This is a genomic window from Companilactobacillus sp. HBUAS59699 (assembly GCF_036913575.1).
GTDB lineage: Bacteria > Bacillota > Bacilli > Lactobacillales > Lactobacillaceae > Companilactobacillus.
Map to the genome: position 1 here is coordinate 1 of NZ_JAYKTV010000008.1, position 47,811 is coordinate 47,811.

44 protein-coding genes are annotated in these 47,811 nt (G+C 37.6%); 30 read left to right on the plus strand and 14 right to left on the minus strand.

Features of this window, described 5'->3' with window-relative positions; genetic code table 11:
- Nucleotides 1-209: 209 nt before the first annotated feature.
- From U8519_RS11700 to U8519_RS11725, 6 genes are all read right to left on the minus strand, one after another.
- A complete protein-coding gene (locus U8519_RS11700) occupies nucleotides 210-2,234 on the minus strand; it encodes an Ig-like domain-containing protein (RefSeq protein WP_334330500.1) in 2,025 nt (674 codons plus the stop codon).
- Between the two features lie 175 nt (nucleotides 2,235-2,409).
- Entirely contained in the window at nucleotides 2,410-3,396 is a 987-nt protein-coding gene (gene lacD / locus U8519_RS11705; RefSeq protein ID WP_334330501.1) for a tagatose-bisphosphate aldolase, read from the minus strand.
- Nucleotides 3,397-3,432: 36 nt separating this feature from the next.
- Nucleotides 3,433-4,377 (minus strand): hexose kinase, encoded by a 945-nt coding sequence (locus U8519_RS11710; RefSeq protein WP_334330502.1) that lies wholly within the window; start codon nucleotides 4,375-4,377, stop codon nucleotides 3,433-3,435.
- Between the two features lie 29 nt (nucleotides 4,378-4,406).
- The gene (gene lacB / locus U8519_RS11715) at nucleotides 4,407-4,919 is read right to left on the minus strand and encodes a galactose-6-phosphate isomerase subunit LacB (protein ID WP_334330503.1); all 513 of its coding nucleotides are present in this window, start codon (nucleotides 4,917-4,919) and stop codon (nucleotides 4,407-4,409) included.
- A 37-nt stretch (nucleotides 4,920-4,956) separates the two neighbouring features.
- Nucleotides 4,957-5,391 (minus strand): galactose-6-phosphate isomerase subunit LacA, encoded by a 435-nt coding sequence (lacA, locus tag U8519_RS11720; RefSeq protein ID WP_334330504.1) that lies wholly within the window; start codon nucleotides 5,389-5,391, stop codon nucleotides 4,957-4,959.
- A 3-nt stretch (nucleotides 5,392-5,394) separates the two neighbouring features.
- Nucleotides 5,395-6,168 carry a DeoR/GlpR family DNA-binding transcription regulator gene (locus U8519_RS11725; RefSeq protein ID WP_334330505.1) on the minus strand — a complete coding sequence of 258 codons (774 nt, stop codon included), beginning with the start codon at nucleotides 6,166-6,168 and terminating at the stop codon, nucleotides 5,395-5,397.
- A 239-nt stretch (nucleotides 6,169-6,407) separates the two neighbouring features.
- Here U8519_RS11725 and U8519_RS11730 point away from each other — a divergent pair, with 239 nt between their 5' ends.
- From U8519_RS11730 to U8519_RS11775, 10 genes are all read left to right on the plus strand, one after another.
- Nucleotides 6,408-6,920, plus strand: a complete 513-nt coding sequence (locus U8519_RS11730) for a PTS sugar transporter subunit IIA (RefSeq protein ID WP_334330506.1) — start codon at nucleotides 6,408-6,410, stop codon at nucleotides 6,918-6,920.
- Between the two features lie 19 nt (nucleotides 6,921-6,939).
- Complete coding sequence (locus U8519_RS11735; RefSeq protein ID WP_334330507.1) at nucleotides 6,940-7,245, plus strand: PTS fructose transporter subunit IIB; 306 nt, start codon at nucleotides 6,940-6,942, stop codon at nucleotides 7,243-7,245.
- Nucleotides 7,246-7,329: 84 nt separating this feature from the next.
- Entirely contained in the window at nucleotides 7,330-8,739 is a 1,410-nt protein-coding gene (locus tag U8519_RS11740) for a PTS transporter subunit IIC (protein ID WP_334330508.1), read from the plus strand.
- A 366-nt stretch (nucleotides 8,740-9,105) separates the two neighbouring features.
- Nucleotides 9,106-10,992, plus strand: coding sequence for a 1,4-alpha-glucan branching protein GlgB (gene glgB / locus U8519_RS11745; protein WP_442892157.1), 1,887 nt, complete (start codon nucleotides 9,106-9,108; stop codon nucleotides 10,990-10,992).
- A gap of 30 nt (nucleotides 10,993-11,022) precedes the next feature.
- Nucleotides 11,023-12,150, plus strand: coding sequence for a glucose-1-phosphate adenylyltransferase (locus tag U8519_RS11750; RefSeq protein WP_334330542.1), 1,128 nt, complete (start codon nucleotides 11,023-11,025; stop codon nucleotides 12,148-12,150).
- A complete protein-coding gene (glgD, locus tag U8519_RS11755; protein ID WP_334330510.1) occupies nucleotides 12,147-13,313 on the plus strand; it encodes a glucose-1-phosphate adenylyltransferase subunit GlgD in 1,167 nt (388 codons plus the stop codon). Before U8519_RS11750 ends, glgD begins: the two co-directional genes overlap by 4 nt.
- Nucleotides 13,306-14,745, plus strand: a complete 1,440-nt coding sequence (glgA, locus tag U8519_RS11760) for a glycogen synthase GlgA (protein ID WP_334330511.1) — start codon at nucleotides 13,306-13,308, stop codon at nucleotides 14,743-14,745. The genes glgD and glgA overlap by 8 nt, the downstream gene beginning before the upstream one ends.
- A gap of 31 nt (nucleotides 14,746-14,776) precedes the next feature.
- A complete protein-coding gene (locus tag U8519_RS11765) occupies nucleotides 14,777-17,182 on the plus strand; it encodes a glycogen/starch/alpha-glucan phosphorylase (protein ID WP_334330512.1) in 2,406 nt (801 codons plus the stop codon).
- Nucleotides 17,183-17,193: 11 nt separating this feature from the next.
- Nucleotides 17,194-19,011, plus strand: coding sequence for a glycoside hydrolase family 13 protein (locus U8519_RS11770; protein ID WP_442892156.1), 1,818 nt, complete (start codon nucleotides 17,194-17,196; stop codon nucleotides 19,009-19,011).
- Between the two features lie 358 nt (nucleotides 19,012-19,369).
- The gene (locus tag U8519_RS11775) at nucleotides 19,370-19,492 is read left to right on the plus strand and encodes a hypothetical protein (RefSeq protein WP_334330513.1); all 123 of its coding nucleotides are present in this window, start codon (nucleotides 19,370-19,372) and stop codon (nucleotides 19,490-19,492) included.
- Nucleotides 19,493-19,536: 44 nt separating this feature from the next.
- On the opposite strand, the gene U8519_RS11780 is transcribed toward U8519_RS11775, so the two are convergent.
- Nucleotides 19,537-20,442 (minus strand): proline-specific peptidase family protein, encoded by a 906-nt coding sequence (locus U8519_RS11780; RefSeq protein WP_334330514.1) that lies wholly within the window; start codon nucleotides 20,440-20,442, stop codon nucleotides 19,537-19,539.
- 364 nt (nucleotides 20,443-20,806) lie between these two features.
- Between U8519_RS11780 and U8519_RS11785 the strand changes: the two genes are divergently transcribed.
- From U8519_RS11785 to U8519_RS11815, 7 genes are all read left to right on the plus strand, one after another.
- A complete protein-coding gene (locus U8519_RS11785) occupies nucleotides 20,807-22,093 on the plus strand; it encodes an LPXTG cell wall anchor domain-containing protein (protein WP_334330515.1) in 1,287 nt (428 codons plus the stop codon).
- Between the two features lie 137 nt (nucleotides 22,094-22,230).
- On the plus strand, nucleotides 22,231-22,500 hold the full coding sequence (locus tag U8519_RS11790) for an AbrB/MazE/SpoVT family DNA-binding domain-containing protein (protein WP_334330516.1): 270 nt from the start codon (nucleotides 22,231-22,233) through the stop codon (nucleotides 22,498-22,500).
- Nucleotides 22,487-22,831, plus strand: a complete 345-nt coding sequence (locus tag U8519_RS11795) for a type II toxin-antitoxin system PemK/MazF family toxin (protein ID WP_334330517.1) — start codon at nucleotides 22,487-22,489, stop codon at nucleotides 22,829-22,831. Before U8519_RS11790 ends, U8519_RS11795 begins: the two co-directional genes overlap by 14 nt.
- Before the next feature lie 114 nt (nucleotides 22,832-22,945).
- Nucleotides 22,946-24,841, plus strand: coding sequence for a heavy metal translocating P-type ATPase (locus U8519_RS11800; protein WP_334330518.1), 1,896 nt, complete (start codon nucleotides 22,946-22,948; stop codon nucleotides 24,839-24,841).
- Between the two features lie 56 nt (nucleotides 24,842-24,897).
- Nucleotides 24,898-25,128 (plus strand): heavy-metal-associated domain-containing protein, encoded by a 231-nt coding sequence (locus U8519_RS11805; protein WP_334330519.1) that lies wholly within the window; start codon nucleotides 24,898-24,900, stop codon nucleotides 25,126-25,128.
- The gene (locus tag U8519_RS11810; RefSeq protein WP_334330520.1) at nucleotides 25,128-25,682 is read left to right on the plus strand and encodes a ferritin-like domain-containing protein; all 555 of its coding nucleotides are present in this window, start codon (nucleotides 25,128-25,130) and stop codon (nucleotides 25,680-25,682) included. The genes U8519_RS11805 and U8519_RS11810 overlap by 1 nt, the downstream gene beginning before the upstream one ends.
- A gap of 114 nt (nucleotides 25,683-25,796) precedes the next feature.
- Entirely contained in the window at nucleotides 25,797-26,483 is a 687-nt protein-coding gene (locus U8519_RS11815) for a Crp/Fnr family transcriptional regulator (RefSeq protein ID WP_334330521.1), read from the plus strand.
- Nucleotides 26,484-26,872: 389 nt separating this feature from the next.
- On the opposite strand, the gene U8519_RS11820 is transcribed toward U8519_RS11815, so the two are convergent.
- Nucleotides 26,873-27,334 (minus strand): VOC family protein, encoded by a 462-nt coding sequence (locus tag U8519_RS11820; protein ID WP_334330522.1) that lies wholly within the window; start codon nucleotides 27,332-27,334, stop codon nucleotides 26,873-26,875.
- Nucleotides 27,335-27,530: 196 nt separating this feature from the next.
- On the opposite strand from U8519_RS11820, the gene helD reads away from it, so the two are divergent.
- Nucleotides 27,531-29,837 carry an RNA polymerase recycling motor HelD gene (gene helD / locus U8519_RS11825; protein WP_334330523.1) on the plus strand — a complete coding sequence of 769 codons (2,307 nt, stop codon included), beginning with the start codon at nucleotides 27,531-27,533 and terminating at the stop codon, nucleotides 29,835-29,837.
- Here helD and U8519_RS11830 read toward each other — a convergent pair.
- The 3 genes from U8519_RS11830 to U8519_RS11840 all read right to left on the minus strand — a co-directional run bounded on the left by U8519_RS11830 (nucleotide 29,825) and on the right by U8519_RS11840 (nucleotide 31,613).
- The gene (locus tag U8519_RS11830; RefSeq protein WP_334330524.1) at nucleotides 29,825-30,238 is read right to left on the minus strand and encodes a hypothetical protein; all 414 of its coding nucleotides are present in this window, start codon (nucleotides 30,236-30,238) and stop codon (nucleotides 29,825-29,827) included. The two genes, helD and U8519_RS11830, sit on opposite strands and share 13 nt — an antisense overlap.
- A 142-nt stretch (nucleotides 30,239-30,380) precedes the next feature.
- Entirely contained in the window at nucleotides 30,381-31,019 is a 639-nt protein-coding gene (locus U8519_RS11835; RefSeq protein WP_334330525.1) for a GPP34 family phosphoprotein, read from the minus strand.
- A 12-nt stretch (nucleotides 31,020-31,031) separates the two neighbouring features.
- On the minus strand, nucleotides 31,032-31,613 hold the full coding sequence (locus U8519_RS11840) for an SGNH/GDSL hydrolase family protein (RefSeq protein ID WP_334330526.1): 582 nt from the start codon (nucleotides 31,611-31,613) through the stop codon (nucleotides 31,032-31,034).
- A 71-nt stretch (nucleotides 31,614-31,684) separates the two neighbouring features.
- Here U8519_RS11840 and coaA point away from each other — a divergent pair, with 71 nt between their 5' ends.
- Both coaA and guaA read left to right on the plus strand, forming a co-directional pair.
- Nucleotides 31,685-32,611 (plus strand): type I pantothenate kinase, encoded by a 927-nt coding sequence (gene coaA, locus U8519_RS11845; RefSeq protein ID WP_334330527.1) that lies wholly within the window; start codon nucleotides 31,685-31,687, stop codon nucleotides 32,609-32,611.
- 70 nt (nucleotides 32,612-32,681) lie between these two features.
- Entirely contained in the window at nucleotides 32,682-34,238 is a 1,557-nt protein-coding gene (gene guaA / locus U8519_RS11850) for a glutamine-hydrolyzing GMP synthase (RefSeq protein ID WP_334330528.1), read from the plus strand.
- Between the two features lie 202 nt (nucleotides 34,239-34,440).
- Here the strand turns inward: guaA and U8519_RS11855 are convergent, their stop codons facing one another.
- Nucleotides 34,441-35,040 (minus strand): hypothetical protein, encoded by a 600-nt coding sequence (locus U8519_RS11855; protein ID WP_334330529.1) that lies wholly within the window; start codon nucleotides 35,038-35,040, stop codon nucleotides 34,441-34,443.
- A gap of 634 nt (nucleotides 35,041-35,674) precedes the next feature.
- Between U8519_RS11855 and U8519_RS11860 the strand changes: the two genes are divergently transcribed.
- Both U8519_RS11860 and U8519_RS11865 read left to right on the plus strand, forming a co-directional pair.
- Nucleotides 35,675-36,520 (plus strand): hypothetical protein, encoded by an 846-nt coding sequence (locus U8519_RS11860; protein WP_334330530.1) that lies wholly within the window; start codon nucleotides 35,675-35,677, stop codon nucleotides 36,518-36,520.
- 112 nt (nucleotides 36,521-36,632) lie between these two features.
- Nucleotides 36,633-36,950, plus strand: a complete 318-nt coding sequence (locus U8519_RS11865) for a hypothetical protein (RefSeq protein WP_334330531.1) — start codon at nucleotides 36,633-36,635, stop codon at nucleotides 36,948-36,950.
- Between the two features lie 354 nt (nucleotides 36,951-37,304).
- Here U8519_RS11865 and U8519_RS11870 read toward each other — a convergent pair whose 3' ends face one another.
- Entirely contained in the window at nucleotides 37,305-38,456 is a 1,152-nt protein-coding gene (locus U8519_RS11870; RefSeq protein ID WP_334330532.1) for a CAP domain-containing protein, read from the minus strand.
- A gap of 206 nt (nucleotides 38,457-38,662) precedes the next feature.
- Between U8519_RS11870 and U8519_RS11875 the strand changes: the two genes are divergently transcribed.
- A complete protein-coding gene (locus U8519_RS11875) occupies nucleotides 38,663-39,007 on the plus strand; it encodes a helix-turn-helix domain-containing protein (protein ID WP_334330533.1) in 345 nt (114 codons plus the stop codon).
- A gap of 36 nt (nucleotides 39,008-39,043) precedes the next feature.
- Here the strand turns inward: U8519_RS11875 and U8519_RS11880 are convergent, their stop codons facing one another.
- Complete coding sequence (locus tag U8519_RS11880) at nucleotides 39,044-39,343, minus strand: hypothetical protein (RefSeq protein ID WP_334330534.1); 300 nt, start codon at nucleotides 39,341-39,343, stop codon at nucleotides 39,044-39,046.
- A gap of 735 nt (nucleotides 39,344-40,078) precedes the next feature.
- Here U8519_RS11880 and U8519_RS11885 point away from each other — a divergent pair.
- The 7 genes from U8519_RS11885 to U8519_RS11915 all read left to right on the plus strand — a co-directional run bounded on the left by U8519_RS11885 (nucleotide 40,079) and on the right by U8519_RS11915 (nucleotide 47,117).
- The gene (locus U8519_RS11885; protein WP_334330535.1) at nucleotides 40,079-42,295 is read left to right on the plus strand and encodes a hypothetical protein; all 2,217 of its coding nucleotides are present in this window, start codon (nucleotides 40,079-40,081) and stop codon (nucleotides 42,293-42,295) included.
- A 458-nt stretch (nucleotides 42,296-42,753) separates the two neighbouring features.
- Nucleotides 42,754-43,296 carry a plasmid mobilization relaxosome protein MobC gene (gene mobC / locus U8519_RS11890; protein ID WP_334330536.1) on the plus strand — a complete coding sequence of 181 codons (543 nt, stop codon included), beginning with the start codon at nucleotides 42,754-42,756 and terminating at the stop codon, nucleotides 43,294-43,296.
- Nucleotides 43,297-43,298: 2 nt separating this feature from the next.
- Complete coding sequence (locus U8519_RS11895) at nucleotides 43,299-44,387, plus strand: relaxase/mobilization nuclease domain-containing protein (RefSeq protein ID WP_334330537.1); 1,089 nt, start codon at nucleotides 43,299-43,301, stop codon at nucleotides 44,385-44,387.
- Nucleotides 44,388-44,394: 7 nt separating this feature from the next.
- Entirely contained in the window at nucleotides 44,395-44,955 is a 561-nt protein-coding gene (locus U8519_RS11900) for a hypothetical protein (RefSeq protein ID WP_334330538.1), read from the plus strand.
- Entirely contained in the window at nucleotides 44,942-45,673 is a 732-nt protein-coding gene (locus U8519_RS11905) for a hypothetical protein (protein WP_334330539.1), read from the plus strand. Before U8519_RS11900 ends, U8519_RS11905 begins: the two co-directional genes overlap by 14 nt.
- Before the next feature lie 26 nt (nucleotides 45,674-45,699).
- Nucleotides 45,700-45,915 carry a DUF3173 family protein gene (locus U8519_RS11910; RefSeq protein ID WP_334330540.1) on the plus strand — a complete coding sequence of 72 codons (216 nt, stop codon included), beginning with the start codon at nucleotides 45,700-45,702 and terminating at the stop codon, nucleotides 45,913-45,915.
- A complete protein-coding gene (locus U8519_RS11915) occupies nucleotides 45,912-47,117 on the plus strand; it encodes a tyrosine-type recombinase/integrase (RefSeq protein ID WP_334330541.1) in 1,206 nt (401 codons plus the stop codon). Before U8519_RS11910 ends, U8519_RS11915 begins: the two co-directional genes overlap by 4 nt.
- Nucleotides 47,118-47,811 lie beyond the last annotated feature (694 nt).

Consider the following 47,811-nt stretch of genomic DNA (forward strand, 5'->3'; position numbering starts at 1 on the left):
ATAGGTTAAGCATACCATTTACGATAAAAATAAGCTCTTAAATAAGCTCCTAATTAATCAAAAAGGCTAACGTAATAAATATTAAGAAAGGCAGTCGCTCAAGACGATAATTCCTCCTAGCACGGAGGTACTAGGTTTCCTTATCTAGCGACTTTTATGAATAAATGAGCAAAAAAGCAATCTCAATTCGAGATTGCTTTTTTTAGTAATTAGACACTTTCGACAATGGACCATTTTAATTCGGTATTATAAACGCCGGCAGTAAGATTATTATCATTCATGTGTAACAAAATGCCATTCTCTTTGGCCCAACCGATTGAAGAAACAGCGTTACCTGCACTGGTTGTTTGAATCAATTGATCATTGCCCAAGATATCGTGAGCAACACCGTCTTCCTCAACAAATTGTAAGCTGCCCAAGAGTTTTACATCTTTAGCGTTAGTAAAATCACTGGCTTGTTGAACTCGGACTTCAGCTTGATTCTTATTGCGCCTTTGATCATCGATTTCAACAACATTTTCGGGTTCATTCAAATTGTCGGGACGATAGATGGTTTCATTAGCGGAGAATGGGGTTATTAATCCAAAATCAATGTCTTTAACATTCATCAGAATTTTGTTAGTAGAGTAGGTGATGGCTTCTTCCTCACCACTGCTGCGATAGTCATCAGTACTGGCAACTTGACCGATGACATAAGGAGTTGTGCGTTGGGTGGATTTTTCTTCAACAGCACCGACTGTCGTTGTAACTTGAACAGTGTGACTTTGTTTGGTAGTGAAGCCTAAGTTTTTAACTACTAATTCCTTAGTGCCATCTTTGGAATTAGAAATTATTTCATAATGGTCAGCAGATAATTCTTCATCATCTACAACGACTGAATTTATGGTAGAGCTTTCTCTGATAGGCAAGTGATATGAGCCATTTGACAAGATACCGGTATTGCTGTCGTTAGTTAGTGTAGCAGTTTCAGTGATCTTGTCGCCTTGATTAACGCCGAATAGATGCAGATCGTTATCCAGATCATCGTGATAATCCACGTTAGTCAAACTGTTTTTTACTTTGATATCGGGAGATCCGTCAGGAATAACTGTCAACGTTGCCTTGTTAGTGGTGTAACTCTTATTTAGAACGCCTAATTTAACATTGATAACAGCTTGGTATTTGCTTTGGTTGTCATCCTCCATATTAGTAGGATCAGTTGTTACTGATAGGGCACCATTCACTTCGTCATCCTTATTGATTTGAACTCGTGAGCCATCGGGATTATCGCGGTACCATTTGACGGTATATTCATTAGTTCCACCACTATTGTCACCGCCACCGTCTTCATCATCGCCATCATCATCGATATCATCCAGATCACCTAAGTTACCTTCGATCGAGAAGGTAGCTTTTTCTCCGGCCTTAACCGACTGATCTTCGAGACCTTGACCGACTTGAACGGTCTTAGTTGCTTGGATATCGTCACCAACGGGATTATGAAGGGTAGCAATAACGGTCACGGTTCCGTGAACTTCTGGTTTAGTAACGGCGGTCAGAAGACCGGTATCTTCATCGATCGTCGCTAGAGAAGGATCGTCGACACTCCAAGTAACGTAACCAGTATGATTGGACGGAGTAATATCAGCGTGGGCATAAGTCGAAGTTGTTGCCATATCGAATGACGTACTATAAATATAATTATCATCAGTTCGGATCGTCATTTCTTTACCATCAGTAGGTTCTGGCACAGTATGTACTGCAGCAACGTGGGAATAGATTTTTTTGGCGAGGTAATTCCAAATAAATCCTTGCCACTGAACTTGTAATTGATAATAGGTGGTTTCGTCAGCGTTTTTCCCAGTTACGACGAGATTTTCTTTTGTACCTCCATCTTTTTTACTGACTTCGGTCCACTTTTTATCACCGACTTTGTATTGATACCATTGATATCTGGCACTTCTACCTAATGTCGTTACAGCATACACCGCTGAACGGGCAGAGTCGGTATTCAAAGTAATAGTGTGATCAACGACAACATAATTATCTTCTTTGGGTTGCAAGGCAAAACCGGTCGTAAGCCAAATACCAAAGAATTTTCTAACGTCCTTAGTAGGTTTGTGGTAGTACCCAACATCTTCTGCAGTGGGATCGGTATCGCTGTCAGCGGCACTGACAGGTGAACTTGTAAATTGAAAACAAGTTAATGCCAATAAGAGAGCGAAGATAGTTAGGATAAACTTTTTAAGCCGCATAAATCCTCTCCTCATTTATAAGTTGGTATAAGCTTACCATTATGTATATTGACAAATAATTCATTTTGTACAAAAAGAATTTTGATAATGTGGGTCCAAATATATTCATGAAAGCAAAAAAAGACGATCTCGATTGAGATCGTCTAATTGTCAAAACATCGGATTTAAATTTAAATTAGTCTTTTGAAACTTTTTCTTTCCATGAAGTTGCTGTTTCAGCTAATACTTCGTTCAATTCGTCAATGTTCTTCTTACCTTCAGTGTTCATCCACTTCTTACCGGCTTCTTCACCATCTTTAGCAAATGGTTCTACACCGTTTCTCCATGTGGCACGTCCACAAAGAACACCATTGAACTTAGCACCGGCTTCTTTAGCCATCTTAAGTTCTGTTCTGAATGCTTCAGCAGTAACACCGGCACTCAAGAAGATGTATGGCAAGTTAGTAGCATCTGATTGTTCCTTGAAGTACTTAACTGCTTCTTCTTTAGTATAAACGGCTTCGTTATCACCATTGAATCCTTCAACATAATCAAGGTTAATAGGAACTTCAACCTTCAAGACATCGATCTTGTATTCAGGTTTTGAGAATTCTTTCATTGTTTCGATAACCTTGTGAGGCTTTACCTTAGCATATTCAGCACTCTTAACGTCACCAATTGAGTCATCATATGTAACAAGTTCAACGAATAGAGGAATGTCTTCAGCGGCACATTCTGAACCGATTCTTTCAACAAATGCTTCCTTGTGATCGATGATTGTCTTGTCTTCATCTGGATCGAAGTAGAGCAAGAACTTGATTGAGTCAGCTCCGGCTTCCTTCAAACGACGTACAGACCATTCTGGGATCAAGTCTGGCATTCTACCAGCTTCTGTTGTGTCATATCCTGTCTTTTCGTATGAAACTAGAAGACCTGAACCATCAGCACGTAATTTTGATGCTGGAAGACCATATTCTGGATCTAGAAGAATTGATGATGCATAAGGTGTCAATTCTTTTGAGATAACTTTCTTGAATTCAACGATATCATGTTCGTTGGCTGGCTTGCCTGAAGCTGCGGCTAGCATTTTCTTTAGTGAGCCACGTTGGTCAATAGCAAGTGCGGCGATAACTCCGTTTTTGTCAGACATTTTTTCGAGTGCTGCATATTTATTTGGTGTCATTTAATTCATTCCTCCGATTTTTAAAACAATTTAAATTTAGTAGTTAACTACGTTTACCTTCTCAAAATAATCTTTATATTGATTAATGTCAATGAATCCAGTTTTTTCTTGAAGAGTATTCAAGATTCCAACAGTCATTGCGCGTTTCATAACGTCTTCTGGACTTTCTTGATTTACGATACCAGCGGCAAGACCAGCAACAGTAGAATCACCTGATCCGACAGGGTTAACGGCGTGGATCTTAGGTATGTTTACTTTAAAGAATTTATCGATGTGTTTTACAAAACAACCCTTTGAGCCAAGTGATACTACGATCCAAGGAATATTTTGGAATATTTCTTCGGTTGCTAATTTTTCCTTCAAGTCGTCTAAGTCTTCAACTTCTTTGCCTATAAGTTGAGCTATTTCGTCTTGATTAGGTTTGATCATAAATGGTTTAACATCAGCTTCAAGTGCTAATCTTAAAGCTTCGTTAGAACTGTCTAGAATCACGGGTACGTTATGCTTTGCCGCAACTTTAACCATCTTAGAGTAGAGGGCAGTTGACAAACCTTGAGGTAGACTTCCTGAAATGGTAACTAATGAGAATCCACTTACTTGGTCTTCAAAGTGTTCCAAGAAGCTTTCTTCATCAGATTCAGAAAGGCTAGGACCCGATTCAAGAATTTCTGTTTGATCTCCACCGTCATGCAAAATGGCGATGCAGTTACGTGATTCTTGATTAATTTTCATAAAGGCGTGATCGACTTTATTTTCGTCGAGTTGATTCAAGATATATTGACCGATTGTTCCGCCAATAATACCTGAAGCTGTAACGGGAACATCTAATTGCTTGAGAACTCTAGTAACGTTTAGACCTTTACCACCAGCAGTCTTTGAAACTTCCTTAACACGGTTGACCGTGTCGATCTTCAAATGATCTAGTGGATAAGATATATCAACAGAAGGGTTCATTGTAATTGTAAGAACTGAATTACTCATTTAATTGAGCTCCTTTTTCTACTCTCTAATTAGTCGTGGTAGTAACCTTCGTTCCATAACTTCATTTCGTGGTCATAGAAGTGTGGATTGTCATGTTGTTCTGGATTGTCTGGTTCGAGGGCATCGATCTTAGCAACAAGATCATCATCTTCACCTTTGTATTCAGCAGCAAGGTAAGACTTAACGATATCTTCAGCCAAGTGTTCACCAACAACGGCACCACCAAAACTAATAACATTAGCATTTAGGTGTTCCTTAGCATACTTAGCAGTAGTTGTATCGTTAACTAAAGCAGCACGTACGCCCTTGTTCTTGTCAGCAGCAGTTGAGATACCAACACCAGTACCACAAAGAACAACACCGCAGTCAGCTTTGCCATCACGAACTAAGTTAGCAACACGTAGTCCGTAGATTGGATAGTGAGTTCTTGTGTTATCGTATGTACCAACATCGATAACCTCGTTACCCATAGCTTTTAACATATCTGAAATTTGCATTTTAACATCTGTAACAATATGGTCGTTTCCTAGTGCAATAATCATAAAAATATTCCTCCTGTTATCAAATTGAATTTTTTAATTAGATTAATTTTTCAAGCATATCTAGACGGATTTGGTGACGTCCACCAGCGTAATTTACACCTAAGTATGAATCAACTATTCCTTCAGCCTTCTTAGGTCCAACGATTCCGGCACCCATTGCGATAGCCTTTGCACCATTGTGTTGTGTAGTCATATGAGCAGTATTTTCTTCAACAACGTTAGCTGTTACCATACCGTGGATCTTGTTACTTGCCATTGCTGAACCAGTACCATATTCATCAAACATAACACCACGATCAGCTTTTCCATCAAGGATGTAATGTGAAAGTTCAACTGATGAATCAACGAAATCAGCGGCTGGTTTTTCACTTAGGTCAATAACTTCATAACCCTTGCCTTCGCCTTGTAAGTAACTCTTGATATGTTCCTTCAATTCAAATCCTGCTTTATCTGAAGCTAGTGCAATTTTCATAAATTAATTCCTCCTATTATCATTGATAACTCTTACATATTGTTGATAGTAATCTAAAGTTTCATAAGAAGTGTCCTTATTGGTAATCAGATAATCAACATCATCTAAGCTGTAAAAAGTATAAAAATCATTACGATTGAGCTTATATTTGTCAGCCACAATGTATTTTGTCTGAGAATTGTTTAAAGCAACGCTTTGGATACGGCCTTCTTCGGTATTAGCGGTCATGATCTGTGAGTTCTGGATCCCGTTGACACCTACAAAAGCCTTATCGAATTTCAATCCACTAACAGCATTACTTGCTAAAGCACCTATTAATGTTCCTGATCTGCTTCGGTATATTCCACCAGCTAAGATCAATTCACATTGAACGTCAGCGTTCTTAAAACTTTCAAAGACAGGAATACTTATAGTTACAATCCGCAAAGAATTAACGCCCTTAATATAGGGAGCAATTAATTCTGATGTTGTACCAGGACCGACAAAGACAGTATCAAAATTACGAATCTCATTGGCTGCTAACTTAGCAATTTCCTGTTTTTCCTTTATATGTACTTCTCGCTTCTCAGCGTGTGAAGCTTCTTCTAATGGAGAAACATTAACTTTTTGAGCACCACCATGAATTCGGATCAACTTACCGGATTCGGATAACTCTTCAAGATCTCGGCGTATCGTCATATCGGATACGTTAAGTAGGGAAGTTAAATCATTAACAGTAACGATGTCATTCTTATCCAATTCGGATATTATCTTTAGAAAGCGTTCCTTTTTTAACAAAAGACCACCTCTTTTTGTTTACTATTGTTCGTTACAAACACAATTTAGCATCTATGGTGTTCGTTGTCAATGGTTTTTGTTTACAAAGGTAAAGCCTTTTCATTTGTTATTAATCCCTATTATAGGGAGAAAGTAAGCAAAATCATAAGTTTATCAATAATTGTTGACAATTTTTATGTTAGCGTTTACTATTGTCTTGTAAACAAAAACAAACAACCAATAGGCAGGTGGTGGCATTAATGAGCAATTTGGCTACTGATCCACTATTTAACGAAAATGAAGTGTTCATTTCAAACGCTTCTAATCAGGAAGAGGTTTTTCGTGAAGTAGCTGAGTCTTTATATAAGAGGGATCTAGTAACGGAGGATTTCATTAATAATTTGTTGGAACGTGAAGCTAACTATCCAACTGGGATCGATATGTCAGTTGTATCACCAAAGATACCTAATATCGCAATTCCACATACTGAGAGTGAGTTCGTTAAGACACGAATGATCGTTCCGATTAAATTAAACAATTCGATTTCTTTCCATAATATGATTGATCCATCGAAAGAATTCGATGTTAAGTTCTTGTTCATGATTTTGAATGATGATCCTGAGGGACAATCAAATATTCTCGCTCAAATCATGGACTTCATGGCTCGTACTTCTGAAAACGAGCTGATTTCATTCTTTAAGGCTAGCGATCCTAAGGATATTTATTCATTCTTGAATCGTAAGTTTACGCAATACGCAAAAGATAACAACTAATTAAAGGAGAGTGTTTATTATGTTCAAAATTTTAGCTGCTTGTGGTGCTGGAGTTAACTCAAGTCACCAAATCAAAGATGCATTGGAAGAAGAAATGGGCAAACGTGGTTACAATGTCCAAGCTGATGCCGTTATGGTTAAAGACATCACAGAAGACATGATGAAGGACTACGATTTATTCACACCAATCGCTGCTACTGATTTGGGATTCAAATCTGACGTTCCGGTTGTTGATGCTGGTCCTATCTTGTACAGAATGCCTGCAATGGCTGCACCTGTATACGATGCTGTTGAAAAAGTTATCAAGGAAAGCGGCAAGGGCTAGAGATTAGCCTTCGGCGTTGGATTGAGTTTTATCGCACTATTGGCACCAAGATTCACCGACATAAAATTCTAGGGGGAAACAAATATGTCAGGAATAATTGATTTTGCCAATGCGGTGTTCAAACCCTTAATTGATTTAGGTGCTGCACCTATGATGTTAATCGTTTTGACTATCATCGCATTGATATTCAGAGTTAAGTTTTCTAAGGCTTTGGAGGGTGGTATTAAATTAGCCATCGCTCTTACAGCTATCAGTGCCGTTATTGGATTGTTGACAACAGCCTTCCAAGACGCATTGAACGCCTTTGTTAAATCAACTGGTATTCAACTATCAGTTACTGACTTAGGTTGGGCTCCATTGGCTACAATCACATGGGGTTCTCCATATACTTTGTACTTCTTGTTGATCATGGTTATCGTTAACGTTGTTATGATCGTTATTAACAAGACAAATACATTGGATGTTGATATTTTCGATATCTGGCATCTAGCTTTCGTTGGATTGCTATCAATGTTCTTCGGAGCAAATCTACTTATTGCTACAATCCTTGTTATTTTCATTGGTACTTTGAAGATTATCAACTCAGACTTGATGAAACCTACTTTTAACGATCTACTTCATGCACCAGCTTCAAACCCAATGACAACAACACACATGAACTACATGATGAACCCTATTATCATGGTCTTTGATAAGATCTTTGATGTTATCTTCCCATGGTTAGACAAATTTGACTTCGATGCTGCTGATCTAAATAAGAAGATTGGTTTCTGGGGAAGCAAATTCGCCATTGGTATTTATTTAGGTATCTTTATCGGTTTACTTTCACACCAAGGTGTTAAGGAAATCTTTACACTATCATTTACAGCTGCTTTCTGTTTGGAACTATTCTCACTTATCGGTTCTTGGTTTATTGCCGCTGTTGAACCATTGTCACAAGGTATTACAGACTTTGCTAACAAGAGACTTAAAGGTAGAACTATGAACGTTGGACTTGACTGGCCATTTATCGCCGGACGTGCTGAAATCTGGGCTGCCGCTAACGTTCTTGCTCCTATCATGTTACTTGAATCATTAGTATTACCTGGAAACAAGATTTTACCTCTTGGTGGTATCATCGCCATGGGTGTTACACCAGCCTTGCTAGTTGTTACACGTGGTAAGATTGTTCGTATGATCGTTATCGGTGCTTTGGAACTACCATTGTTCCTATGGGCCGGTACACTATCAGCACCATTCGTTACAGAAACTGCTAAGAAGCTTGGCGCATTCCCTAAGGGTCTTGCATCAGGAACAATGATTTCTCACTCAACAATGGAAGGTCCAGTTGAAAAATTCTTGGCTTACCTTGTTGGTAATGCATCAAAAGGACAAATCACATTTGTACTTTATGCTGCACTTGCATTAGCTGCATACCTATTGATCTTTATCTGGTACGCACATCAAATGAAGAAGAGAAATGCTGCATACGCTGCAGAAGCTGCTGCAAAGTAGTTTAAAATCGCGTAGTCATACAAAAAATATATTTACAAGTTAAGAGTCCTCGTTGAGGGCTCTTTTTTTTGTCCAAAATACAATTGGTATAGTTAGACAATAATGCTTGTATTTTGATAATTGTGATTATTTCGCTCTAACAAAAGTGTGATTTTTGATGATGAAATTAATGTTATATATTCTTTTACAAATTTTAGATTCGAGCATATACTATCACCGTTGATTCCCGTCATATCAACGATACTGGCTGTATATAGACAGATTGTAATTGTCATAATTTAGCTGATAAAAAGCAATATAATATCAATGAATTGAGCTTTAATGAAATTAATAATACATTATTTCACATTGTAATCTTAGGAAGTGATTAATTTGGTATTGGAACATACTCTACTTGAAAGTAGTTATTTATTTAATATCGGTAAATCATTTAGAAGCTATGAATTCCTGGGGTGTCACGTGTTAAACACAGGACTGACTATCTTTAATGTTTGGGCTCCCCATGCCAAATCAGTCGCAGTTGTTGGTGATTTTAACGGCTGGCAAGATACTCCATTGTCCCAAGTAGGTACTACAGGAATTTGGCATGGAGAATTTAAGCAAGTTACACCGGGTTCACTGTATAAGTTTGCGGTGACCGGTCCAGATGGTCAAAGGCATTTAAAAATCGATCCTTATGCACGCAAATTTGAGAAGAAACCAGGTGATGCTGCAGTCGTAGTAAAGCCGATCATTAAAAAATGGCATGACAGTTTGTGGTTAGCACGTCGTAAACGCAGCAATGCTGAAAAACGTCCGATCAATATTTATGAACTACATTTAGGTTCTTGGCGGCGTCATCAAGATGACAGTTATTATAGCTATGTCGAAATTGCAGATGAATTAATTCCTTACCTCAAAAAAATGAACTACACCCATGTTGAATTGATGCCAGTAATGGAACACTTACTAGATGCCTCTTGGGGTTATCAACAATTAGGTTACTTTGCAATAACGAGCCGTTTCGGGGATATCAAGGACTTTTTAGATCTGATCGACAAATTGCATCAAGCTAATATCGGTGTGTTAGTCGATTGGGTACCAGGTCACTTCATTCGTAACTATGATGCGCTTTATCAGTATGATGGTACGCCAACTTATGAATATCAAGATGCTGAACGTGCCAACAATCGTGGCTGGGGAGCTTGGAACTTTGATTTGGGCAAATCACAAGTGCAGAGCTTCTTGATCTCTAGTGCGATGTATTGGCTAGAGTACTGTCATTTAGATGGATTACGAGTAGATTCTGTCTCTAACATGATTTATTTGGACTACGACATTGGCAAAGAAGGTCAAAAGAATGACAGAGGCGATAATCGTAATCTGGAAGGAATTAAGTTCTTACAAAAGTTGAACCAGACTATACATCATGACCATACCGACGTCTTGATGATTGCTGAAGAATCCTCGGCATATAAAGGTGTAACAGCGTCGGTTGCAGATGGTGGTCTAGGTTTTGACTTTAAATGGAATCTAGGTTGGATGCATGATACGTTGAAGTTTTTTGAAATGGATCCGTTATATCGCCGTGATAACTTTGATTTATTAACATTCGCTTTTGTTTATATGTACAATGAAAAATTTATTTTGCCATTCTCACACGATGAAGTGGTTCACGGCAAGAAATCGTTAATGCACAAGATGCCGGGAGATCGTTACAATCAATTCGCTAATTTAAGAACGATGATGACATACTTGATGGTTTTTCCAGGTAAGAAGTTGAACTTCATGGGTTCAGAATGGGGCCAATTCCTCGAGTGGCGTGACTGGAGTCAGTTAGAATGGGTCGATCTAAAAGATACACTTAACAGCAAGATGCAAGAATTCACACAAAAGTTAAATACTGTTTATCGTGATAAGCGGCCGTTATGGGAAGAAGATTATCTTCCTCAAGGGTTGATTTATTCAAATACCGATGATGCAGCTAGTTCAACGATGGGATTCATCCGCCAGGGTAAACGCAAGCGTCAGTTTGTTGTGGCAGCATTTAATTTCGTACCGGTTGAACGAAAAGATTATCGAATCGGAGTTCCTTTTGCAGGTGATTATGAATTGCTGCTGAATACCGAAGATCAAAAGTTCGGCGGCACGTGGACTAAATTGGAAACAAAATTTACAGCTGAAAAGAAATCGTTTCATGGGCAACCTGCAAGCTTCACAGTAACACTCCCAGCGATGGGAGCTTTATTGATTCAACCAACTAAATTGAAGTAGGGGTGAGTCATCATGACAGAAAAGAATGAAATGTTAGCAATTATTTTAGCAGGTGGACAAGGTACACGTTTGGGAAAACTTACTAAGTCCACCGCAAAACCGGCAATACCCTTCGGTGGGCGTTACCGGATCATAGATTTTACTTTGAGTAACTGTGCTAATTCGGGGATCAATAATGTCGGAGTAATAACCCAATACCAACCACTGGAACTCAACGCACATATTGGTAATGGTTCGAGTTGGGGCTTGGATGATCAAAATGGCGGTGTAACGGTGTTACAACCATTTTCTTCCAGTGAGGGGGAGAAGTTCTTTGAAGGAACAGCGCACGCTATCTATCAGAATATCGAATACATTGACCAGCAGAATCCAGAATACCTCTTAGTCTTATCAGGAGATCACATTTACAAGATGGATTATGGAGCTATGCTGGCCTATCACAAGGCTAAGAGAGCCTCATTAACGGTCGGCGTTATTCCAGTGACGATGGAAGAAGCTAAGCGCTTCGGCATGATGAATACTGATGAGACTGATCGCATTATTGAGTTCGAAGAAAAGCCAGAACATCCTAAGAGCAACAAGGCTTCAATGGGAATTTATATTTTCAATTGGCCAACCTTGAGAAACTACCTTACGACTAGTTTTTCAACTAATAAGACCTTGGAAGATTTCGGCAAAAATGTCATTCCCATGTATCTTGCCAATAATGAATCTACTTACGCTTATGCCTTCAATGGTTACTGGCGTGACGTTGGAACGATTCACAGCTTATGGCAAGCCAATATGGAATTTCTTTCACCCCACAATACTTTGAATATTGGTGATCACAACTGGCGGATCAATTCGAAGGCTCAAGTCTTACCGCCGATGTTCTTGACTAATACGAGTAATGTCAACAACTCCATGATCGTGGATAGTTGTTATGTAGCGGGTGAAGTGGATCATTCAATCTTGTCTCAAGGTGTTTCAGTCGGGACTGGCAGTCGAATTGTTGACAGTATGGTCATGCCAGGTGCGACTATCGGCAAGAATGTGGTCATTGATCATGCTTTGATCGGTGAGGAAGCGGTCATCGGTGATGGTGCTGAAATAAAGGGCACTGAAAAAGATATCGCTGTGGTTGGTTACGGCGAAGTTGTGGGGGTTAAGAAATCATGAAACAAAATAGTGTAAGTGCAATTGTTAATTTGGTAGAACCATGGGAAAAGTTAGCCCCCTTAACGCTTAATCGTCCCGTGGGCACGATACCTTTTGGTGGACGTTACCGGTTGTTGGACTTTCCACTTTCGAGTATTACTAACGCTGGGATAAAGAATGTCATGATTGCTTCACCACGTTCAGGACGTTCAGTCTCTGACCACATTAGAAGTGGTAATGATTGGAATCTCGATACGGTTCGAGGTGGACTGTTTAATTTTCCATATAACGATTTGTCATTGCTTGATTCTGAGAAGAAGAAGGCGTTGATACACCACTATTATGACAACGCGATTCTTTTTTTGAAGTGTAGCAATAGCGAATATACCGTCGTTATGGGCACTAGAAATATTTGTAATATCGATCTAAAGGCACTGCTTCGTTATCATCAAGAACGCGACAACAGAGTTACAACGGTCTACAAAAGCGTTATGGCTGACGAGATCAAGCCGACGAACACAGTGCTGCAATTGACAGATAATGGCATGGCAACATCGGTCGTACAAGCTTCAAAGACGATTCCATCTAGTGAAGGTAAATTAGCCAAGGATTTGAATATTTATTTGATGAGTACCGTCGATTTGATCGATATTTTAAATGAAGCTAATAACCGCGGTGACTTGATCAGTTTGGAACGTCTAATGAAACGAGCGGTGATTCAGCACAATGCGAATGCATTTGAGTACACAGGCTTCTTCGCTAATATCCACGATATTTCTAGTTACTACAAAGCCAGTATGTCGATATTAAATGAAGACAATTTTAGAGCATTGTTTTACAGTCAACGTCGGATCTATACAAAAGTAAAAAATGAGATCCCAACTTTCTTTGCCAACAGTTCGCAGGTGAAGGGAACGTTGTGTGGGACCGGAGGCTACATTGAAGGCAAAATCGATAATTCCGTTATTTTTAGAAATGTCTTCATCAACCGTAATAGTTCCATCAAGGATTCGGTCATCATGCAAGGAACGAGGATCGGGGCAGGAACGACGATTGAAAATGCAGTGATCGATAAGAATGTTGTCATTGGTCCGAATCTAGAATTGAAAGGAACACCAGAGAAACCACTGGTAATTGGCAAGGAGAAACGAATTTTTAGGCAAGCGGAGGTTACTAATGAATAAAGTCTTGTTTGCGGCAGCAGAAGCTGCACCATTTTATAAAACAGGTGGTTTAGGTGATGTGAGTTTGGCCTTGCCTAAAGCTCTAGTTAAAGAAAATGTTGATTTAAAAGTAGTGATTCCGTATTACAAAAAACTCTTCCCACAAAAATACGCAGCTGGAATAAAAGAACTAACGTATTTCCAAGTTCAAGTAGGAGAGAAGTCGAAGTATTGTGGGATCAAGACTTTGAAACTGGATAATATCGAATATTACTTGATCGATAATGAAGAATACTTTGGACGCGACAGTATTTATGGCTACTGGGATGACGGCGAGCGTTTCGCCTTTTTCCAATTAGCTATTTGTGAAATGATGGAAAAAATCAACTATATTCCGGATGTGATTCACTGTAACGATTGGCATACGGCGTTTATTCCTGTGTTACTTAAGGATAAATACAATTGGATCAATGCTTATCATCACATCAAAACTGTTTTGACGATCCACAATATCCAATTTCAAGGCGTCTTTGATCCAATCGTCTTGAGTAGTTTGTTTGGAATTGGCATGAATACCTTTGATCACGGAACCGTAGAGTTTTATAACAACGTCAATTTCATGAAGGGTGGGATCTATTGTGCTGATGCAATCACCACTGTCTCACCTAGTTATGCTGAAGAGATCAAAACGCCAGAGTTCGGTGAGAGTTTGGATGGAATCCTTCGTGATAATGCTTATAAATTGCAAGGAATCGTCAACGGAATAGATACCCAAGTTTATGATCCAGCCACTGATCCTAATATTTTGGCTCATTATCATGTGGACGATATCGCTAATAAAGTCAAAGATAAGCACGCACTACAAAAATCGCTTGGACTTCCGCAAGTCGATGTACCAATTTTTGCGGTGGTATCGAGATTGACGCGGCAAAAAGGGATGGATCTCTTGCTCGATGCTTTGAATGATTTTTTGAGGAAGCATGATGCACAGGTGATAGTTCTAGGTACCGGCGAAAGAGATCTGGAAGTCGGCTTCAGAGGCTATCAAATGGCATTTCCAGATAAGTTCGTTGCGGCCATTGAATTCAATGTTAAATTAGCGCAACAAATTTATGCTGGTAGTGATGTCTTCATGATGCCGTCAGCGTTTGAACCGTGCGGACTCTCACAAATGATGGCGATGCGTTATGGCAGCGTGCCACTAGTTCATTCTGTTGGTGGTTTGAAAGATACGGTCAAACCGTATAATCACTTTACTGGCGAAGGTACCGGTTTTGGTTTTGATGATTATCGTCCAGAAGTTCTCGGTAAGACAATGAATGCTGCTTATGATCTGTATAGTAACAATCCTAGAGAATGGAACAAGATCAGATTTCACGGGATGAAACAAGACTTCGGTTGGCAAAAGTCAGCACGAAAATATCGTCAATTATATCAAGAATTGGCCGATTAATTTTCTAACGATTGATGGGAGCTATAAAAATATGAAATTGGATGAAAAAAAGTTTACAAAGGATTTTGTAAGTGAGGTCAAAGCCACCTATGCCATTGATGTCAAGGATTCATCGCCACTAGAGCAGTTGATGGCCTTAGGCAATTTGATCAAGCGTTATGACAGTAGTAATTGGAAAAATACCTCCAAGAAATATCGTCAAAAAGACGATAAACAAGTTTATTATTTTTCAATTGAGTTTTTACCAGGTCGATTGTTAAAATCAAATCTGCTTAATTTGGGAATATTAGATACCGTCAGAGCTGGATTGAGTGAGTTAGGATTGGATTTTGAAAAAATTTGTCGTTCGGAGCCAGATCCAGGTTTAGGTAACGGTGGTTTAGGTCGTTTGGCTGCTTGTTACATGGATTCTATGGCTAGTTTAGGAATGGCAGGCAACGGTAACGGGATTCGTTATCGCTACGGGTTATTCAAACAAGTCTTCATGAACGGTTACCAAGTCGAATTACCTGACGATTGGCTGAGAAATGGTAATGTGTGGGAAATCAGACGTGAAAATCGAGCTTGTGTAGTCAGATTCGGTGGTCATGTCTGGTTACAACCACAGGCGGATGGACATCTACGTCCAGTCTACGATCATACAGATGATGTCTTGGCGGTGCCATATGATGTAGGAATAGTTGGCTATCATAACGGCGTTACAAATACAATGAGATTGTGGTCAGCAGAATTACCACCAAGTGCAGATCAAACTTTCTATTCGCAGGCACAACGTGATCGTATCGACCAGATCACTGAAGTCCTATATCCAGATGATTCGAATGCGGCTGGACGTTCTTTGCGTCTTCGTCAAGAATACTTCTTCTCATCTGCTGGGGTTCAAAGTATCGTTCGTCATTACTTGTTGGATCATTCAACACTCAAGGAGTTTCCACGCAAAGTAGCGATTCATATCAATGACACACATCCTACATTAGTGATCCCTGAATTGATGCGGATCTTACTCGATGAATGCGACTGCCCTTGGGAGAAGGCTTGGCAGATCACTACTGCCACAATGAGTTATACCAATCATACAATTATGCAAGAAGCTTTGGAAACTTGGCCAATCGACATGTTTAAGGGGCTGTTGCCAAGAATCTATCAAATTGTTCAAGAGATCGATCGACGTTATCGTCAAGAGAAGCTACCGATCTTTGGTGAGAATACAGTCGACAAAACCGCACCTTTAGGTAATGGTCAAGTGAGAATGGCTTATTTGGCAGTGATCGGTAGTCACAGTGTCAACGGTGTAGCACCGTTACATACAGAATTACTCAAGAAAGATGTCTTGATGGATCTGTACCGGATTTACCCAGAGCGCTTCAACAATAAGACAAACGGTATTGCTGATCGTCGCTGGTTACAGTTGGCGAATGATCCATTATCGAAGTTGATCGATTCGAAAATCGGCAAAGATTGGCGTTCTAATCCTAAACAGATCCAGACTTTATCCGCCTTTGAAAATGATGACAAATTCCTACAAGACTTGGAGAAGGTCAAAATAGAAAACAAAAAGAATTTGTCCAAATACGTTAAAGATGAATTAGGTATCACGATTGGTACCGATGCAATCTATGATGTGCAGATCAAACGGCTGCATGCCTATAAGCGTCAGTTACTGCACGTATTTGAAATTATCCGTGAATATTTGGATATCAAAGATCATCCACAAAAGAAAGTCATACCGCGAGTGCATATTTTTGGAGCTAAGGCAGCACCGAGTTATCACTACGCCAAATCAGTTATCAAATTGATCAATGCTTTAGCGGACCTGGTCAACAGTGACAAGGACATTGGAAACAAAATCAAAGTAGTCTTCATTCCAAACTATGGTGTTTCTTTAGGTGAGTTAATTATTCCAGCAGCTGATATTAGTGAGCAAATTTCCACAGCCTCCAAAGAAGCTTCAGGTACCAGCAATATGAAATTGATGACGAATGGTGCACTTTCATTAGCTACTATGGATGGAGCTAATATCGATATCGTTCGAGCTGCTGGTAAGGAGAATGAGTATACTTTCGGTTTAACCGCTGACGATGTTTACGGTTATTATCGTCGCGGAGATTATCATTCTAGTGATTTTGCGAATAAAAATCCCGAGTTACAGCGGATCTTAAATACTTTGATCGATGGAACGATTCCGGGGATTTCGACAGAAGGGCATGAAATATACGATTCATTGATCCGTTATAACGATGAATACTTCGTTCTAGCTGACTATGCTGAATATGTACAAAAACAAAAACAAATTAGTCAAGATTTTACCAACCGTAAACAATGGGAACAACGTTCCTTGGCTAATATTGCTGCGTCAGGGACCTTCTCTGCTGATTATGCAGTCGCAAGGTATGGTGAAGATATTTGGCAAGTTCCATATGATCGTATTTTGAAGTAAGGTGGCATTCAATGAGTATCGTTATAGAATATGATTCATTTCAAACAACTGATAAATCTCCCTTTGGTGCGATTGAAAAAGCCAGTAAGGTTAATTTTCAAATCAAAGTTCACGCTAATGATCCAATTAAAAAAGTTATTTTACATGTGGCTCAAGATGGACATTGGGACACTGAACATCAAATTGAAATGACTTTGCAGCAGCCGTTTTACGGGGCAGAGTTTACTCCCAAAAACTCGGGATTGTATTTTTATTATTTCGAAGTTGAGACGGCGATGGATCAATGTTTTTATGGATGTCTTGATGGTGGCTTCGGTGGCGAAGGGATCGTTTATAGCAAACGTTCAGATGTTCAAATGTACCAATTGACGGTTATTGATCACGTTGAACCAATTCCAGGCTGGTATCAGCATGGTTTGGCTTATCAAATCTTTGTTGACCGTTTTAACAATGGTAATGAAGATGGCCACGTTAATAACCCTAAGCCGAATAGTTTTATTTATGGTCGTAAGACTGACTTGCCGATGTACATTCGGAATCAAAAACAAGAAATAATTCGTTGGGACTTTTATGGTGGCAATTTATTAGGAATTGAGAAGAAGTTGCCTTACTTGAAACAACTAGGTGTAACTGTGATTTACTTGAGTCCTATTTTTGAGGCGATGAGCAACCACCGTTATGATACTGGGGATTATCTGAAGATCGATCCGATGCTAGGAACTATAGCTGATTTCGATCACTTGGTTGCGGCTATTCACAGTGCCGGCATGCGCTTGATTCTGGACGGTGTCTTTAATCACGTTGGCGTTAATTCGCGGTATTTCAATCAAAGCGGCTATTACGACACTATCGGTGCGGAACAATCGACCGATAGTCCGTATTATCCTTGGTTCACTTTTAGCAAGTATCCTAAGGAATACGATAGTTGGTGGGGTGTGACCGATTTGCCGACTGTTAATAAGAGCAATCCGGATTTTCAAAAATTTATCTATGGCGGCAAAAATTCAGTCATTGATTATTGGACAGAACGTGGTGTCGATGGTTGGCGGCTGGACGTTGCTGACGAATTGCCAGATGATTTCATTAGAGGCATCCGCCAGGCACTAGACAAATATCCTGACAAAGTTTTGATCGGCGAGGTCTGGGAAGATGCATCGCATAAATTGGCTTACGGTCGACGTCGGCACTACCTCGAAGGTGGCATGTTGCAAGCGGTTATGAATTACCCACTGCGCAGATTGATCATCCGTGTATTGACGGGTGATCTTAAACCGTCAGAGTGGTGGTTGGAATTGATGACCTTGAAAGAGAATTATCCTAAAACAGTCTTCAACTACAATTTCAACAATATTGGTAGTCATGATACCGAACGAATTCTAACCTTGTTGCATGGCAATCGTGATTGGTTGGAGCAGGCTTTTGGATTATTATTCACGTTGCCTGGTGTACCATGTCTTTATTATGGGGATGAAACTGGTTTGACTGGTGGTAAGGATCCGGAGAACCGAGCCTATTTTCCTTGGAATAATCCTGACAAATCCTTACAGGATACTGTTCAAAAGTGGTATCAATGGCGCAAGAATCATTCTTGGATCAATGAAGCTGATTTCTCACCGTTTTATTTGGGTGATTATGGAATTGGTTATACTTATCGTCTGGATAATCGTAAGATTCTAGTGGTTTTGAATACTTCGGCTAATTCGCACAAGATCCAGGCTAATGATTTTATGCTGGATACTGTTCCTTGCCGACTGTGTTGTGAAGTTAGAAATTATTTGATTGGCAAGACTTTGGGTAAGACTGAGATTAAAATCATTGAAGATTTTTAGATTGAATTCCTTTTCCGTTTCCGCTTCCGGTCAGCAGTAATTACATCAGTGGCGGGACCAGTTCGAGCCAAAAAGCGGTCTCGAACTTCGCTTGGCTGCTTTGCATAAACCGCAAATCAGTCAAGACGTCCGTGCTGTAAATGCGGGAAAATCGCCCGCATTAACACCACTTTCGCTACTGATTCCATTACTGCTGACCTCCAGCTAGTTTGATTGTGTAAATAAAAAAATAACGCGTCACGGCAAGATTGTCGTAATGCGTTATTTTAGTTTATAGATTATAAGTATTAGTTATTACTATGCTTTCGGGTAATTACTAATTGAAAAGTAATACAAGATTAGCTGGTGGTGGTCAACAATGGAATCCGCCGTAAAAGTGTTCTTAGCGATTTATCGCCTAGAACACTGGACGACTTTGAAGACTACAGGCTTCAAAGCGAGGTTGAAAACGAAGTTTGAAACCGGTCCACGGCAGATGTAATTGTTGGCCACCATCAGCGGCAGTAACAACAACCAGCAACCAAGCTAATCGTTAAAATTGTTGTTTTCAACATCTTTAATGAAGGTCTTCAAGTGATCGAAGTAAACTGGGGCGTTGTCGATCATATGATGATGTCCACCATTTGGTGTTGTTACTAAGCGTGCGTGTGGAATCTCTTTTTGCATGATCTTAGCTGTTGGGATAGGCATTGTTTCGTGTTCACCAAAAGTGATCAAAGTTGGAACGGTGATTTCTTTTAGATGCTTTCTGAAGTGCCAATCCTTTAATTTACCAGTAATAACAAATTCGTTGTCACCTTGGAAGACGCCATAGACACCAGTAGCAGTAGTGTCGATCAAGTGTCTGATTGAAGTAGGTTGCTTACGGTCGATGTATTCAGCGTTCAACACGTCAACGTAACTTTGATAAGTGGCATCAGAAAGGTTGTTATCAGCTTCGATTTTTTCCATGTATTTAACTTTTTCAGGTCCAAGTGTATCTAAACGACATTGGTTGATGCTCTTTACGTAGTCGTCAATTTCATCGACCATACTTGAGATGATAGCACCTTTTAGGTGTTGACCGTATTTAGCGGCGTACATTTGAACTAGAGCGCCACCCCATGATTGTCCGATTAGATAGAAGTTGTCTAATCCTAGTTTTTGTCTAACTTCTTCAACTTCATCAACGAAGTATTCGTAAGTAAGATACTTGTCAGCGATAGCTGGATCACTGTAATCAGGTTGGTCTGAATACCATGAACCTAATTGATCATACATTGATACTTGTACACCAAGGTCAGCCAGCTCTTCACCGAAGTTTTCGTAGTATTCGTGATTTCCACCAGGTCCGCCGTGTAGGCAAAGTAGTTGGATGTCGCCGTGGCCTTGTGTGTTAGTCCATAGATGGTAGCCGTTATCGAGAGTGATAATAGTTGTGCCTTGTTTCATATAATTTCACCTTCCTGAAAATGTAATATTAATAGTATATAACCTAAATAGAGCTCAATTCAAATATTTTGTAATAATTCTTTAATCAATTTAATTTAAGTATACTATTTGTAAGGATGTTTATTAGATATAGATATCTAACTAAGGTAATATGTCTGGATATAAAAGGACAAAAATTTAGTAAATGAAATTACAAAGATTTGGATAATATTAAAATTATGGTATCGGTTTCTTAAATTCACTAATAACGTTGCTGTTTTATTGATCTAAATCAAACAATTATATAAAAGCCTGTGGTTACAATGTATTATGGTGACTATGTGAGTTAAAATATGATAAAATTTATGTGCTTGGGGGCGATACGATGAAGAGGAGTTTAATCAAGTTTTTGACAGCGGTTGTCTTACTCGGGGGAGTAACGACTGTTGCTGAATACAATTTACCACTGGTATCGACTACGCAAGTTGCACAGGCTTCGTCGAATACCGCAGATTCACAAAATATTTCTTACAATGTATATCAAAGTGGCACTGATAATATCGATGCCAACAGTGCTTATTTCACTAAATCAGCTAAAGTATCTCAAAATAGTGACGGTACTTATAAGGTCACCTTGACGATGAGCCTTCCCAAACTTAAATCATTAACGGTAACGTCAATCGATGGTCAAACACCTAATTCATCTACTTATGATGACAATGGGACAACGTATCAAGATGTTAGTTTTAATGTTAATAGTTTGGACGATTTAAATAATAAAATTTCAGGTACCTTAGAGTCGAAAACCAAAGTATTAGGTGTCGAATTGACTAAGTCTAATGTCGACTTTGCATTTGATACTGCCACAGCTAGTGGCGCCACTAATAATAGAAGTACTCTACTGGACAATCTCAAGACTATCACTGATGAAACCAAATCGGATACTGATACTACTAGTACTCCACCCGTAACATCGAACAAGATCAATTCTTCTAAGAATATTATTATTGAAGATCCTAAATCGAGTACGACGATCTCCAAAAACAGTGATGGGCAAAGCATTACTTACAAGGTAGTCAAAAATGACAAGAGTGATTCAGCGGCCGCAAATTATCTAACTAATACGGCTACGATCACACCTAATAATGATGGAACTTATAATGTTGCAATGACGATCGCTTATAATAAGAAGTTAGGTGATTCAGCAGTTAAGATCAATATGATCAATAACAAGACCGTTGATCCTAAGAATATTTTCAAGTACACCAAGGGTGACAATGATTATTTGAAATTTAATTTCAATATTGATGATTTGGATGATCTGAGCAAGTTGATCCCTGGTCAATTGAGCTTGAACAGTCCTGACTATGGGCTAGATTCGCTGCTTGACTTTAATCTGGACTTCGATGGCTTGTCATCGTTGGATTTATCTAAGCTAGTTAACACATCGGATCTGTCGAATATGTTGAATGACTTGAAGAATCTTTCTGATGATCTGAAGTCACTACAAAATGGGACGGCCTCAGCGGCAACCGATACTAGTTCTGCCAAAGACGTTTCACAGACATTGCCTAAGACTGGAAATGAATCGGGACACGTCTTAACAGCTATCGGTATTACGGTATTGTTGCTCTGGATCATCCTTTTAAAAGGAACATATTTGAAAAATTAAATTAAAATAAAATCGTAATTTGATGATGGACGGACAATTTTGTCTGTCCTTTTTCTTTGGAATTGCGATTTTAAATAGCAGAGTATATACTTGTATATACATAGAGAACGGTATAAAAAATTAGGTGGTGACTGGCGATGGAAATGAAAAAAATACCTGTTTCATACAAAACTAAGATTTCCAAGTGGGGCAATTCTAACGGATTGCGAATACCTCAAGAAATATTAGATGAGGTGAGTATTAAGAGAAATGATGAAGTAGATTTGATTGTGGACAAAGGCGAGTTGATCATCAAAAAAAGAAATGTGCCTTCATCATTAGAAGAACTTTTTAAGGACTATAAAGGCAAGCCGTTTAAGTCTGGAGAAATTGATTGGGGAGAAAAACGCGGACATGAATACTGGTGATCTTAGACAAGGTGATATTGTAAAAGTCAATTTCAATCCGACGCATGGGCATGAACAAAAAGGATTTCGACCAGTTCTAATTGTTAGTAATCATTTAGTACAGAAAAACTCTAACATTTGGTTGTGCTGCCCAATCAGTCATACTAAAAGAGATTTCCCATTGTATGTTGACATTCCAGATTATTTAAAAACGGATGGAAAAATTCTATTAGATCAAATTAGATCTTTAGATTTATCTGACAGAGGTTGTGAATATGTTGAATCTTTGCGAGAAGCTGATTTGCAAGATATTCTGGCATATATTAAGTTGATTTTTGAAAGTGAACGATAGAGGATAAACGTTTGTTTGTCCTTTTTTTGTACTTTCTTTTAAAACTTGATCGTAATCAAGTTGAAGTAGTACAAATCCTAATACAATGTATTTGTGCTTAGGAGGAAAGATAATATGAAATTTAATATATGGGTTCAAAAAAATCAAAATAGAATGACTGCAGCAATCGCAATTTTAATCGTAATTAGTTTCGCTGCTAAGTTTTTACATTTACATATGGTAGAAACACCAACCATGATCATCGCCAGTATCATCGGTGCTATTCCAGTTTTCTTACACGCCTGGACAGCTCTGATGAATAAGGTGATCAGTATTGAATTATTAGTTTCCATTGCCGTTATCGGTGCTTTTGTAATCGGAGAATACGAAGAATCAGCCGTTGTTACATTCTTGTTCTTATTTGGTAGTTATCTAGAACAAAGAACTCTACAAAAGACTCGTTCCTCCGTTAAGAATTTAACTCAAATGGCTCCAACTACTGCTGAAGTCATTGATGAAGATGGAAATGTTTCAACCGTTGACGTTGATGACGTTGACGAAGGAGACCACGTAATCGTTAAACCAGGTGGTCAAATTCCTGTCGATGGTGTGATCATCGAAGGAAAAGGTTATATGAATGAAGCTTCAATCACTGGTGAGTCTACACCAGTTGAAAAATCTATTGGTGATAAGGTCTTTGCTGGATCACTAACAGATAATGGTACGATCACCGTTGAAACAACTTCAGTCGGTGAAGATACAACTTTTGGTAAGATCATTGAACTAGTTGAAGAGGCTCAAGATAGTGCTTCCCCAGCTGCTCGTTTTATTGATAAGTTCGCAACATATTACACACCAGCAGTTTTGATTATTGGTATTTTAGTTTGGATCTTTACACAAGACTTCCCATTGGCTATCACCGTATTAGTTCTAGGATGCCCTGGTGCTTTGGTCATCGGTGCTCCAGTTTCAAACGTTGCCGGAATTGGTAACGGTGCTAAGAACGGTATCTTGATGAAGGGTGGAAATGCTGTAAATACCTTCTCAAAAGTTGATACTTTAGTACTTGATAAGACTGGTACTTTAACAACTGGTCAAATGAGTGTCACACAATTAAGTCATTTTGGTAAAGATCAAGAATCAGATATGGCCTTACTCAGTGCCGTTGAAGGTACATCAGATCACCCACTAGGTCGTGCGATCGTTAAATATATCACTGGTGAAAATATCACTGCTACATCAGAACTTCCTGAACTAGATACTGTCAAAGGACAAGGACTACAAAGTGCTGACGGCAATATCTTAGTTGGTAATGAACGTCTCATGAAAGCTAATAATGTTGAAATTTCAGCTGAAGCTAGAAAGGCCATGGATACACGTGTCAATCAAGGTGACTCGATCGTCTTGATGGCGGTAAATAAAGAATTAAAGATCGTTGTTGGCGTTAATGATCAACTTAGATCAGATGCCTTTGAAGGCTTAACAGCTTTGAAACAAGCCGGTATCAAACGTGTCGTTATGCTTACTGGTGATAATAAGACTGCCGCACAACACGTTGCCGACAGATTACCGATCGATGAAGTTCACGCTGAATTACTTCCTGAACAGAAAGTTGACTTTGTTAAGAAATTTACTGATGAAGGCCATCACGTAGCCTTCGTTGGGGATGGTATCAATGACTCGCCATCACTAGCTACTGCCGATATCGGAATTGGTATGGGTACAGGTACTGATGTTGCAATCGAAACAGCCGATGTTGTTTTGGTCAAGTCAAGCTTCGATGCACTAGCACACGCATATGTACTAGCTAAGAAGACTGTCGCTAATACTAAGGAAAATATCATCATCGCTGTAGGTACCGTTGCACTGTTACTACTAGGCTTGTTAGTTGGTGTTATTCACATGGCAAGTGGAATGTTCGTTCATGAATTCAGTATCTTAGTAGTTATATTCAACGCAATGAGATTGCTAAGAATAAAAAGTTTCAAAAAATCTCCAAAACTTGATGTAAATCAAGTTAAGACCGCATAAAACCATCTATTATATGACTTGTAAGTTAGTTAAAGATATTTAGGAGGAACTTAAATATGGCAAAAGTAGTATTACAATTAGGCGAATTAACATGCCCATCATGTATGACAAAAATTCAAAAAGCAGTTTCAAATCAAGACGGAGTTTCAGATGTAAAAGTTATGTTCAATGCAGGTAAAGTAAAAGCTAACATTGATGAAGCCAAAGTTTCAGGTGAAGACTTGGGTAAAGTTATCACTGAACTAGGCTATGAAGTTAAGAAGATCAAGACAAAGGAGATCGCATAATGACAGAATTAACAATTGATGAAAAGTTTGCGGCAGAACAAAAACAAGCTGATGCCGACCACCACAAACCAACCGCAGGTGCAATGACTGGACATATTGTTTCCAATCATGCTTATATGAATATCAAGTTGCATCAACTAAAATGGTTCGTTAAAGGACCAAACACTGAAAACTACAAGGCAGTTTTGAACGACACTATCGACGAAAACAATGCTTGGTTTGACAAAATTGCTGACCAATTGTTAGATGAAGGTGAATTGCCACCATCAACTATGAAAGAATATACTGATTACACTATGATCGAAGAAAACGGCGCTAATAAGTATTTGGACGCTGAAAGCATGATCCAAACAGTTGTTAATGACTTCGCTACTGATAACATGTTTGTCACACGTGCGATCAAGTTAGCTCAAAATGAAGATCGTCCATTCATGGCACAAGTTCTAGTTGAATTGCTAGGCTGGAACAATCATCAGATCCGTATTTATCAAGCTTTACTTGGTAACGATGCAAAAGCAGGATTTGAAGAAGACGATGATGATGACGAAGACTAGCGAGTACAGATAGTTCTCAGAATTTGTTTCAAAAATAAAAAAACTTAGACAAAAAATAGAAGGACAAAAGTGTCCTTCTATTACTATATAAAAACTAAAAAGGAGTCGGTCAAAATGGCACATCTAGCTCATAATCACACAGCCGAGGATTGTGTGGAATTGGTAACGATTTTTCAATCACTATCTGATGAAGATACTAAAACAGTTGCTTCATTAGTTTCAGATAAACACTTTGAAAGTGGTGAATATATTTATCAAGCTGGTGATCCGGCAGACGCACTGACAATTGTTGCTCATGGTCAGGCCAAAGTCTTCCAACTTGCCGCTAATGGTAAAGAACAAATGTTGAGAATTCTGCAGACTGGTGATTTTGACGGAGAAGCCGCCCTTTTTAGTAATGAGGATCGTGGTAGTTTTGCGCAAGCTTTGATGGACACTGATGTTTGTCAGATCAAGCGTAGTGATTTCCAAAAATTAATGAAGACTTCGCCAGAATTGGCTGTCAATATGGTCAATGCTTTTGGTCAACGAATCGTGCAATTGGAGCAGCAGACTACTGAAGCTGCCACTTCTAGTGTGGAAAGCCGGTTGGCTAGTTACTTGTTAGAGACTAGTGCTGGTTTGAAGCAGGAACAATTCAATTTGCCTCTGAAGAAAAAGGATATTGCGACTTATTTGGGTACGACACCTGAGACGATCAGTCGTAAGTTGAGTTCGTTGGCTAAGGATAATTTGATCGAAAAGAAGTCTAATACTTTGATTAGGATTTTGGATGCTGACGGGTTGGCTATGGTTGAATAATTGCCTGCCGCTTGCCGCCTACGGTAGAAAAAGAGAAGGCCGCGGTGAAGACCGCTTGGAGCCAAGGTCTCCAAGCTCGATTTTAAACTTCACATAAATCGCGAATTTTAAAATACGTCTAGTTAAGTAAGCGATGAATCGCTAACTTAACTGCCACTGCGGGCCTTCTCTTTTTCTACCTCCGGCTAATTGGTAGTCTTTTATCTGGTTTGGTTAGTTAGAAGTTTTATTCGAAATTAAAAAGCAGCACATTATGGTTTTGGGATATTATTTATCCATTTTCCATAGTGTGCTGTTTTTATTTATAGAATATAAAACTTAATTATTTGAGTAAAAACATTGGTAAGACAAATCTAGCAGATGGAATTGTTTCCCACCATCAGCGGCAGTTAAGCATGATCTTGAGATTGTGACCAAGGGGATGTGTGCAGCATCCAGTTGATACCATACTTATCCGTGAAACCGCCCATCTTGCCACCCCAGAATTGTTCAGCGAATGGCATGGTGATATTTACTTGACCGGATTCTTCTAGATGTTGGTAGAACTCATCAGCAGCTTTGGCACTCTCAGGGTCTTCATTGTTGATATCCAACAATAATGATACTTGGCCAGATGGATCGGCGTTACCGGTAAAGGCATCGGCACATTCAATCTTCATGCCAAGAATCGTGAAACCAGCATGCATAGTCATATTGTCTAGGTCAGCATCCTCAGGAATACCGAATTGTTTGGCTTGTTCTGGTTGTGGACTCAGACGATAGACGTCAGTGGCTCCGAAGACTTCTTGATAGTATTCGATGGCCTCTTTAGCATTTTTAAAAGCTAAATATGGGTAAAGTTGTGATTGCATTTGAATCATCTCCATAGTCATTTTTATGGCTAAATTGTACCAGATTTTGTATACAAAATGTCTGAAAAATGTAATATTAATTATTCCTCTATGAAATGTGATATATCAACGTTTGTGGGACTTCAAATAAGTTATAATTTTTGAATTATGTTTATAAAAATGGTAATATTATTTAACTAAAATTTTCGAGGTGGACATGACGGAAAAATCTGAAGTTAAACAATTAGATGAAAAAAAGATTGAACAAGAACATCTTGATGATGTTGTTCAAAAAATCAAAACTTCTGAAAAAAAATTACAGGAGCATATTGATATTGCTGAAGATGATCTGAAGGTAATCAATGGTGCCTTTGACGATATTCATGTTGGTATGGATGGTGACGCCATCTCGATGGACTCAGCACTTTCGATCCATGCGCAGCAACAAATGCTTGATGAGCGTAATAACAGTTGGCAACAATCCAAACAACGTTTGGGTATTTTGAAGAAATTGGAAAAGAATCCTTTCTTCGCTCGACTTGATTTTCAAGAGAAGGGCGAACCAAAACGTGAAACTATCTATATTGGATTGAGTTCCTTTACGGATAAGACCGATCACTTCTTGGTCTACGATTGGCGTGCACCGATTTCCAGTATTTATTATGATGGAAAACTCGGTAATGTTGAGTACCAAACACCGGATGGCCTACAAAACGTTGACTTGTTCTTAAAGCGTCAATTCTTAGTTGATAATGGTAAAATCCAGGCTTACTTTGATACTCAAGAGACTATCGGTGACCAAATGTTGCTAGAAGTTCTTGATGGTAAATCTTCAACTCATATGAAGGGTATTGTTAAGACTATTCAGTCAGAACAAAACAAGATCATTCGTGATACTAAGTCGAAGCTCTTGTTTGTTCAAGGTGCAGCCGGTTCAGGTAAGACTTCTGCCATCCTGCAACGGATCGCTTATTTGCTTTATCGATACCGGGGCACTTTGACTTCTAGCCAAGTGGTAATGTTCAGTCCTAATATGCTGTTCAATGATTATATTCAAGATGTTTTGCCTGAAATGGGTGAACAAAACATGGTACAAATGACATACAGCCAATATTTGGCACGTCGTTTGCCGAATATTTCAGTTGAGAATCTGTCACAACAGTTTGAAAAACAAGAAGATCCAGTGAAGAAGAATATCTCCAAATTCGTCTCAGACATTGGATTCTTCAAGACACTGACTAATTACGGTAAATTGTTGAATCAAGGTGGCGTCAGTTTCAAGAACATCAAGTTCCAAGGAAATGTCTTCATTTCTAAAGAAAAAATTGCTGAGATATATTACAGCTTCGGTCCGCAATATAATTTGGGCAACCGATTAGATGCGACCGTTGAACGTCTCCAAAAAATGTTGCGTCGTAAAGTGGGATCAGAGATGCGTTCTAAGTGGGTCTCTGAACAAATCGAAGATCTCAGTCAAGAACAATTGAAGATGCTTTACAATACTGCTGATCAAGAGTTCAAGAATGGTGATGAAGAGCATAAATTCTTAGCTCGTAAGATCGTTATGGCGGCAATGCAGAAGGTCTATAGCCAAATCATGCATTTGCGATTTTTGAATGTTTCAACTAATTATCTGAACTTTTTAAGGGCCGTTCCGAAGATCACTGACTTGAGTAAGCACAATATTACTGAAGAGCAGTGGATACAATACGTTGATGACTTCGTGGACTTGTTCAATCATAAGCAGATCTCTATGGACGACCTGAGTCCATATTTGTATTTGTATGACCTAGTCACTGGCAAGCACGGTGAATTGGATATGAAGTTTGTCTTCATTGATGAGATTCAAGATTACACACCTTTCCAATTGGCTTACTTGAAGGATAAGTTCCCTCGTGCTCGTTACACAATGTTGGGCGACTTGAATCAGTCGATTTTTACTAAGAAGAATAGTCAGACGTTGTTGTCAGAAGTTCAAAGCTTGTTCAATGCGGATGAAACTAGAGTAGTTCAGTTGACGCATTCATACCGTTCTACTAAGCAGATTACTGATTATACCAAAGCGATTTTGACTAATGGTCAAAAGATCGAACCGTTCAATCGTGAAGGTGATTTGCCTAACTTGTTGATGGCAGAAAATGAACAGGAATCTTTGAATCAAGTTATTGATCAGTTAGCTTCTAATGATGAAAAGAACTATACAACAGCTATCATAACTAAGACGTTGGAAGAGTCAGAACAAGTTCAGAAGATGCTTGAAGAAGCAGGTATTCAATCAACTTGGATCAGATCTGAAAACCAACGTTTAGCTACTGGAACAATTGTTTTACCATCGTACTTAGCTAAGGGTCTAGAATTTGATGCGGTCATTATGTGGAACGCTTCAAAAGATAGATTTGACGAAGATGAACAACAATTGGTTTATACGATCACGTCACGGGCAATGCATCGCTTAACGATTGCGGCCATTGGTGGATTATCACAATTGTTGGAACGTGTGCCAGAAAAATATTATACAAAATAAAGAGAAGCAGCTGTCTTAGTGACGGCTGCTTCTTTTAGTAACTTGATCTTTTTAATGTGCAAGACTGGGTGGAAGTCTTCCAGTCTAGTTTGATTTGATGCAAATTTTACATAAATTTTTAGCAAAGCATTGTGGTTAGTTTTCCCGATAAAATAAGCTCCTTGATCATCGCTGCCTTGCAGATCGGTGAGCTTTTTTAATTTCAAGTAAGGGTGTGTTTGTAGATATGATTTTGTTTGATGATCATATCCATATTTGGCGGAGTCTCTGCTGTCGAGAACAGTAGTGGCTTCACGAAAGGCACGATCACGTACAGCTACATCGGATGAAAACAGTAAGGTCACTGGAATCAAAGCGATGAAGAAGATAGTTACTATGGTTGACGTTATTATCTTATTCATAATATCTCACTCCATGGTCGTATTCTTCCGTCTTTATCGTACCATGCTCCTGCTATGAAAATTAGTTTTATGATTATTTAAATTTTTCTGAAAATAACAAAAAAATAAATAAAAAATCGACGCCGTTAAGCTTCGATTTTGTTTATCCCAAGAGAGTTAAAATAACTCGATTGAGTCGTTTGGATAATTCATACAGTTTCTCATATGTAGGATCGTCCTGATTGTTTTCGATACTAGTCTTCAATTCCTTCAGTTCAAAAGGTGTGAAGTAGGTCTTCAAGTCGTGACTGCCGTAAAGAGTTGCTAGCAAGGCAAATGTTTCAGGTGAAACTTTGTTGTTCTTGTCGAGAAATTCCTGACGGACGTCACTGACTAAGTCTTCTTTGACACGATGGTCAGGAAGGTAATTGTTAGTCTTAAATACCATGCCGGTGACGGCTTTAGTAACGTCGACTTTGTCGACTAGTGAATCACCGATCTCGTTGTAGATCTGTTTTGTGATGCTTTCTTTTGTGGCCATGGCACGAAGGACATGTGTAACGCTCTTACCCTGATTCTTGTTGATGATTTGGAAGAATTCATTGAGATATTCCTTACCATCAGGTAAAACCTTATTAATGATGACACTGTTGTCAGTTAAGTCGATAATATCGTTTAAAGCTAAGTCGAAAAAAGAACTTTCCGCTAAATAGGCTCTGCGTCTAGTATTCTTAAAAATTCGTACACTGCCTTTTTCATTGCACGATAAAATAAAATATTTTTGAGGAATATTTAAATTCATAAAGTGCTCCTTCTAATTCGACACTAGTTCGTTTTGTTTAACTAGCGTTGCCTTAATTTCTGGTACAAGTTTGCTCTCAAGTAAAATATAACCATCTTTGGTAAAGTGTAGTCCATCTTCTTGTAATAGTTTAGTTACAGATTGGCTAGTCATTTGATGTAATAAATCGATGTAAGATACGTCCATTTGCTTAGCGAGATGTTCCGTTACTAATTCAAATTGTAATTGTCTAGTCCAAGGTCTGGTAGGGTTTTTGACCCAGTCAGTGTACGGTGGAGAAAGCAAGATTACTTTTGAAGCTCCGATAGCTTCTATCATAGTAGCCAAGTTCGATGAAAACTTGCCGGGTTTGATCTCGTCAGTTGTAGAAATATCATTGGCACCAAATCCTAAGACGACGATATCTGGTTTCAAACTTACGATATCCTGTTCAACACGTGTCACAGCATTACTGGTTTTGTATCCGGGAATAGATACGTTAATGACCTCGTCTTTGGGGAAGTGTTTTTGAATAGCGTCAGTTAGTATATCACTCATAACGCCGTCATGAAATCCCGCCATGATCGAGTCTCCAAATAATACTATTTTTTTCATATATTAGTTCCTTCTAAAAAGTTCTATACTATATAAGAATACCAGAAAAAATGTTAAGTAGGTTTAGTAATATGCAAAATTTATCTAACTATAATGAATTTTCCCGTGAACAGTGGGAGACATTTCATGGAGAATACAATAAGCAAGCAATTACTGATGGTGAATTGCGCAAGATCAAGTCACTTGATGATGAGATCTCGATCGATGATGTGAAGTCGATCTATGCACCGATTCGTCACTTGTTGCATATTTATTTGAAGAACTATCGTAAGCTAACAAAGTTAAAGAGTGATTTCCTTAATAGTAGTAATAAGAAAGTTCCGTTTATTATCGGTGTTTCTGGCTCTGTGGCCGTGGGTAAGAGTACGACAGCTCGATTACTCAAGATCATGTTAGAACGTGCTTACCCTCAGTATAAGGTAGCGCAGATGACGACTGACGGTTTTTTGTATCCTAGTAAGATCTTAAAAGAACGTGGCTTGATGAATAAGAAGGGCTTCCCAGAGACTTATGACATGCCGAAGTTATTGAAGTTTTTGAGTGATGTTAAGACGACCACCGGTCCGATCGCTTATCCGTTATATTCGCACAATATTTATGACATCATTCCCGATCGCCATGAAGAAGTGAATCACCCGGATATTTTGATCGTCGAAGGTATCAATGTCTTACAATTAACTCAGAACTCCAATATTTATACCAGTGATTTCTTTGACTTCTCGATTTATATCGATGCTGAAGTGGAAGATATTGAAGAGTGGTTCTTGAATCGCTTCGAGACCTTGTTAGACTTGGCCCGCAATGATCCTAATTCATATTACTATCAGTACACACAGGTTCCTGAGGATAAGGCGTTACAGATGGCCCGCAATGTTTGGGATACGATCAACTATGTGAACTTGCGTGACTACATCAAACCAACCATGACTCGGGCTGATTTGATCCTTCACAAGGCCGAAAATCACCAGATAGATAAAATACTTTTGAGAAAATACTAAAAAAGCATTTCCAAAGTATGACAGAGAGTCGTTTTTCATATACAATAGAATAAATTAAAACTAGGGGGATATGGATTTGAGCAAACAATGGCCAGATGCGGACAGCATTATTGTTTTGGATTACGGTAGCCAATATAACCAATTGATCACTCGACGAATTCGTGATATTGGTATCTATTCAGAATTACTACCTAATACAATTACTGCCGCAGAGATTAAAGAAATTAATCCAAAAGGTATTATTTTGTCAGGCGGACCAGATTCAGTTTATGACAAAGATGCCTTCTCAATTGACCAAGACATTTATAAGCTAGGAATTCCTATGCTTGGTATTTGTTACGGTATGCAATTGATGTCATACAACTTGGGTGGAAAAGTTGAATCTGCCAGCAATCGTGAATATGGAAAGGCTGATATCGAAGTTACTGATACAGAATCTGCCTTATTCAAAGGATTGCCACAAAAACAAGTTGTTTGGATGAGCCATGGTGATTTAGTACGTGAAGCACCAGATGGTTTCACAGTTACAGCAACAAGTAAGAATGCACCTATTTCATCGATCGCTGATGTTAAGCGCAAGATGTATGGTGTTCAATTCCATGCCGAAGTGCGTAATACAGAATATGGAATGGATATTTTGAAGCACTTCGCCTTCGACGTATGTGAAGCCGAAGCAAATTGGACAATGGATGACTTCATTGACCAACAAATCGAAAAGATTCGCGAAACTGTTGGCGACAAGAAAGTTCTTTTGGGACTTTCAGGCGGTGTCGACTCATCAGTTGTTGGTGTCTTATTGCATAAAGCAATTGGTACACAACTAACAAGTATCTTCGTTGATCATGGCCTTCTACGTAAGGGTGAAGCCGATCAAGTTATGGCTAGTCTTGAAGGCAAGTTTGGCTTGAACATTATCAAAGTTGACGCTCAAAAACGCTTCTTAGATAAGTTGGCTGGAGTATCTGATCCAGAAACAAAACGTAAGATCATCGGTAACGAGTTTATTCAAGTCTTCGATGAAGAAGCTACAAAGCTTCATGGAATCGAATTCTTGGCACAAGGTACTTTGTACACTGACGTTATCGAAAGTGGTACAAGTACTGCTCAAACAATTAAGTCACACCATAACGTTGGTGGACTTCCAGAAGACATGCAATTCAAACTGATCGAGCCATTGAGAACTTTGTTCAAAGATGAAACTCGTGAATTAGGTGAAAAATTAGGCATGCCTCATGACTTAGTATGGCGTCAACCATTCCCAGGTCCTGGACTTGGAATTCGAGTTATTGGTGCCGTTACAGAAGATAAGCTAGAGATTGTTCGTGACTCTGACTTTATCCTTCGTGATGAGATCAAAAAAGCCGGACTAGACGAAAAGATTTGGCAATACTTTACCGTATTACCAGGAATTCGTTCAGTTGGTGTTATGGGTGACGGTAGAACTTATGACTATACAGTCGGAATTCGTGCCGTTAACTCAATCGATGGTATGACGGCTGACTTCGCTAAGATCGATTGGGATGTACTTCAAAAGATCTCAGTTAGAATCGTAAACGAAGTAGATCATGTCAATCGTGTAGTTTATGATATTACATCTAAGCCGCCAGCAACTATTGAGTGGGAATAATTGTTATACAAAATATAAATCGAGAATGCCGGTCCAACAGCATTTTGAAGGACGAAACGCAATTAGAAATGATTTGAAGTAACATGGTAGTCGACTTTTACTCGACTTTTTACGTAAAAGTAAAGGTAAAAATGGGCTTCTGTAAATACGCATCGTATAATTGCCTAGACATTAAGAAAGACAGCTATTACAGCTGTCTTTCTTATTTACCGCTTTTTATATCAGGCTTAAAATCATTCTCTTTTAGTTGTTTAAGTATTGATGGTTTTAAGTATAATATTGGATTATTAAATTTAATTGATTCTTTATTGTGATCTATTTTTGTATCCAATTCATTTACTTTACAAATGTCTTTTGATAGTTGATCCAGATCAAAAAGTGAAAGCATTTTTTCTTTTATTTCTACTTCTAATTTGTATACTTCAGAGGGACTGATCGAATTGTTCTTTTTGATCTTGTCTTCTATTCTTGATATTGGTGTTCGATTTTTAAAATGTGTATCTGTGAATTCATCATAGTCGAATGGAGAAGAGGTCTTTTTGAAATATAGTTTATCCAATGAGTCTTTTTTCCATTTTATTAATTTACCGATATCTGATTTGCTATAGAGGGAACCTTTTGTTTTTTGAGATCCCTGATTGACAATAGGATGCATTTGATGAGCTTTATTATAGGCGCTCTTCCACGATCTCCATGTTGGTAGTGTGATTATATGGTCGCTATTGTTTGAACCTTTATAGCCGTATTTATTATCGATATAGTTAATGATTTCTGATGCACCCATTAATGTTTTTGCTAGCATAATTACGATTCCCTTCGTATAATCAAATATTCTCTAATATAGAATAACAACGTTGTTTTGAATAAATTGAAAATAATAATATTTAATATTAAGATTTTTATAAGATTTTATGTTTGCTCTTGACAAGAATTTGAAAAGCGATATCCTTTAAATATATATCGACATAGTAAAAAGTGCTTAGGGTGCCACGGCACCCGTTTTAGCATCTCGCAGCTGCTTTAGGGTCTTTCGAAGATGTAAAGGTCAAGTTCAAAGATATGTTACTTTGTGTGGAAAGTTCAAAGTCAAAAGATGTGTCGTTTCAAGTTGATTGAAAATAAGATTCAGAACATGAACGCCACAGGCGTTCTTTTTATATCTTGATCATATATCATTATAGGCTGAATTGATGTATCTCAGAAATATTTTATAATCAAACTTGTAATAAAATCGTCAAAATAAAAAAATTCTATATTTAATAATGGATGCTCTTGATAGAAAATATCGAGAGCATTTTTATTTTGTCTTATTTTATTAGCAGCTCAAAAGTTCTCGAGCAGCACGCTGCTCTTTTAGGTTATTTGGGTCTTGTTCGATTAATGATTAGTTGTGCTATGGAACAGATCTAAAAAATTTATTTAAAGAGGTAATTCATATGTTAAATATTCCTGAAACAACAGAATTAATTCAAAAAATCAGAACACGAAAGGAAATTAAGCAATTGGCTTCACACGTGCTTTCAAAGACAATGTTAGAAAAATTGGGTGATGGTGCAAAGATAGTAGAATTTAAATCAGTAATACTTAATTATGCTGACAAAAATGAAAATGCTAATCTGAGACTTAAGAGAGAACTATATAGAGAAATTAAAATACCCAGCTATCAAGTGCGAGATTTATTGGAAATTAATAAAGGATTTTTTAAAAAATTGGTTGATAATCAAATACTTGTGTCAAGCTATCAGAAAAAATGGACTTATGGAATGGTAAAGTATTTTAGTTATACTAACATTTTGCGTTGTATTCACAGTAGCGAATTTAAGGAGCTTAAGAAGAATTATGATGCTAATCATGAAAAAAATGTAAAACGAGCAGCAAAGGCAAATAAAACTAAATTGGAGAAGGGAGTGCATATGTTAGAGAGTTTTGATTTTAGGATACGGAAAATCGAACCAGATTTGATATATAGAAAAATGATATTAACTAAGTTAAATCATGATAAATTGGTAGAAGAAGAATATCCAGAAAAATATTATTACATAAGTTCTCCAAGTTATGAAGGACTTGACTCAGCTCCGGAGGAAGATCGTAATCGTTGGGTAGATAATTATATTAGGCATCATCTTACTAATTACGATAAAATCAGTGATTATTTGGGTCAGATAGTCTTCAAACAATACATGTATGATAATTTACTATCTGATTGGGTAACAAAGCAAATTAGAACAGTTTATCCTTTTTACAAGCGAAATACATATGTTTCTCAATATTGTAAACATTAAGATAGTTTGCATTACTTTCATAAAATGACCGTAATGTAAAAATTCATAATATTTTTTGTAATTAGTTAAGGTATTTGATACTTTACTGTTTAATAAAAAATTTCCAACACGATTGTGTCGAGGATTAGATTGTGGAACTACCTTTTATATTGGAGGAATTGGTTTCGTCAATGTTAATGACGTAATTTCTTATGAGCCATTAACATCCGGGGATCATAAGACTGGCGTATTGACTGTTTCCAAAGAGACAACTATCTATGACGACTACGGTAAAGCTCAAACAAACCGTAAGTTAGCCGCTAATACTAGTTGGAAGACAGACCGTCGTGCAGTGATCGATGGACACGTGATGTATCGTATTTCAACGGACATGTGGGTTCGTGCCGATGACGCGGATACATTGACTCTGAACGTTTCTAACGTAAAATAGTTTTTTGGAATTTTAGAAAGATTGCAACTTCTGGTTGTGGTCTTTTTTTATTTCACGAATAAAGAGTAATGTATCGAACTTAATTTAAGCTTAAAAATGTGGATTGCTTGGTGTGATGTTGTTTAGATATTTTGATTCGTGATGGGTTTATCGAAAAGAACCCCCCAACACGTTAATGCTGGGGGGGGTGGACTTTACTGGCACAAAGGGTTTCATGATTTGGAAGTTATGCAAGCAATTGACTCTGCGTAAAAATAGTTAGACGGACTTTGGGTTTCGTGATGGGGTTTTATGGTTTTTGGGAAAGAAAAAACCCAAATCTTTTAGGATTTGGGTTGAGTTTGTTTGTAGTGTTTATGCGAAATCTTCAGCAGTGTAGATTAGACCGTCAGATCCAATTGTTACACCAATACCAATCTTTGTTGCGTTTGGATTGATGACAGCCTTGTAATGATTCCATGAGGCGTCGGTGCCTTCGGCACGGAAGCTGTCCATGATTTTTCCTGCTAGTTGTTCTGGAGTTCTTGTTTCGCTACCACCCCAGTGATCATCTGAGATATTTTCACCTTGACTCAAGTATGATGTTTGAGCGTGAAGATATTTCTTATATAGTTCAGTACCATTTGCATCAGTGTGACTGAAGTTTGTGGTAATTTCGTTGGCACGTGTCTTAGCAATACTTGCCAATGTTGGATCCACAGTCAATGGGGACAATCCTTTGGATGCACGTTCAGCATTAATTGATGATAAAACAGCTGATTCAACGGCAGATGTGCTTGGATATGCAACGGATCCGTTTGATGATGAATTTGAACCAGTATTTGTACTTGTTGAAGGTGTAGTTACAGTTGTGCTACCAGTGTTATTGTTTTGGTTTTGACTTGGTGTTGTGGTAGTTGTGTTTGTTGATGTTGAACCGGCAATGTCACCATTACCAACTTTGATAACTGTGAAATCAGTATTTGTACCGAAGTCAGCAATGTATGTTGGATTAGTCATGCGAACGTTATATGAGAACATGGCAGCGTCAGCGTATTCGTGTGTTGAAACTTGGATAAATTCTTGGTTGTTCTTGTTGCGGATGAATTTGCCAACTTGCCATGCGGAACCTTTAGCAAGTGAACGGTTTGCCATACTGTTTGTGTCATCACGATATAGTGATACTGTACCGTAAATTGCTTTGGCAACACGCTTGTTTGAAGCTTGTTGTTGTTGACCTGATAGGTCTGAGTCAGAAGCTTTTAGGTATTCGTTAGTTGAGACTTGATACATTGTTTGTCCATTGATTTGTGCGATCTTACCAACGAGCCAAGGTGTGCTTGGTGCTAAGGCACGGTTTGTGATGAGTTGACCAGTCTTTGTATAAAGACGTGCTGTAACGCCAGAATGCACGGTTGCAACTGTTGCAGCATCTGCTGTAGTTTCGTTATTTGAAACTGCTAAAACTCCTGTTGTAGCCATTGCTAGTGCAGCTACGATAGCTGCTGATTTTGATGTAAATTTCATGATATTTAATCTCCCTTATATATTTCCCTATATCAGTAATTAATTCGATTATACTTCTTTAATCAATCAAATTGAACTATAATTTTATAATTCCTTTAGGAACATGTTTCTTAAGTATTTTTATTTTTATATTCACATTGGAACTTATAACACTTTACTTTCTTCATTAACCTTTAGATTAGTATGTAAAGTAAAGAGGTTGAGATATGGATACCAATGTTGGTGGTAATATAGCTCGTGAACGCCATAATCAAAAAATGACGCAGGAGCAACTTGCAGAATTTAGTGATCTTACGATCAACTACCTATCTAAGATCGAACGTGGTACTACTACACGCTTGAGTGCTAATACATTAAATAAAATTGCTAAATCTCTAGGTGTAACAATGGACTCACTAATGAACGGTGAAAATATAGAGTCAAATAAAAAATTTGGTCCTAATTTAAGACAATTAGCTAATTTTTTAAATAATCTAGAACCTGAACAAGGTGAGCAATTGAGTAAACGAGTGTTGCAAGTTATTAAATTGAGTCAAAAAACGAATGATTAAAATTAACCCTCAACTTTGTAAAGTTGGGGGATTTTTCTAGTTATATAAGTCAACCACATTTAATCTTATGTAAGGATTTTCGATGTTTATAGCAATTATGTACATATCATTTGAGACAACTTGATAACATTCCCAAACTCTTTCACTTGGAGACGTGTTTTTAAGATATTCTGTTATATCTTTTATATATGGCTCTATATCAGACTTTTTGAAGACAATATGTTTATTCAATTTTAGTAACCCTGATTGTGTCTCACTTAAAACCAATCCTGATTGTAATTCTAAATCTTCCTTAATTTCATCTACGATTTCTGTAAATCTAATGTCTAGTGTCATTTTACTGGACCTCCATTCTTTAGTTTCGTAAATGAAAAAAAGGCGTCCGTGACGCCTAATTATTATGTATATATTAAAAAATTCTGATTCTTCAAGAAAAAGTCAGAGTATACCTATTGAAAGCTGAAATTAATGATGATATGCTTTAAGCACGTTGGAAGTATAAAATATATAATATAATCTATACCATCCGGGGCGGTTAGCGTGTGTGGCAGTATTCTAACCCAATGTACTATGAACTGAAATGTTCCCCCAAACGAGCTGAATCTCCTTCCGCTGTGTAGATGAATTTTGGATGACGCGTGGACTGCGCTCCAAGAACAAAATTAAAAAGCAATTAGCTTGCTCAATGTTTAATTGAGTTTCTGTTTTTGGAGTGCACATACGTCTATTTTTTTAAAAAATTTTAGATGGGACCTCCTTAACAAGCTAATTGCTTGTGGGGAGGTCTTTTTTTGGTTAATAGTTAAAAAAATTCAAAAAAAAACGGCAAAAGCCTGCAATATCACTATTTAGCGCGCGCACGCAAGCAATCTGACGCTCCGTCTTTCAGATTGGTTTTGGGGTTCTTTGAATCTTAGTTAATCCCAGCATAGGCAAGCCGTTTAAGCGCTTTTTATACCATCAACCGTAGTGATTATAAGTGAACATACCGTAGTGGTCGATGGTTAATCTCAGTGACAGCATGAGGTTGAACTATATACCAGGATTTAGGAAGGGAGGATTTTCATTGGTTTGAAGAAAAAAAGTAAAACTATTTCCGAAAAAGGAATCGAAGCAACCAATGGGCTTAAGAGTTTCAGTCATTCCAAGCGGGAACTGTATAAGTCGATATTAAGTGTAATCCCTCCTTTGAAAGATAAGAAAGGTGATTGGAATGAGGAATCGATTAATTTAGCACTAAAAGCCATTGAAATTTTTAATTCTTTGAAGGTAATTTCAAGAAAATGGTCATTCTCAATTCATTGGCTTTACACGGTCTGTAATCCAAATATCACTAAAATCGATAATGTTAAGTTTTCACCTGTATATCAAAAGTATTCAACTGATTTTCCTAGTGATCACTTTGGAGAATTAGCTCACGTTGATGATGATCCTGATGGATTAGTAAGGCACGAAGATAAATTAGTTGCAGATAGTCGATTTGTGGATGCAGGTACTTGGGATTTTGGTAGTGCTTGGGACGATGATGGTAATGTTGTTAAATTTGATGCAACAGGACATCCAAAATATGATGGCTTTTCTAAATCAATTTTATTGAAAATTACAGCAATTCAAAATTACTTTGATTCTAAACGACATCTTGATAGAAATTTTTATGCCTTTTTAATTGCTCATACCAGGGATTTTCAATCGATAGATCGAAATGGTGGGGTTGAACATAAGGGAAGTCACTTTCATGGAGTTCTCGATCTACCGCGCCCTCAGAGTAGGTATCAAGTTATGAAGGCACTGGGTAGCAACTTCGATGATTTTACGGATACGTTTAATTGGATACATGATGCTCAACTAAGTAAGAGGAATGATCGAGTTGAATCATTCTTGAATTCATTAAAGGGAATGATAGACAACTTTAATGTACCCGATCACTATGATGCAGCACTTAAATATTTAGTTCATCAAAGTTCGGGTGCCAAAAAGGATCAAAAGACTCCCTATGACATCGATGAAGTTATCTCCTGGCTTCCTAAGGACTCAATTGAAAACTATTCTCAAATTGCTGGAGTTTTCAATAATGAGGTTGTTGCAAAAGATTTAAACCAAGAAGTAATCGACAATCTAAATTCCCCTTATAATAAGGCGCATCATACTAGTCAATGGGTCGGTAGCGAACAAGATAATAAGGTTTTTAGTTACAAGCAACTGATTCAATTAAGAATGCTCGGAAAAAAGAATTCAGGTAAATTAGAATTTTCGTTTCATTCGCAAAAATTGATTATTGATTTGATAATTTCATGGATTAGAAGGAAGAAGATTGAAATTGTGGATGTTAAGACACTGATCCATGCCGCATTTAATGATGATGATGCTGACAGCCTTTTATCTAATAAGAATTTTGTTTCTAAGATGGATGCTATTTTAGAAAATGAAAAGGAAGCTATTATTTCTGATGCCGATTACGACCGTCAAATGCTAACAATATTTGTTAGTGCAAGCACTGGTGGAATCGGAAAGACTAGATTAGCTAATGAATTAGCGAAAGAGTTTGATAAAGGACGAATGCCACACATGGCGGCTACAAAAGATGAAGGTAAAACGTTTGATGCCTATCAAAACTATGCGAATGAACGATCTTCAATTATTGATGAAGTTGATCCTAATTCATTTAGTTGGTCTCAACTGAAAGATCTTCTTGATCCACATAAGGTTCCTGGAATTGCTAGTCGATTTGTTAATCAGAGCTCGTGGAATGTACACCATACTTTTTTAACGAATGTTTATAGTGATGGTGTTTCTGGGTATGTTAGACAGGTATTAAGGTATGCCCCTGGTGTTGGGAAACTAGGATATTTGGAAAAGGTTAACGATGAGTGGAAACTTAAGGAGAACGATGTATCAGCAATATTTTCTTATCTATCACAATTAAGCCAATTGTTGCGAAGGATTCCTATCGAAATTAAATTGGAGCCGCACGGAAATAAGGCCACTAAGATTACAGTATCAATTATCAATTTTAAACCTGGTGGTAGTTACATCCATAAGTATGACTATGTTCATACTGAGGATAGTGAACATGTATTTGATTCTGTTATTAATGAAAATATTTCAAAAAAAGATATGAGAAATATTACTTTAGCAGTTAAAAAAATGATTGAAGGAATTCAATTGAAGGCAGACAGAGTATTTCAAAGTAATCCAAGTATAACTTTGGATGATTTGAAAGGCTTTACAGCTTCCGGGTACGATATGGGAATCAAGTATCGTGGCAATAAGATGTATCTGTCCAATTAGAAAATGAATATCAGTATAGACATTTTCTAAATGTTATTAGATTTTATAGAAACACTTTTGAACAAGCTATCAGAATATTGATAGATGTGAATATTGTGTTTCTAATATATTCAATACGAAGTTTTTGAATATATTTAGTTAATTTGGAAAACCAAATTAACTCCGAAAGAAAGTGCAGAGAATAAAACGGCAGTGGGTTCTATGCTAGAGGGGTGCAGGGGAGACGAAGTCACCTTTGCCAAGTATATATGTTGCGTGATACGCAAACATAACTACTTGCACCTTTCTGTAGCTTTCGATGACCACTGTCAAATTAATCCTTTTGGCGCAGAGCCATTGGATTAATAAGTGCCATTTTGAAGTCACAGTGTGACTTCAAATTAAACGATTGAGACACTAAAAGAATGATGTTGGATCATTCTTTTGGTCATCGGTTGTGGAGGAAAGGTTGGATTTTTATGTTAAATCTGGATCAAAAGAAGAAGCGTCAATTACAAATTGAAGCTCACAAATTGAAACGAACGGAACGACATCAATATCCCATTCGATTGACATTGGAACAGTATTCCCGATTAAAAAAGATGGCAGGTAATAGTCCAATGAGTGATGTAGTCAACCGAGGGATTGAAACTGAATGGACGTTCTATACGTCTGTTCAGAAATTAATTAAGGAATTGCCGAGTTTTAAAATTCCAAGCGACATTGAAAAATGGCGTTTGGAACGATTCAAAGATAGTCCTGAATTGCTGTCTTTATATGTTAAACCAACTGTAATTGCTGCATATTCTCAAGAATTATTTTTGAAGCGGAAATTAGAAATGCGACGAATTGATAATTTGAGTACTGTTAATTATGCAGTGAAGCAAATTGGAAACAATATTAATCAATTGGCACGTAAAGCTAATTCTGGAGTTGATGTTCCAAAAGATGAATTGCGTCTGTATACAAAGGAAGTAATTAAATTACGAAATGCAATTAATGCAATTTTTGGAGATTATTAACCATGACTTACGTCAAAAGCAATAGTTCAACTAGTGCATGGAGCCGGCTTCATTATATTTTTGATGAAGAAGCTCATGATGGAAGTCGACATAGAGTGTTAGCAGTTGAAGGGAGTCATATTAATTTATGGCGATCGGCATCAGGTCAACCATATGTTGATCAATCAGGATATTATCTAAATTCGCAGTTTAAAAATATGAGACGCAGAGCTCGGAATAAGAATAAGCGACATCAGGCACAGCACTTGATTCTTTCTTTTTCTGAAAGTGAATTTCCAACTACTGGATCATCAGATTTAGTTGATAAGTCTCATCAAATTAATCAATTGGTTAAAGGGTTTATGGACGAGAATTTTCCTGGCACACAATGGGTTTCAGCAGTGCAATGTGATGGGAAGGGATATAAGCTTCATGCTCATGTATTGGTGAATACTGTAAAAGTTAGTGGAAAATGTGTGCAAACAAACAAATTTTCAGTTTCCAAGCTTCGTAATGAATGGAATCACTATATGAATGAACACTACCTTTCCGTTACTGGCCATCTGTATTTAAATCCAATGAAACAAAGTAAAACTACATCAAATACAAATTTGAGTGGTTGGCAAAAAGAATTAAAGGAAAAATTGGATTGGGCAAAAAAAGTGGCTAACTCGCTTGAAAAGTATGTTGATCTGCTTTCCACCAAGAACGTGACAGTAAAACAAAGAAATAAAAAAGGTGCTTGGTCATATGTTACCGAAGCCGGTGGTAAAAAAAGAACAGTAAGAGATTTTTACCAACGGAAGAATAAGAAGACTGGTGAAGTTAGATCTACCCGCGGAATGGGTATCGAATATACTCCATTGGAACTTAAGAAATATTTTAAGTCGAAACAACACGAGACTGACAGTTCTCAAAAAAATCATACAAAAGAGGTTACTAATTATGGACGATCTAAACGAGTTGATGAAAGAAGAAGACAACAAAGAATTATCCAAGGAGCCATCCAGCAATCAGCTGAATCAGGTGACAAAACAGGATATTCAAAATCTGGGGGCAGAAATCGTAAGTCAACTGAACAGTCACAACTCAGCTCTGACTTCGAACGCTAGTGAACTGTTGGAGTCTGTCTTAACTAAGGCTCTAGAGAATGGCGATGAGAAACTATTCAATGAATTAAGAAATAAAATTGAAGGTCAACAAGGTCGGTTAAATGCACTGAGTACCACTCAGACTCAGGCAACACAGATGGCAACTGCGGATCACTCACTATTGGAACAACTGTTTAATAATAATAACAGGCTATGCAAGATTATTAACTATAACAGTCGTAAGGAAAAAGAACTAATTGATCAACTTCAAGATGTTCATATTAACGGATATGAATTGCTTAAGGCACTGGAAAATGAATGTGGTACGACAGTTGATCAAATGATCAAGAAAATTATCAATGAAAAAACCATTCAAAGCATCAATGATGTTTTAAATGATATTGATAAAGAAAAGATTGAAATCCAAAAATCGACTAATGCATTAAGTTCAAAAATTTCTGATTTTCAAAGCTTTTTTAAATTTGGTTTCGTGGGTTTGATTTTCGTTTCAGCCATTCCACTGTGGTGGTTTAAGATCTTATTTGGAATTGTACTATTAATAGGAGGTTACTATTTTGATAAAAAATAAAATTTCATGGATTGATCCAGTAAACAGTGATACGAAAGAGGCTAGTGAATTGAAATATAAAGATACACAGCAGTATGAAGATATGAAAGGAAAAGTTAATGATTCTATTGAATCGTTGCTTGTAGAACAGAAGAAATATGCAAATTTGATGTGCGGAATTTGGACATCACTGGGGGCTACTCCCCCTGAATGGATTTTAAAAGAACCATTGTCCAATTGGACTAATGAAAAAATGGATAATTATTTCAGTCAGAATGAAAATTGGGCGAGCGTTAATGGTAAAAATCCTAAGGAAACAATGTGTGAAAATTTGGAACACGTTTTTACTTATGATCTCACGAGTTCAAGACTGACGGAGATCAATAAGTTTAAGAAGCTCATTGTTTCTGACCCAAATAAATTTTTGGGTAATGAATTGAATATTATTAGGCTTACTTCAGAAAGCAAAACTATTAACAAAGAATCATTAGACTTACATGTTCCTAGCTTTTTTGATCATTTGAAAGGTCAGGATAAGTTAAGAACTTTAAATCGGGGAATGATTGAAACTACAAAATTCTTGGCTGGAAAACATGTCGATACTCAATATAAAAATGTTACTAAAGTCAATCTTCAAAATGAGATCAAGAAAGCTTTTCTTGAAATGACTAGCGAACATTCAAATCAATCACAAAAAGATGAAATCAAGGATCAAGGCAAGAACAATCTAGAACTTTAAAAATTAACAGGAAGGAAGTATTAAACATGCCAAATACAACAAGTAACATTATGGTAACAGCAGATGATATTGAAACAATGGGATTCAAACGAGGTCAAGCGGTTATGATTGTTCGACAGGTCAAACAAATTATGGTCAATCGGGGCTTTGAGCTCTATAATAATAAGCGTCTAGGTGTTGTGCCTAAAAGTGCTGTTTTGGATCTAATTGGTGTCTCGAATGACGGAGATGTTAAATATTGAAGACAAGATATCCAAATGTTTACAAAGACAAAGACGGACATTTTTTTTACCACATTTTTTTAGGGATTGACCCTGTCAAGGGTAAGCCCACTCAGCAAAAACGTAAAAAGGGTAAAAATGGAGAGCCATTCAAAAGTGCTAAAGAGGCATATCTAGCTGCTATTGAGGCTAAACATGACTTTGAAATTTCAGCTGGGAGAGCTGATTGTGATTTAACAATCAGTGATTTTATTAGATTAGAGTATCGGCCCTATTATAAAGCTTCTGTGCAGGATGGTACTTATAATTCTCATAGTAATGCTATAGAGTATGTAGCCGATCGTTTGGGTAATATTAAGTTAGTTGACTTGAATACTCGTGAATGTGAGCATTTTCGCCTTTGGCTTTTGAAAAACGATGATTTATCAACTAACTATTCTGGTTTGGTTTATGGTGTTCTGCGCCAGATACTAGATTATGCTGTAACACTTAATTATGTTGAAGAAAACGTAAGTAAGAAGACTGGATCAATTCCAAAGAAAAAAGTGGATATTCCGTATTGGACTTTGAATCAATTTGAGCGTGTTATTTCTACTATTTATGTTGATGATTACTATGAGCATATGTGCTTTGTTATGATTTGGTTATACTATATGACTGGAATTAGAGTTGGCGAGGGTTTGGCTCTACGTTGGAAAGATGTTGATTTTGAAAACAAAAAATTAAAGATCTATCAAACTTTAAAAATGGTAAATCGTAACAATTTTGTTGTCCAGGATCACACTAAAACTAAGTCCGGTATGAGAACCATTGCTCTTGACGATGAAACTATCAATTGTTTAAAAGATTGGAAGAAAGTTCAAAGAAGTCATGGTGATAATGATTTCATACTTACATGTACAGGATCTCCTCAACATAGATCAACAGTGAAACGAATAATAGAGAAATATGCCAAAGCTGCTAAAGTACCAGTGATTCAGCCAAAGGGTTTGAGACATAGTCATGTTTCTTATTTAATTAATGTGGTTCACGCTAATATTACATTGATTAGTAACAGACTAGGACATTCAAGTCCTGATATTACATTAAAGTATTATGCACATATGTTTCCTAAAGCTGATGATGTGATTGCTAAGGAAATGAATGGTACAATCAAATATTCAAAGGCGAAAGAGTCCAAATTGAAGGGGTTCAATGGTAATCAGTTCTTTAAGAGAGCTTAGGTAGATTATCGATTTCAAATGAATAAATCGACTTTTAGTCGACTTATAAGTACCTTGCTAATGTATTAAACTCATGGGGCAGTAAGATGCAACTGCATTTTATGTCTCATTGAGTGGGAATAAGTAGCCAATATAACTTGAAGGCAAATGCCGGTATATCAGGCTTCTTGTGACGGAACATTAGGCTAAAATCATGTAAATTAACATGGTTCCCAGCCAAAACCCATCCAAAATTGCAGTAAAAAAATAAAGCTCTGACAGTTGATGTCAGGGCTTTTTTTTGGGTCTACGTCAAATAGTATTGTGAAATCTAAATCATGCCATAACCTGAACTCTTAAGTTTAGACAAATAATTATGCAGTGATTTATATACTTTGATTTCTAAAATCGACACATAGTGACGCACGCCTCTGCTAAGATTCCCAAGTAAACAAAAGTTATTTGTCGAAAAGGGGAATAAATATGGGAATAGGAATCAACAAATTCTACAAAAAGGCAGCTGTCAGTGCATAAGAGTCGCTAGATAAGGAAACCTAGTACTTAAGTGCTAGGAGGAATTATCGTCTTGAGCGACCACCTTTTTTAATATTTATTACGTTAGCATTTTTGATTAATTAGGAGCTTATTTAAGAGCTTATTTTTATCGTAAATGGTATGCTTAACCTATCCTAAAGAGAGGACTAGACCAGATGAG

Excerpts from the sequence above, each read along its gene's own strand:
- U8519_RS11700 (WP_334330500.1), bottom strand. The coding sequence starts at position 2,234 with ATGCGGCTTAAAAAGTTTATCCTAACTATCTTCGCTCTCTTATTGGCA.
- lacD (WP_334330501.1), bottom strand. The coding sequence starts at position 3,396 with ATGACACCAAATAAATATGCAGCACTCGAAAAAATGTCTGACAAAAAC.
- U8519_RS11710 (WP_334330502.1), bottom strand. The coding sequence starts at position 4,377 with ATGAGTAATTCAGTTCTTACAATTACAATGAACCCTTCTGTTGATATA.
- lacB (WP_334330503.1), bottom strand. The coding sequence starts at position 4,919 with ATGATTATTGCACTAGGAAACGACCATATTGTTACAGATGTTAAAATG.
- lacA (WP_334330504.1), bottom strand. The coding sequence starts at position 5,391 with ATGAAAATTGCACTAGCTTCAGATAAAGCAGGATTTGAATTGAAGGAA.
- U8519_RS11730 (WP_334330506.1), top strand. The coding sequence starts at position 6,408 with ATGAGCAATTTGGCTACTGATCCACTATTTAACGAAAATGAAGTGTTC.
- U8519_RS11735 (WP_334330507.1), top strand. The coding sequence starts at position 6,940 with ATGTTCAAAATTTTAGCTGCTTGTGGTGCTGGAGTTAACTCAAGTCAC.
- U8519_RS11740 (WP_334330508.1), top strand. The coding sequence starts at position 7,330 with ATGTCAGGAATAATTGATTTTGCCAATGCGGTGTTCAAACCCTTAATT.
- U8519_RS11750 (WP_334330542.1), top strand. The coding sequence starts at position 11,023 with ATGTTAGCAATTATTTTAGCAGGTGGACAAGGTACACGTTTGGGAAAA.
- glgD (WP_334330510.1), top strand. The coding sequence starts at position 12,147 with ATGAAACAAAATAGTGTAAGTGCAATTGTTAATTTGGTAGAACCATGG.
- glgA (WP_334330511.1), top strand. The coding sequence starts at position 13,306 with ATGAATAAAGTCTTGTTTGCGGCAGCAGAAGCTGCACCATTTTATAAA.
- U8519_RS11765 (WP_334330512.1), top strand. The coding sequence starts at position 14,777 with ATGAAATTGGATGAAAAAAAGTTTACAAAGGATTTTGTAAGTGAGGTC.
- U8519_RS11770 (WP_442892156.1), top strand. The coding sequence starts at position 17,194 with ATGAGTATCGTTATAGAATATGATTCATTTCAAACAACTGATAAATCT.
- U8519_RS11775 (WP_334330513.1), top strand. The coding sequence starts at position 19,370 with ATGGAATCCGCCGTAAAAGTGTTCTTAGCGATTTATCGCCTAGAACAC.
- U8519_RS11780 (WP_334330514.1), bottom strand. The coding sequence starts at position 20,442 with ATGAAACAAGGCACAACTATTATCACTCTCGATAACGGCTACCATCTA.
- U8519_RS11785 (WP_334330515.1), top strand. The coding sequence starts at position 20,807 with ATGAAGAGGAGTTTAATCAAGTTTTTGACAGCGGTTGTCTTACTCGGG.
- U8519_RS11790 (WP_334330516.1), top strand. The coding sequence starts at position 22,231 with ATGGAAATGAAAAAAATACCTGTTTCATACAAAACTAAGATTTCCAAG.
- U8519_RS11795 (WP_334330517.1), top strand. The coding sequence starts at position 22,487 with ATGAATACTGGTGATCTTAGACAAGGTGATATTGTAAAAGTCAATTTC.
- U8519_RS11800 (WP_334330518.1), top strand. The coding sequence starts at position 22,946 with ATGAAATTTAATATATGGGTTCAAAAAAATCAAAATAGAATGACTGCA.
- U8519_RS11805 (WP_334330519.1), top strand. The coding sequence starts at position 24,898 with ATGGCAAAAGTAGTATTACAATTAGGCGAATTAACATGCCCATCATGT.
- U8519_RS11810 (WP_334330520.1), top strand. The coding sequence starts at position 25,128 with ATGACAGAATTAACAATTGATGAAAAGTTTGCGGCAGAACAAAAACAA.
- U8519_RS11815 (WP_334330521.1), top strand. The coding sequence starts at position 25,797 with ATGGCACATCTAGCTCATAATCACACAGCCGAGGATTGTGTGGAATTG.
- U8519_RS11820 (WP_334330522.1), bottom strand. The coding sequence starts at position 27,334 with ATGCAATCACAACTTTACCCATATTTAGCTTTTAAAAATGCTAAAGAG.
- helD (WP_334330523.1), top strand. The coding sequence starts at position 27,531 with ATGACGGAAAAATCTGAAGTTAAACAATTAGATGAAAAAAAGATTGAA.
- U8519_RS11830 (WP_334330524.1), bottom strand. The coding sequence starts at position 30,238 with ATGAATAAGATAATAACGTCAACCATAGTAACTATCTTCTTCATCGCT.
- U8519_RS11835 (WP_334330525.1), bottom strand. The coding sequence starts at position 31,019 with ATGAATTTAAATATTCCTCAAAAATATTTTATTTTATCGTGCAATGAA.
- U8519_RS11840 (WP_334330526.1), bottom strand. The coding sequence starts at position 31,613 with ATGAAAAAAATAGTATTATTTGGAGACTCGATCATGGCGGGATTTCAT.
- coaA (WP_334330527.1), top strand. The coding sequence starts at position 31,685 with ATGCAAAATTTATCTAACTATAATGAATTTTCCCGTGAACAGTGGGAG.
- guaA (WP_334330528.1), top strand. The coding sequence starts at position 32,682 with ATGGATTTGAGCAAACAATGGCCAGATGCGGACAGCATTATTGTTTTG.
- U8519_RS11855 (WP_334330529.1), bottom strand. The coding sequence starts at position 35,040 with ATGCTAGCAAAAACATTAATGGGTGCATCAGAAATCATTAACTATATC.
- U8519_RS11860 (WP_334330530.1), top strand. The coding sequence starts at position 35,675 with ATGTTAAATATTCCTGAAACAACAGAATTAATTCAAAAAATCAGAACA.
- U8519_RS11870 (WP_334330532.1), bottom strand. The coding sequence starts at position 38,456 with ATGAAATTTACATCAAAATCAGCAGCTATCGTAGCTGCACTAGCAATG.
- U8519_RS11875 (WP_334330533.1), top strand. The coding sequence starts at position 38,663 with ATGGATACCAATGTTGGTGGTAATATAGCTCGTGAACGCCATAATCAA.
- U8519_RS11880 (WP_334330534.1), bottom strand. The coding sequence starts at position 39,343 with ATGACACTAGACATTAGATTTACAGAAATCGTAGATGAAATTAAGGAA.
- mobC (WP_334330536.1), top strand. The coding sequence starts at position 42,754 with ATGTTAAATCTGGATCAAAAGAAGAAGCGTCAATTACAAATTGAAGCT.
- U8519_RS11895 (WP_334330537.1), top strand. The coding sequence starts at position 43,299 with ATGACTTACGTCAAAAGCAATAGTTCAACTAGTGCATGGAGCCGGCTT.
- U8519_RS11910 (WP_334330540.1), top strand. The coding sequence starts at position 45,700 with ATGCCAAATACAACAAGTAACATTATGGTAACAGCAGATGATATTGAA.